Raw genomic sequence first — 56190 nt, 5'->3', positions numbered from 1 at the left:
GTCTCCGGTACCTGCATCACGGTGACCCTGGAGGGCCGCCGGCCGTTGCTCGCCGAGGTCCAGTCCCTGCTCGCCGAAAGCGCCAACGCGCAGCCCCGCCGGGCCACCAGCGGCCTGGACAGTTCCCGGGTGGCGATGCTGCTGGCCGTGCTGCAGCAACGCGCCGGCTGCCTGCTGCAGAAGGACGACTCCTACGTGGCGACCGTGGGCGGGGTCAAACTCAGCGAACCAGCCACGGATCTGGCCGTGGCCCTGGCTGTCGCCTCGGCGAAGGCCAAAAAACCGCTCCCACAGCGGCTCATCGCTTTCGGCGAGGTGGGCCTGGCCGGCGAGGTCCGTCCGGTGCCGGGGATCAACCAGCGCATCCAGGAGGCCCACCGGCTGGGGTTCACGCACGCCGTGGTGCCCGCCAGCCCCAACGGGCCCGGCCCCGTCCCGGCCGGCTTCTCGGTCCGCGAGGTCAGCCACCTGGCGGAAGCGCTGGGCCTGCTCATCAGCTGAGCTGCGCCGCAGCTGGTTGCGCCGCAGCCGGATCAGCCGTGCGCGCTCCCGCGCCGGGAGCATTGCGCGGGCGCGACTTAGGACCCTAGCGCCGCCGCCCCGGCGGGCGCACCATGGGAGCAGTAGCTTCCATTGGCGAAGGGAACAGTCATGATGTGGGGTTACGGGCAGAACCTGTGGTGGATGTGGCTTTGGGGCGTGCTCCTCCTCATCGGAGTCGCTGTGCTCGTGTTGCTCGCGGTGCGGGTCTTCAGCGGCACCGGCCGCGGACCGCAGCCAGGACATCCCGGGCCCTACGGCCAGCCGGGCTTTCCGGGCAGGGCGCCTGGCATACCCGGCGGCAAGAGCCCCGCCCGGCTCATCCTGGACGAGCGCTTCGCGAAGGGCGAGCTGACGGCCGAGCAGTACCGCGAGCATGTTAAGGAACTCGGCGAGGGTCCGTAGTGCCACCCATCAGCCGCCGCAGCGCCCTGCTGCTGGGCGGACTCGGAGTGACCGGCACCGTCGCCGGCGGCGTCGGGCTGTGGCGGTCGCTCAATTCGCAACCGGCGCCGGTCACCGGAGAGTCCCTGGGCCAGCCGGCCACGCTCACCAGCACGGGAGGCGCCCTGGCGGCCAGCCTTGAGGCAGCCCCGGGCCGGTTCCCGCTGGCGGGGCTGCAGGCGGGGGCCCTGGGCTACAACGGCGGCATCCCCGGTCCCACCCTCCGGCTCCGGGCCGGCGAGGCGCTGCGGCTCAAACTGGTGAACAAGCTGGCCGAACCCAGCAACCTGCACCTGCACGGGCTCCACGTTTCGCCGCAGGGCAACAGCGACAACGTGTTCGTGACCGTGGACCCCGGCAGCAGCTTCGACTACGAATACCGGCTCCCGGCCGGGCACCCGCCAGGCCTGTACTGGTACCACCCGCACCACCACGGCCGGGTCGCCGCCCAGGTGTCCGGCGGTCTCTTCGGCGCCATCATCGTCGAAGACCCCGTGCCCGTAGCCGCCGGCACGGAACGCGTGCTGCTGGTCTCGGACACCAGCCTGGACGGGGCCGGGAACGTGGCCGAGGCTTCCCTGCCGGAGCGGATGGCCGGACGCGTGGGCGCGCTCCTGCTGGTCAACGGCCAGTCCAATCCCCGCATGACGGCCCGGCCGGGGGAACGGGAACGGTGGCGGATCGTGAACTGCTGCGTGGCCCGGTACCTGCGGCTGCGGCTGGACGGGCAGAAACTCCAGCTCCTGGGCATGGACTCCGGGCGGGCCCAGTCGCCGTCGGACGTTCAGGAAGTCCTGCTGGCGCCGGGGAACCGGGCGGAGCTGCTGGTCACGGCCGCCCTCGGGCAATCCGAACTCAAGGCCGTGCCCTACGACCGTGGAGCCATGCCCGGAATGGGCCGGCGCGGCATGGGGCCCGGCGGGCCGGCGGGGCAGGAAGGGGCGGAAGATCCGGCCGGCACCACCCTGGCCACGCTGGTTGTGGCCGGCGATCCCGCCCCGCCGGCACCCGTCATCGCAGCCGGACCGGCACCGCCCGAGCTGCGCTCCGCCGCGGTCGCCGCGCGCCGGCAACTGGTGCTTGCCACGCCGATGGGGCCGGGGCAGGGCGGTGGGATGGGGCCCGGGATGGGGATGGACTTCACCATCAACGGACTGGCCTTCGACGAGCGGAGGACGGACACCATTGTGGCCGCGGGGACAGTCGAGGAGTGGATCCTGGTCAACCGCAGCACGATGGACCACCCGTTCCATCTGCACGTGTGGCCGATGCAGCTGATCGCGGAGAACGGCCGGGCCGTGGAAAAGGCCACCCTTCGGGATGTGGTCAACGTGCCGGCCAACGGGCAGGTCACGGTCCGGATCGACTTCCGGGATTTCACCGGCCGCACCGTCTACCACTGCCACATCCTGGACCACGAGGACCTCGGCATGATGGGCGTCATCGAGGTGCGCTGACCCGGCCCGGCAGCCGCGGACTGCGCACCGGCAGTATTGCCAAGCATACCCCCCAGGGGTATGTTGGGAACTGGAATCAGGACCAGCCGCGACTTCTCCGGAGGCAGGAACCATGGAACACCAGCACAGCGTAAAGACCGAGCAACTCCCGGCCGGCGCCGGCCCCGGCCACTCCGGCCACGACCACCGGCCGCAGCCCGGCGGGGACGATGAGCATCTGGTGCACAGCCACGGCCAGCACGCCGGCCACAGCGTCGCGATGTTTAAGAACAGGTTCTGGCTGACGCTGGCACTGTCGGTGCCGGTGGTGCTGTTCAGCCCGATGTTCGGGCATCTGCTCGGCTACGTGCCGCCGGTCTTCCCCGGCTCGGCCTGGATCCCGCCGGTGCTGGGAACGGTCATCTTCTTCTACGGCGGCCAGCCCTTCCTCAGGGGCGGCCTGGACGAACTGAAGAGCCGGAAACCGGCCATGATGCTGCTGATCGCCATGGCCATCAGCGTCGCCTTCGTCGCCTCCTGGGTCACCAGCCTTGGGATCGGCGGTTTCGACCTCGACTTCTGGTGGGAGCTGGCCCTCCTGGTGGCGATCATGCTGCTGGGGCACTGGATCGAGATGCGCGCCCTCGGCTCGGCGCGGGGCGCGCTCGACGCCCTCGCCGCCCTGCTGCCGGACGAGGCGGACCGGATCACCGCCGCGGGGACGGAAACCGTCAAAGTCAGCGAACTCGTCGCAGGGGACACGGTCCTGGTCCGCTCGGGCGCCCGGATGCCGGCCGACGGCGTGGTCGTCGACGGCCAGGCCGAGGTCGACGAGTCGATGATCACCGGCGAATCCAAGACCGTCCTCCGCTCACCCGGGGACAAGGTCGTCGCCGGGACCGTCGCCACGGACAACACCGTCCGCGTGCAGGTCACCGCCGTCGGGGATGACACCGCACTGGCCGGGATCCAGCGCCTCGTGGCCGAGGCGCAAGCTTCCTCGTCCAAGGCCCAGGCCCTGGCCGACCGGGCCGCAGCGTTCCTGTTCTATTTTGCCGCCGGCGCCGGCGTCATCACGTTCATCGTCTGGTCCCTGCTGGGCAGCATTCCCGACGCCGTCACCCGCACCGTCACGGTGCTCGTGATCGCCTGCCCGCACGCCCTGGGCCTGGCCATCCCGCTGGTCATCGCGATCTCCACCGAACAGGCCGCCCGGGCCGGGGTCCTGATCAAGAACCGGATGGCGCTGGAACGGATGCGGACCGTCGACGTCGTCCTTTTCGACAAGACCGGAACGCTGACCAAGGGCGAACCCGCCCTGAAGGACGTCGCGGCCGCCGAGGGCGTGGACCGGGACAGCCTCCTGGCGCTGGCCGCGGCCGTGGAGGCTGACAGTGAGCACCCGGTGGCGCGGGCCATCGTCCGGGCAGCGCGGGAGCAGGGCCTGCAGATTCCCGCGGCGACCGATTTTTCGTCCATGACGGGCCGCGGCGTCCGCGCCACGGTCGAGGGAAAAACGATCCAGGTCGGCGGCCCGGCCCTGCTCCGTGACCTCGGGGCGGAGGAACCGCAGGCACTGGCACAGGCCACCCGGGCCTGGATGGACCGCGGCGCGGCCGTGCTGCACGTCATGGACGGGCATAAAATCCTGGGGGCCGTCAGTCTTGAGGACGCCGTGCGCAGCGAGTCCCGGCAGGCCGTCAAGGCACTCCAGGACCGCGGCATCAAGGTCGCGATGATTACCGGCGATGCCCGGCAGGTCGCCCACGCTGTCGGCGAGGAACTCAACATCGATGAGGTCTTCGCCGAGGTCCTCCCGGCCGACAAGGACAAGAAGGTCGCCGAACTGCAGTCCCGCGGCCTGAAGGTGGCGATGGTGGGCGACGGCGTCAACGACTCCCCCGCGCTGGCCCGGGCCGAAGTCGGCATCGCGATCGGCGCCGGTACCGACGTCGCAATGGAATCCGCCGGCGTCGTCTTGGCCGGCAACGACCCCCGGGCGGTCCTGTCGATGCTGGACCTTTCCCGGGCCAGCTACCGCAAGATGTGGCAGAACCTCATCTGGGCCACCGGCTACAACGTCATCTCCGTCCCGCTGGCCGCCGGCGCCCTGGCCTTCGCCGGAATCGTCTTGTCCCCCGCGGCGGGAGCGGTGCTGATGTCCGCCTCCACCGTGGTGGTGGCGCTGAACGCCCAGCTGCTGCGGCGGCTGAAGCTCAATTCGGCGGAGGTCCGTTGAGCGGACAGCTGCCCATGGACGCCGGGGAGCACGCCCCGTCTTTCGGACGCTCCTACGCCCGGGTGGGGCCGCGGATGGACGCCCGGGGAGCCGCGGCCCACCGGCGGCGGCTCGTGGCGGCAGCCCACGGCGCCGTCGTCGAAATCGGGGCAGGCTACGGCGCCACGTTCCCGTTCTACCCGCCGGCGGTGTCGGGGGTGCTGGCGCTCGAACCGGACCCCACGCTCAGGGCGCTGGCCGTGGCCGCGGCGGCGTCCGCGCCGGTGCCGATCACAGTGCGGAACGGATTCGCCGAAGCGCTGCCGGCCGCGGACGCCTCGGTCGACGTCGTGGTCTCCAGCCTGGTGCTCTGCAGCGTGGCCGAACCGTCCGCCGTCCTGGCCGAAGCCATCCGGGTCCTGAAACCCGGCGGCCGGCTGCTGTTCTACGAGCACGTCCGCTCCGCCCACCGCGTGCTGGCCGCGGCCGAGGACCTGATCACTCCGCTCTGGAGCCGGTTGGCCGGCGGCTGCCACCCGAACCGGGACACCGCCGCCAGCATCGTCGAGGCGGGCCTGGCCGTGGAGGCCGTGGAGCGCTTCGGTTTCGCGGTCCTGCCCGGCAACCCGCCGCTGGCGCACGTTCTTGGGGTGGCGGTCAAGGCCTAGCCCGGCCCGGCTCAAGAACGGAACGCAGCGGCGGGACCCGCGGGGGCCTAGGCCTTTTTGGGCGGCAGGGCCAGCTTGAAGATCTTGGCCCAGGTGGAGCCGACCTGCTTCCAGATCGGGCCGGTGGTGTACGGCAGGCCGTAGCGCTTGCAGATTTCCCGGACCTTGGGCGCCACCTCGGCGTAGCGGTTGGACGGCAGGTCCGGGAAGAGGTGGTGCTCGATCTGGTGCGAGAGGTTGCCGGTCATCAGGTGCATGAACTTGGAGCCGGAGATGTTGGCCGAGCCGATCATCTGGCGCACGTACCAGTCACCGCGGGTCTCGCCGTCGACCATTTCCTCGGTAAACGTGTCCGTCCCGTCCGGGAAGTGGCCGCAGAAGATCACCGCGTGCGCCCAGACGTTGCGGACGGCGTTGGCGGTAAGCGTGCCGTACAGGGCCTGCTTGCCGGAGCCGGTGAGCATGGCGACGGCGGGCGTTGCGGCGTAGTCCTTGGTGAACTGCTTCAGGGCCTTGCGGCCGAGCGCCTTGAGGTCCTTGGTCAGGGCCTCCTTGGACTTCTTGCCCTCCTTGTAGTCCACGAGTTCGAGGTCGTAGATCGCGATGCCCCACTCGAAGACCGGGGCCAGCAGCGCGTTGTACAGCGGGTTGCCCAGGTTGAAGGGCTTCCATTCCTGCTGCGGGTCCATCCGCAGCAGGTTGTACCCAATGTCGTTGTCCTTGCCGACGACGTTGGTCCAGCGGTGGTGCAGGTCGTTGTGGGTGTGCTGCCAGGAGCGCGCCGGCGTGACGAAGTCCCATTCCCAGGTGGTGGAGTGGATGTCCGGGTCCCGCATCCAGTCCCACTGGCCGTGCAGGATGTTGTGCCCCAGCTCCATGTTTTCCAGGATCTTGGCGAAGCTCAGCAGCGTGGTGCCGGTGACCCAGGCCGCCTTGTTCTTGCTGACCAGCAGGGCGGCGCGGCCGGAGATCTCCAGGCCGCGCTGGATCTTGATCATGCGCCGGATGTAGGCGGCGTCGGAGGAGCCGCGCTTGGCGAGAATGTCGTCCTTGATGGCGTCGAGCTCACGGCCCAGCTCGGCGACCTGCTCGTCGGACAGGTGCGCCGCGGCGGGCGGGCGCAGCAGCGGGCTGCCGGTCTCGGCGAGCGCCCCGGGCCGCTTCTTTACGGCTGCGGCGGGCGTCCCGGCGGAGCCGGACTCGGTGCCAGTGCTGGAACCTTCGGCAAGGTCCGGCTTGTCTGCAAGTGTGGTCATGTGGGTTCTCCTCAGAGGTCGAGGTTAACGGGTCCGGCGGCTGCCGAGACACACGTCTGGATTAGTTGGCCGGGCTCGCCGTGGACTTCGCCCGTGCGCAGGTCGCGGATCTGGCCGGCGCGGAGTGGGATGAGGCAGCTGTGGCAAATGCCCATCCGGCAGCCGCTGGGCATCAGCACCCCGGCGTCCTCGCCGACGTCGAGCAGGGGCGTAGCGCCGTCCGCTTCGACTTCGCGGTCCGAGGCTTCGAAGGTCACCAGCCCGCCGTCGTGCCCTTCGCCGCCGGCCAGGCTGGTGCTGAAACGTTCGATCGTGAGGGTTGCGGCCGCCTCGGAGGTCCCCGGAGCCGCCTCGGCTTCCCAGAGCGCCTCGGCGTCGTCGAGGAAACCCTCGGGACCGCAGGCGTAGGCGGCACGGTCCCGCCAGTCCGGGCACAGCGCGTCCAGCCCGGCCGCGGTGCTGAAATCCAGCCGCCCGCGTTCGCCGGTGAACCAGTGCGTGACCTTGAAATTGGGGAACTGGTCCGCGAGTTCGGCCAGTTCCTCGCGGAAGATGGCGTCGGCCGCCGTCCGCGCGGTGTGGATGAGGACGACGTCGGCGTCGGGGCGGTGCGGGACCAGGGTGCGGATCATGGACATCACCGGGGTGATGCCGCTGCCCGCGGTGAGCATCAGCAGCGGGCGCGGATGCTCGGGCAGGACGAAGTCGCCCTGCGGCGGCGCGAGGAAGAGGACATCGCCCGGCTTGGTGGTGCGGACCAGGGTCCCGGAGACGGCGCCCATGTCCGTGACGGTGATGGCGGGGTCCTTGCCGGCGGGTGCGCTGAGCGAGTAGGAGCGCCAGTGGCGCACGCCGTTGAGTTCGACGCCGATGCGGGCCCACTGGCCTGCGCGGTGCGCTTGCCAGCCTCGGCCGGGACGGAAGAAAATGGTGGCGGAATCGGCCGTTTCTGGAACCACCCGGGTAACCACGCCGCGTAACTGGCGGGCAGAAAACACGGGGTTGAACAGCGACAGAATGTCTTCTGGAGCTAAGGGGGTGGTCAGTAGAGATGCGGCGCGCGCCAGCTTACGGAGCCGGATCATCTACCTAGCCTATGTCAACCTGCGTCATACTTCTTCACCCAAGGCATACGATCGACTCGAAGAAACTATCGCCGCACAACAACTTTTGGAATCCCGCCATGGAAACTTCGCCCGCCGGCCATCCCGGTTACCCCGCCTACGACCCGCCGTGGCTGGCGCTGCCCAAGGAGGTCAGCGACATGCTTCGGCCCACGATGCCCGGCATTGTGGAGGCCATCATCGAGGCCGTGCCCCAGCTGGTCCCCGCCTATGCGCGGCCGATCGAGGGCCGCTTCGGGCGCGGGTTGCGCCGCGGTGTGGCGACGGCGCTGGACCGTTTCCTGCAGCTGCCCGGCACCACGCTGCCGGCGCTCTCAGAGGAGAGCCGGCAGCTGGTCGCCGGCCTGGGCAGCGGCGAGTTCCGGCAGGGCAGGAGCATGGACGCGCTGCTCAGCGCCTACCGGATGGGCGCCCGGGTGACATTCCGGGAGATGTCGAAGGTCTCGGTGGAACACCATCTGGGCCAGAACGTGGTGGTGGACCTCGGCGAATCGATCCTCGCCTACATCGACGAGCTCTCCGCGGTCAGTGCCGAGGCCTATGCCTTTGAGCAGTCCGAACGCGCCGGTGCGGTGGACCGGCGCCGCACCGAGCTGCTGGACCTGCTGCTTCTGGGGCAGGCGGACGAGGCGGCGCTGCGGCAGACGGCGGCCATGGCGGACTGGTCGCTGCCGCAGCGCATGACGGTGGTGACGCTGCCGGTGGACCGGGCCGCCGGACTGCGGTTGCGGCTGGGCCCGGGAACACTGGTGATCGAACGCGAGACCGACGCCGTCGCGCTGGTGCCGGCGCGCAACTCCGCCGCCGCGCGGAAGGACCTGGATAAGGCGCTGCGGGGCCGCGGCGCTGCCGTGGGCCCGGCCGGCGGCTGGGAGAAAGTTCCCGAATCCCTGCGGCTGGCCGTGCTGGCCGCCTCGGTCCTGCCGCACCGGGACGGGCCTGAGGATCCGCCGATCTGGGCCGATGAGCACCTTGCGGCGGTGATCCTCGGCGCCGAGCCGTCCGCGATTACCGAGCTGGCCAACCGCCGCCTCGCGCCGCTGGAGGGGCTCCGCCCGGCGCAGCGCGAGCGGCTCGCCGAGACCCTGCTGTCCTGGCTGCGTCACTGGGGCCAGCGCGCACCCGTGGCCGCCGAGCTGGGCATCCACCCGCAGACCGTGGGCTACCGGGCGGCGCAGCTGCGGGAGCTGTTCGGCGACGCGCTGGAGGACCCGGTGGCCCGGTTTGAGCTGGAGCTCGCGCTGCACGCCGGCCGGCGCTGACGCTAGCTGGCTATTGCCGTGCGGCTCTGCAGCCGCATCTCCAGGTCGTTCATGACAATTGCGGCGAGGTCTTCGAGCGTCCGGGTGTCCTCCGCGGTGAACTCCCGCGGTTCCCGGTCCAGGATGCAGAAGGTGCCCAGGTTGTGGCCGTCCGGGGTGCGCAGCGGCACGCCGGCGTAGAACTGCAGCCCGAACTCGCCGGCCACCAGCGGGTTGGACAGGGTCCGGGGGTCCGTTAGGGCGTCCTCGACGATCCAGGGTCCGTCCTGCAGAATCGCCGAGGCGCAGAGCCCCGGGTCCCGGCCGATCTCGGTGACGTCGGTGCCGTGGTGGGCTTTGAACCAGATCCGGTCGTGGTCCACGACGCTGACGATCGCGACCGGCACCGAGAACACCCGGGCCGCGAGCGCCGCGATCCGGTCGAACGCCCCGTCCCCGGGGGTGTCGAGGATCCGGTACCGCTCGACGGCGCGCATCCGGCCCTCCTCGTCCGTCGTTGCGGCGTTAGGGAGCTGCCGGTGGCGGCCGGCGCCGTTGATGACTTCCTGGCGCAGGGCAAGGGAGACCTCGCGGGCGAGCGGCCGCGCGGCCGGATCCCGGGACAACATGGAGGACAGCAGCGCCACCCACATCGGCGCGAGCTCCTCCGGAATCTGCGGGTCGTGCAGCAACCGTGCGACGGCGGACTGGACCGGCGCGCCCGGGTAGGCCATCTTGCCGGTGAGGCCTTCGAGCAGCACGAGCCCGAGGGAGTAGATGTCGCTGGCCGGGCCGGCCGGTTCGCCGGCGGCCTGTTCCGGGCTCAGGTAGGCCGGCGTCCCGGAGGTGCCGCCGTCGTCGTCCGCGCGGTTGTGCCCCAGGATGGCGGCGACGCCGAAATCGGTCAGCTTGGCCCGGGGCCGGCGGTCGTCATTGCTGTAGTCCACCAGCAGGATGTTGGCCGGCTTGATGTCCCGGTGCACGATCCCGTGGTGGTGGATGTAGGACAGGCCGTCCGCGAGGTCGTAGCCGATGTGGGCCATGTGCGCGGCGGAGAGCGGCCCCTGCAGGCACCGGTGGCGCAGGTCCTGCCCGCGCACAAGTTCCATCACGAGGTAGGTGAGCCTGGAGTCCGGGCTGCTGAGGTCTGCGCCGGCGTCGAATAGTGTCACCAGGGCGTGGTGGCTCATTCCAGCGAGGATCCGCACTTCCTGGCCCTGCCGGCGGGTGTGCTCAAGGTCGTCCGCGTCATTGCGGAAGAGTTTGACTGCCACCTCGCGCTGCAGGAGTTCGTCGTGCGCGCGGTAAACAGTCGATTGGCTTCCCCTGCCAAGGAGGGCATCGATCCGGTACCGTCCGCTGAGCAGAAAGCCGGATTCCATAGTTATTGTCAACGAGTTTTCGTGTTCCCTCGATATGGGTCCGCACATGGAATCGGACGGATCAGTCCTCAAAGCCGGCCCCCAGCGCCAGCGCCCGCGAAATTAGCAAGGTTACTTATGATACCGCGGAATGCGGATTCAGGAAGACCTGGGGTGAGGAAGTTTCCGGCTATTTTGCGGGGTTGTGCGTGCCGATCGGCACCAGCGTCAGGTCGGGGTGGTTCTTCTCGATCCGGCGCAGGGCCCAAACGTCGTTGAACAGTGCCAGGTACTCGCCGTCGGAGCGCAGCAGCACCTCGGCGCCGGGAACGTTGGCCAGCGCCGGCATGGCGTCCGCCGTCGTGATCCGGGCCAGCGAGTACGGCAGCCGCTCGAGCCGCATCGGGGCGCTGAAGTCGTGCGCCATCCGGTCCTCGACCACCTCGAACTGCATCGGGCCGACGGCGGCCAGCACGGGGGCCTGGTCGCCGCGGATGTCGGAGCGGAGCACCTGGATCACGCCCTCGTGCTCGAGCTGCTCGATGCCGCGGCGGAACTGCTTGAAGCGGCTGGGGTCCTTGGATCGCGCCACCTGGAAGTGTTCGGGGGCGAACAGCGGGATGGCTGGGAACTCCACCGGCTTCTCCAGGAACAGGCTGTCCCCGACGCGCAGCGAGGACGCATTCACCAGGCCCACGACGTCGCCCGGGAAGGCCTCGTCGATCACCTCGCGTTCCCGGCCGAAGACCTGCTGGGCGTACTTCGTGGCGAAGGATTTCCCGGTGCGGCCCTGCGTGACCACCATGCCGCGTTCGAAGACGCCGGAGCAGACCCGGATGAACGCGACGTGGTCGCGGTGGGCCTTGTTCATGCCGGCCTGGACCTTGAAGACGAACCCGGCGAACGGGTCATCAACCGGGCGCGCGGCGCCGTCGACGTCGGGCCGCGGGGCGGCCGGCGGGGCGAAGTCCACCAGGGCGTCGAGGATTTCCTTCACGCCGAAGTTCAGCGCGGCGGAGCTGAACAGGATGGGCGTGGCCTTGCCGGCGTGGAAGGCGTCGACGTCGAACGCGAGGTTGGATTCGATCACGAGCCCGGCCTCGTCCACGGCGTTGGACCAGTCGCCGCCCTGGCTGGCGGCGGCCTCCTCCGGGGTGAAGTACTCGGTGAGCGCGATGTTGGCTCCGGCGTTGTTGCGCTTGAACTGGGCGAAGCGGTCATTGCGCAGGTCCCAGACGCCGCGGAAGTCGCCGGAGATGCCCACCGCCCAGGTCAGCGGCATGGGCTGCAGGCCGGTGCGCTCGGTGATCTCGTCCATCAGGGCCAGGGCGTCCAGGCCGGGACGGTCCCATTTGTTGATCACGGTGATGATGGGCAGGTTCCGCTGCTTGCAGACCTCGAAGAGCTTCATGGTCTGGGTTTCCAGGCCCTTGGCCGCGTCCACGAGCATCACGGCGCAGTCGACGGCGGCCAGCACCCGGTAGGTGTCCTCGGAGAAGTCCGCGTGGCCCGGGGTGTCCAGCAGGTTGATCACCGTGTCCCGGTAGGCGAACTGCAGCGCCGCGGAGCTGATCGAGATGCCGCGGTCCTTTTCCATCTGCATCCAGTCGGAGACCGTTTCCTTGCGGTTGGCCTTGCCGCTGGACGCGCCGGCGGTGCCGATCACCTTCGCATGCAGGGCGAGCGCCTCGGTCAGCGTGGACTTGCCGGCGTCGGGGTGGGAGATCACTGCGAAGGTCCGGCGCCGGGCTGCCTGCTTGTGAATCTCCTGGACTCGGGCGGGGCTGTGGACTTCTTGAGACACGGTGCTACTTTCGCTGCGGCTGTGGACGGGTCACGGCGCGGAGAGCCCGCGGTACACCCAAGGCTCCAAGTTTATCGCAGGCCGCGGCAGGCCCGGACTGGCCGGCGAAAATGCGGTTTCCGGCTTCTACGCGGATACCCGTCTGCGCGGTGCCCCGGGCACGGCGGGAATGGGCCACTTTGAGGCTTGACCGTGCGGAAACCGCCCGCCGTTGCCCCTATGATGGTGCATACGGGAAACCGGGCACTTTTGTTCTTGCCGGCCAGCGGTGGAAAACCGATAAAAACCGGTGTACTTGCGGGCATCGACCTGCACCTTTGAAGGGAAAACCTATGGCTCGGAGTCCCGAGGATGCGCTGAAGGCGACGCTGGCCAGGGTGGCACCGGGCACTGCCCTGCGGGACGGACTGGAGCGTATCCTCCGCGGCCGCACCGGCGCCCTGATCGTGCTCGGCATCGACCGGACCATCGAATCCATCTGCTCCGGCGGCTTCGAGATCGGCATCGACTTCTCCCCCACCAGGCTGCGGGAACTGGCCAAGATGGACGGCGCCATTGTCTGTGACAAGGACGCGAGCAACATCCTGCGCGCCGGAGTCCAGCTGGTCCCGGATTCAAGCATCGAGACCCAGGAGACGGGAACCCGGCACCGGACCGCCGAACGCGTCGCCATCCAGACCGGTGTTCCGGTGATCTCGGTGAGCCAGTCGATGCAGATCATCGCGCTCTACGTGAACGGCCTGCGCCACGTCCTGGAGGGCTCCGAAAAGGTCCTGGCCCGCGCCAACCAGGCCCTTGCCACCCTGGAACGCTACCGCTCGCGCCTGGACCAGGTCACCAGTTCGCTCTCGGCCCTGGAGATCGAGGCCATGGTGACGGTCCGCGACGTGGCCGTGACCCTGCAGCGCCAGGAGATGGTGCGGCGCATCTCCGAAGAGATCTCCCAGTACGTGCTGGAACTCGGCGAGGACGGCCGACTGCTCTCGCTGCAGCTCGACGAACTGACCGTGGGACGCGGGCCGGGCAGCGACGTGATCATCCGGGACTACTCGGGTCCCAGCGCGTCCGCCGCGGACATCGACAACGCCGTCAAGGCCCTCGTGAACCTGGGCCCCACCGAGCTGATCGACCTGGGCAAAATCGCGGGGATCGTCGGCTTCGCCGGCGGCGAGGCGAACCTCGACGCCGTGGTGCAGCCGCGCGGATACCGCCTGCTTTCCGGCCTCAAGGCGGTGCCGAAGGCCGTCGCCGACCGACTGGTGGACCACTTCGGCGGGCTGCAGTTCCTGATGGCCGCCACCATTGATGACCTCATGACAGTGGACGGCATCGGCGACCAGCGTGCCCGGACCGTCCGCGAGGGCCTGAGCCGGATGGCCGAGGCCAGCCTGCTGGACCGGTTCCTCTAAGCCCCGCCGGCTGCTCCGTAACCGCCCTTTTGGACCGCCGAAACGGCACCTGTGGAGCAATCGAAGAGGCTTAACCGAGCTGGAAGACGGCCCTGGGGCTGGTCTTGTTTCCCAGCCGGGCGGTGAAGACGTAGGTTCCTCCCGCGGGTTTCGCGTCTACCGCCGCGCAGCCCTGGACCGTGCGGTTGCGCTGCCACGGGAAGTTCGCCGTCTCGCTGCGGCCGGGGCGGATGGTCTTGACCAGGTCGCTGCTTTCCGCCTGGCAGTCTTTGGACGAGAAGATCCGGTCCGAGCCGCTCGTGACCAGGTATTCCATCTGCGAGGTCCCGATGTTGACCTCGCAGGGCACCTGGTTTCCGTTGGTGACCTTCAGGGTGAGCAGCGGGTTCTCACCTGCCGCGTAGGCGGCCTTGTCCGTGGCCGCGGAGACCGTCAGCAGCTTCTGGTCGCAACCGGCGCTCGGGCTGGACGTCGCGGAGGCCTGCGGACTTGCGGTGCCGGTAACCACCGGCGTTTCGGGCCGGGCCGAGCCGCTGGCGGCGGGCTGCGGTGTTGCCCCGTTCATGGCGTTTGAGATCGCGGCAAATCCACCCACCGCGAGGGCAAGCACCAGCAGCAGGATCGCCGCGGCGAAGAGCCGGCGACGTCGGTAAACGGGGCTGACGGGCTTCCGCACCTGCCTGCCGCTGGCCTTTGCCTTGGCGGAAGCCTTCGGTCCCGAACCGTGAGTTCCTGAATTGCCTTGCCTGACCATCCTCCTAGGTTAGAGAACGCCGCGGCCCGGGCTGGCCCACCACGCCGCCGGCCGCACTATGGTCCGCATCTCTATTAAGCTGGTTCGATCAAAGCCTTAGCCGATTCCCCCGCCCTCCCGGCCACCGCCACCGCCCCCGGCCCCGTCCCCGCCCAGCCGGCCGTGCCGCTCCAGGAACTGCACGCCGCCCTGGCGTCCTGGTTCGCCGACACCGCGCGGGACCTGCCATGGCGGGCCGCCGACTGCTCAGCCTGGGGCGTGCTGGTCAGCGAAATCATGCTGCAGCAGACACCCGTGGTCCGGGTGCTGCCGGTCTGGGAGGAATGGCTGCTGCGCTGGCCCGCCCCGGCCGATCTCGCCCGGGAGCCCGCCGGCGAGGCGGTCCGGTCCTGGGGACGGCTGGGCTATCCGCGGCGGGCGCTCCGGCTCCATGCGGCCGCCGTCGCGATTGTGGACAACCACGACGGCGAGGTGCCCGGCAGCTACCCGGACCTGCTGGAACTTCCCGGCGTGGGCAGCTACACGGCGGCCGCCGTCGCCGCGTTTGCCTTCGGCCGCAGGGAGACGGTGGTGGACACCAACATCCGCCGGGTCCACGCACGCCTCTTCACCGGGGCCGCGCTGCCGGCGCCGGCCCTGACAGCCGGGGAGATGCGGCTGGCCGCGCAGTTGCTGCCCGACGACGATGCCGCCTCGGTCCGCTGGAGCGCCGCGGTAATGGAACTGGGGGCGCTGGTCTGCACCGCCCGGTCGCCGAAATGCGGCGAGTGCCCTGTCCGCGCGGCGTGCGCCTGGCTCGCTGCCGGTGAGCCGCCGCCCACTTACACGCCCAAGGGGCAGGCCTGGCACGGGACGGACCGGCAGGTGCGCGGGGCAGTGATGGCGGTGCTGCGGATGGCCGAGGCGCCGGTGGCCCGGGAGCTGTTGGAGCGCCCCCCGGCGGACCTGGGGTTCGCCGCCGACGGGATCGGCGTCCCGCTGGCGGCGCTGCACCGGTTGAACACTGCGCCCGAGCAGCTTGAGCGCGCCGTGGCCGGGCTGCTGGGCGACGGCCTGGCCGAGCTGCACCCAGGCGGCCTGCGGCTCCCGGGCTGACCTGTCCCTGGCTTCCTTACCCTGGGCGCGGGCCTAGGGCTCGCCGAAGCCGGCGCTGATCAGTCCGCCGAGGTAGTCCACCGCTTTAGCCGCGTCCGTGCCGCTGGCCTCAATATGCAGCACGGTCCCCTTGCCGGCGCCGAGCATCATGAGCTCCGTCATGGAGGCGCCGTCGACGCCGTTGACGGTCACCTCGGCGTCCATTCCGGCCAGCCCGCCGGCAATCTTGGCCGCCGGGCGGGCGTGCATGCCGGCCTGGTTGACGAGTTCGAAGTCGCCCTGGGCATCCGGCGGCTGCTGGTGCTCGTGCCCGGGCGCGTGCGGGTGGGCCGGGGGCCGGTAAACGGCTTCGGCCGCATCTTTCACCGTCCCGGCGTCGGCCCCCGCCTGGGCGGAAACGGCTGCCGCGACGAGCCCCTCGACCAGCGGGGCGTCGGCCAGCCGGATGGACTCCGGGTCGGCGGCGAACTCGACGGCCGATTCCGCGGTCATGACGGCGGAACCCAGGTCGGTGAGCACCACGACGCCGCTTTCCCCGGCCGCCCGTTCCAGCGCTGCCATCACCTTCTCCAGGCTGGTTCCGATCCGGCCGTCGTCGGTGCCGCCCGCCGCGACAATCACGACGTCGGGGGCCATTTGCGCGGCGAGTTCGACGGCGCCGTCGGCGATCTTTTCGCTGTGCGAGACGACGACCAGCCCGACCGTCATCCGGCGGCCCCCACGGCGGCGCGCAGGATCAGGGCGCTCGAGACGGCACCGGGGTCGCGGTGACCGATGCTGCGCTCCCCCAGGTAGCTGGCGCGTCCCTTGCGGGCCAGCATCGGGTCGGTGGACACGGCTCCGGCTTCGGCCGCGTCGGCCGCCGCGGCCAGGACTTTGCGGACGTCGCCGTCGCCGGCCGCGGCCGCGGAGGCATCCACCGCGGGCGTCCAGGCGTCCACCATCGTTTTATCCCCGGATTCGGCCTTGCCCCGGGCCACAATGCCGTCGCGGGCCGCCTGCAGGGCGCCGGCGAGCGTGGCGGCGTCAATGTCGGCGGCGTCCCCGAGTGCCGTGCCGGCGCGCAGGAAAGCCGTTCCGTACAGCGGCCCGGCGGCGCCGCCCACCTTCGACATCAGGGTCATGGCGGTCAGCTTCAGCGCCGCTCCGGCGGTTTCGGGGGGCGATTCAGCGAGTTTGTCCATCACGGCTTTGAACCCGCGGTCCATGTTCTCGCCGTGGTCGGAGTCCCCGATCGGCCGGTCCAGTTCAATGAGTTCGACGCGGTGCTCTGCCATGGCCTCCGCGGAAAGCGTCAGCCACCGCACGGCCCAGTCGACATCCAGGCCCACGTTCAGACGCCCCAGCGGAGGGCGGCGGTGTGGACGGGCGCGTCCCAGAGGGCGGTCATTTCGTCATCGAGGCGCAGGACGGTGATGGAGCAGCCCTGCATCTCCAGCGAGGTGATGTAGTTCCCGACCAGCGAGCGCTCCACGGTGACGCCCTGTTCGGCGAGCCGCTGCGCGGCCCGGCGGTAGACGATGTACAGCTCGCTCTGCGGTGTGCCGCCCATGCCGTTGACGAACAACAGCACCTTGTCCCCCGAGGCGAGGCCGAGGTCGCTGACCACGGGGTCCAGCAGCCGGTCCGTGATGCCGTCGGCGGCCTCCATCGGGATTTTGTGCCGGCCGGGTTCGCCGTGGATGCCGATGCCGATCTCGATTTCGTTGTCCTCGAGCTCAAAGCTGGGCACACCGGCGTGCGGGACGGTGCAGGCACTGAGGGCCACGCCCATGCTGCGCACGTTCTGGTTGACGCGGTCGCCGATGGCAGCGACGGCGTCGAGGCTGTCGCCGCGCTCGGCCGCGGCGCCGGCGATCTTCTCGACCAAGACCGTTCCGCCCACGCCGCGGCGCCCCGCCGTGTATAGCGAGTCCTGCACGGCGACGTCGTCGTTGACCAGCACGGTGCGGACCTCCACCCCCTCGGCCTGCGCCAGTTCACCTGCGGTCTCGAAGTTCAGTACGTCACCGGTGTAGTTCTTCACGATGTGCACGACGCCGGCGCCGGAGTTCACCGCGAGCGTCGCCGGCAGGATCTGGTCCGGCGTGGGTGAGGTGAACACAGCCCCGGGAACCGCGGCGTCAAGCATGCCCATCCCGACATAGCCGCCGTGCAGGGGTTCGTGGCCGCTGCCGCCGCCGGAGACCAGACCAACCTTCCCCGCCACCGGGGCGTCTTTCCGGACGATGTATTTGGGATCCGGGTAGACGGTCACGAGGTCGGCGTGCGCAAGCCCGAACCCCTCCACTGACTCGTCGACCACGGCCTTGGGATCGTTGATGAGTTTCTTCATGGCTGTGCTCCCTGGATGGTTGCCCTGGCTGCTTGCTTAGACCCTACTACCGGGGCCCTGCCAGCGGTAGGCTCCCGGTGCGGCCGCCAAAACGGGCTCAGGGGCCGGCCGCAGCCTCCGGCGCGAAGCTCGGCCAGGCGTCCGGGCCAAGCGCGGCCCGGGCCCGGAGCCGGCGGGAGGAGGCGTCGTCGGGCGCACCGCCGGAGCCGCCGCCCGCACCGGATGAATCCGGCAGAACCGGCACGGCGTCGACCGTCATTTGGAATGCGGAGAAATCTGGAAAAATCACGCGATTCTGCAATTTCTGCCTCCGGAAGCTGGCGGCCCGCCCCATCGGGCCGGGATCAGTTTATCCACCAAGTTGATTTGGCGATAGACCCCGCGGCGGCAGGTTCAGGCGCAGCCTAGAGCGTCCGGATCATCCGGGTGTTGCCGAGTGTGTTGGGCTTAACCCGGGCGAGGTCCAGGAATTCGGCAACGCCTTCGTCATGCGAGCGCAGGAGCTCCGAGTACACCACCGGGTCCACGGCTGTCTGGTCGGCCATCACGTCGAAGCCGTGCCTCTTGAAAAACTCCACCTCGAAGGTCAGGCAGAAGACGCGGGAGACGCCGAGGGCCTTCGCGTCCTCCAGCAGGCGCTCCACCAGCAGGTGGCCTACACCCTTGCCGCGCCACGCGTCCGAGGTTGCCAGGGTGCGGACCTCGGCCAGGTCATCCCACATCACGTGCAGTGCCCCGCAGCCGATCACCTCGCCGTCGGGCGCCTCGGCGATCCGGAACTCCTGGAGGCTTTCGTAGTAGGCGACGGTTTCCTTGGCCATCAGGATCCGCTGGTCGGCCAGGGGTGCCACCAGGGTCTTGATGGCGGCGACGTCGCCGGTGCGGGCAGGGCGGATGCGGATCGTCTCAGTCACAGCCCAATCCTACGGCGCAGGTCCGCCCCGCCCCCGCCCGGAGCCCCACCCGAGGGCCCAGGCCGGGGGCCCAACCCGGGCCGGGCCGGGGTGGGCAGGAATCAGAGGCCGAGCCCGTCGGGGACGGGGAGGTCCTTGTCCAGCAGGTTTTTGGCCAGGAAGTGTTCGACGACGCCGTACCAGACCTTGGCGTGCTGCGGCTGCAGGATCCAGTGGTTCTCGTCCGGGAAGTAGAGGAAGCGGTGGTCGGTCTCGCCGTTCTCGTCGGCCGGAAGCTGGGATTTGGAGAGCAGCTCGTACCAGAGCCGCAGCCCCTCCCCGATCGGCACCCGGTAGTCCTTGTCGCCGTGGATGACCAGCATGGGCGTGCGGATGTTCTCCACGTGCAGGTGCGGCGAGTTCTCCGCAGCCATCCCGGCCGTCATTTCCTTGAGCCAGTAGTGCGCGGAGTCCGTGGTGGGGCCGAACTGGTCCAGGGCCCAGAGGCTGGCGTGCGTGACGATTGCCTTGAACCGGTCCGTGTGGCCCGCCACCCAGTTGGCCATGTAGCCGCCGAACGATCCGCCCATGGCCGCGGTGCGTGTCTCGTCGATGTCGGGGCGCTGCTCGACGGCATCGGTGATCGCCATCAGGTCCAGGAAGGGCGCCTTGCCCCACTCGCCCCAGCCGCGCTGGATGTGGTCCTGGCCGTAGCCGGTCGACAGGGCCGGGTCCGGGAGCAGCACCGCGTAGCCCCGGGCCACAAGCAGCCACGGGTTCCAGCGCCAGGTCCAGGCGTTCCAGGACCCCAGCGGGCCGCCGTGGATCCAGAGCAGTAGCGGAGCGGGGTTTCCGGCCGAGGCGCCTTCCGGCAGCGCAAGATATGCCGGGACGCGGTCACCGGTGGCCGAGGTCGTTTCCACCCGTTCGAGCGTGCCGAGGTAGGCCGGGCGCTCCGCCGGGGCCGGCAGCCGGGTGACGTCGCCACTTGCCACGTCGATGCGGACGGCCTCCGCCGGGAATTCGTAGGAGCTGCGCAGCGCGTAGGCGGTGCGTCCGTCCGGGGCGACAGCGACGTCCGTGTAGGCGGCCGCATCGGCCGTCAGCCGCACCGGCGCGGAGTCTCCGCCGTCCGTCCCGGGGACGCTGATCCGGAACACCGGGGACGCCCCGTCCTCGTCGGCCGTCACGAGCAGAGCCGAGCCGTCCGGCAGCCAGGCCGCCGGGTGCGGCCAGCGGTCCCACTCCGGCGCCAGCGGCGTCAGGCGCGCGCCGCCGTCGGCACCGCCGCCCGAGTCGACGCCCGAGACATCGAGCAGGTGCAGCCTGATCTGCGGTGCCTGCTCCGGGGTCGTCTCGGTCTCGCTCAGCACCGCCAGGGTGCGGCCGTCGGGGCTGACCGGACCGGGAAAGTAGCTCATGCCCTCGGTGTCCAGCAGGGTCCGGCGGGTGCCGGTGGCGACGTCGACCGCCACGAGCACGGTGCGCGAGTCGGCGTTGGCGAGCGGCTTGGTGAAGCTGCTGTACAGGGTTTTCCCGTCCGGACTGACGACGGTCTCGGCCTCCCGGAGCCCGTTCCCGGCGTCCGGAGTCAGGTTGCGCAGTGTGACCGGCGGGACGGCGTCGACCGTCGCGGGTTTGCCGGGCTCCGGCTCCGCGCCGGGCTCGACGGCGAACAGCCGCGGCTGCGCGGGGCCCAGGTCCGAGTCCCAGTACCGCACCGGGTAGCCGCTGTGCAGAATCGCGGCGACCTTATTGTCCTTGCGGTCCTTGCGGCGCTCCTCGTCGTTGTCCTCATCGGTGGATCCGGCAAGCACGGACGCCGTCAGGAAGAGAGCGTCCGCCTCCTTCGCGGCCAGCAGGCTCCCGACGCCGCCGGCGCGGGAGAGCGCAACGCGGGCCTCGCCGCCGTCGGACGGCAGGACCCAGAGCGCGTTGACCGGCTCGGCCTCCGGACTCTCGGGGTCCGGCCGCGCGGAAGCGAAGTACAGGCTGCCGTCCGCGGCGAACACGGCACCGGCCTCGCCCTTGGCGCTGCGGGTGATCCGCCGGGCCTGCTTTTTACCCTCGGGGTCCAGTTCCCACAGCGCCGTGCGGAACTCCGTCCCCTTGTCGTTCAGCGTGGCCACGGTGGTGACGAGCCGTCCGCCGTCGGGGCTCAACGCCAGGCCGCTGACCCTCGGAATGGCGAGGTAGTGGTCCAGATCGTGGAAAGGGGTCTCGGGGTGTTCGCCGGGGGTCTGCGTGTCAGAAGAAGCCATGCCCCCGATTCAACACCGCTTGTGCCCCGGATCACACCCCGTTCACTCAGAGTGAAACAGTGCTTTCAGACTGGATCTGCCCGGAAATCGCAGCGGGCTTTCAGGCAGGGTTGGCATGATGGGGGCATGAACCCTGAAAAGTCCCTGCCCCGACGCTCGATTCTGCTTGGTGCCGGCGCCGTCGGGGGCGGCGCACTGGCCCTCTCGGCGTGCGCGGCCTCGCCCACCGGCGCTACCGCTTCTCAAACCGCGGCCGGCCCCTCAGTCCCGGCCGGCACCGCCGTCCGGGTCGGCAAGCTCAGTGAGGTGAAGGTGGGCAGCACGGCCACCGGAAACGTCAACGGCAAAACGGTGGTGATCTTCCGGCAGGATGATAAGACCGTCCTGGCGTACGACGCGGCCTGCACGCATGCCGGCTGCCCGGTGGCGCCGGCGGGCGAAGACTTCGACTGCCCGTGCCACGGTTCCTCCTTCAAAGGATCCGACGGCAGCGTGGTCAACGGCCCGGCCCAGGCGCCGCTGGGTAAGTTGAAGGCCGCCATCGACGGCGAATGGATCACCGTTACCGCCTGATCCCGCCGCTCCGGGCAAAGCCGCGCCGCGCGCGGGCGGCGAAAAAGGCCCCGGCCGCCTCCCTGAAGGAAACGGCCGGAGCCTTCTGCTTGGAACCTTATCCCTGGCGCCTAGACGCTCGGAGCGATCTCCGGGATGCGCGGCTTGGCGTTGCCGGCGAAGGTGAACTTCGCGTCGTCGCCCTCGCCTTCCACGTCCACCACCACGATGTCGCCGGCGTGCAGCTCACCGAAGAGGATCTTCTCGGAGAGCTGGTCCTCGATCTCGCGCTGGATGGTGCGGCGCAGCGGCCGGGCACCCATCGCGGGGTCGTAGCCGCGGGTGGCGAGCAGCACCTTGGCCGCGGGCGTGAGCTCGATGCCCATGTCCTTGTCCTTGAGGCGCTTCTCCAGGCGGGTGACGAACAGGTCCACGATCTCGATGATCTCGTCCTGGGTCAGCTGCGGGAAGACCACCACGTCATCGACACGGTTCAGGAACTCGGGGCGGAAGTGCTGCTTGAGCTCCTCCGTGACCCGGGCACGCATCCGGTTGTAGCCGGTTTGCGTGTCCGTCCCGGACTGGAAACCGGTGGCGACGCTCTTGGAGATGTCCCGGGTGCCGAGGTTCGTGGTCATGATGATCACGGTGTTCTTGAAGTCCACCACGCGGCCCTGGGAGTCGGTCAGGCGGCCGTCTTCCAGGATCTGCAGCAGCGAGTTGAAGAGGTCGGCGTGCGCCTTCTCCACTTCGTCGAACAGCACCACGGAGAACGGACGACGGCGGACCTTCTCGGTCAGCTGGCCGCCCTCCTCGTAGCCTACGTAGCCCGGAGGGGCACCGAAGAGCCGGGAGACGGTGTGCTTCTCCGAGTATTCGGACATGTCCAGCGTGATCAGCGCGTCTTCCTCGCCGAACAGGAACTCGGCGAGGGCCTTGGCCAGCTCGGTCTTGCCGACGCCGGTGGGGCCGGCGAAGATGAACGAGCCGCCCGGACGCTTCGGGTCCTTCAGGCCGGCACGGGTGCGGCGGATCGCCTGGGACAGGGCCTTGATAGCCTCGTTCTGGCCGACCACACGCTTGTGCAGTTCGTCTTCCATCTTCAGCAGGCGCGAGGACTCTTCCTCGGTCAGCTTGAAGACCGGGATGCCGGTGGAGTTCGCCAGCACCTCGGCGATGAGATCCTCATCCACCTCGGAGATGTCGTCCATGCCGCCGGTCTTCCACTGGCGTTCCTTTTCGGCGCGCTCGGCAATGAGCTTCTGCTCCTTGTCGCGCAACGAGGCGGCACCTTCGAAGTCCTGCGCGTCAATCGCGGATTCCTTCTCCAGCTTCATGGCCGCGATCTTCTCGTCCATGACCTTGAGCTCGGGCGGGGCGGTCATCCGGCGGATGCGCAGCCGGGCACCGGCCTCGTCGATCAGGTCGATCGCCTTGTCCGGCAGGAAGCGGTCCGAGATGTAGCGCTCGGAGAGGCTGGCCGCCGAGGCGAGGGCGCCGTCGGTGATGGTGACGCGGTGGTGCGCCTCGTAGCGGTCACGCAGGCCCTTGAGGATCTCAATCGCGTCGGCGACGGAGGGCTCCTTGACCTGGATCGGCTGGAAGCGGCGCTCCAGGGCGGCATCCTTCTCGATGTGCTTGCGGTATTCATCCAGCGTGGTCGCACCGATGGTCTGGAGCTCGCCGCGGGCCAGCATGGGCTTCAGGATCGAAGCCGCATCGATGGCACCTTCGGCAGCGCCGGCGCCCACGAGGGTGTGGATTTCGTCGATGAAGAGGATGATGTCGCCGCGGGTACGGATCTCCTTGAGCACCTTCTTGAGGCGCTCTTCGAAGTCACCGCGGTAGCGGGAGCCGGCCACGAGGGACCCGAGGTCCAGCGTGTACAGCTGCTTGTCCTTGATGGTCTCCGGCACGTCGCCGCGGACGATCGCCTGGGCCAGGCCCTCGACGACGGCGGTCTTGCCGACGCCGGGTTCGCCGATCAGCACCGGGTTGTTCTTGGTGCGGCGGGAAAGGACCTGCATGACGCGTTCCATTTCCTGCTCGCGGCCGATCACCGGGTCCAGCTTGTTCTCCCGGGCGGCCTGGGTCAGGTTCCGGCCGAACTGGTCAAGGACGACCGAGCCGGCGGGGGTGCCTTCGGCCTGGCCGGAGCCGACGCCTGCGCCGGTGGTTTCCTTGCCCTGGTAGCCGGAGAGCAGCTGGATGACCTGCTGCCGGACGCGGTTCAGGTCCGCTCCGAGCTTGACCAGCACCTGCGCTGCCACACCTTCACCCTCGCGGATGAGGCCGAGCAGGATGTGCTCGGTGCCGATGTAGTTGTGGCCCAGCTGCAGGGCCTCGCGCAGCGAGAGCTCCAGCACCTTCTTGGCGCGCGGGGTGAAGGGGATGTGGCCGGACGGGGCCTGCTGGCCCTGGCCGATGATCTCCTGCACCTGCTCGCGGACACCGTCGAGCGAGATGCTCAGGGACTCGAGGGCTTTGGCGGCAACACCTTCACCCTCATGGATCAGGCCCAAGAGGATGTGTTCGGTACCGATGTAATTGTGGTTCAGCATGCGTGCCTCTTCTTGGGCAAGCACAACTACGCGACGGGCACGGTCCGTAAATCGCTCAAACATTTCGCCACACTCCTAGCTACGACGTACTTTGATGCTACGTGGCGGAGTTGCAGATTTGTGGCTTGTTCGCCACGGGGGAAACCGGGACACCCTGCGGGCCGCCTTCCGGACCCACGCGGCGGCCCACGGCCCGCAGCCCGCCCGCAGCCACCCGCGGCCCGGCCCTGGCGGCGCTCCTGCCCAGTTCTTCCTGCCGGAACCGGCGGGGCCCCGGCGTGTCCCGGCGTTTCAGCCGCTTAGTCGGCCAACAACCGGGCTGGAACGCAGCAGCACGGTCAGCACACCCGGCCGGCACCCGCGGCCGGACATGACAAAGCCCCCGCCGGACGACGGGGGCTTTGTTGATGTCAATTGCGTCGCGGCACCGGTTCGACGCCGCGGGCAGCCAGGCCGTGCTAGGAATTTGCCTTTTGGTAGGCTTCCTGAATTTCGGCCTGGATACGGCCGCGGCTGTTTACCGCATAGCCGTTGTCCCGGGCCCATTGACGGATCTGTGCCGAGTCCTGATTACGGCCGCCCGAGACTTTTGTCCGGGTTGCGCGGCCGCTTGACGTTTTACGGGCGTGGGCTACGTACCGCTCGACTGCCGAGCGGAGCTCCGACGCATTGCTTGAGGACAGGTCAATTTCGTAACTGACGCCGTCCAGGCCAAACCGGACAGTTTCGTCCGCGGATCCCCCATCCAGATCATCAACGAGGATGATTTTAACTTTCTGTGCCATAAAAACTCTCTTTTCAAAAGGATGAGTATTTAGAAAAGCAGGATGTATCTGTAAAAAGTATCCATCGTTTTATGGCCGTGAGTCAAAGCGGAAATGCCCTCGCAAAGAAAATCCGCAGAAGGGAATCGCCCGCGCTTTTAGCGCTGGTCGGGGGAATGCCCGTTTCCGGGGGCGGGTTTCTCTTCCGGGCCACGGGCGGCGGCCTCCGCCTGGGCTCGGGCCTCCGCCTGTCGCTCGGATTTATCGGCGTTGAAAATTGCCTTCATGGCGAACCAGAAGATGAGCCCGACCACCACGGACGGGAGCAGGACGGCAATGTATTCCATGATCAGTGGCCCTCGGGCTTGAGCAGCGGGAAGAGGATGGTCTCGCGGATACCCGCGCCGGTGAAGAGCATGACCAGCCGGTCGATGCCCAGGCCGATGCCGCCCATCGGCGGCGCACCGTACTCAAGGGCGCGGAGGAAGTCCTCGTCCAGCTGCATGGCCTCGACGTCGCCGGCGGCCGAACGGCGGGACTGCTCGGTGAGTCGTTCGCGCTGGATCACCGGGTCGATCAGTTCGGAGAACGCGGTGCCGCGCTCCATTCCGCCGATGATCAGGTCCCAGGCTTCGATCAGCCGGTTGTCCTCGCGGTGGTGGCGGGCCAGCGGCTGTGCGGAGGGCGGGTAGTCATAGACGAAAGTCGGGTTCAGCAGGGTCGGTTCAACCAGCTCGCCGAAGAGCTCGACCACGAGCTTCTCGGCGTCCCAGCCGGCGTCGACCTTGACCTCGTGCTTCGCGGCGAGGGCCAGCAGGTCCGCGGCCGGCGTTTCCGGGGTGATCTCCTGGCCGACGAAGTCGGACAGACCCGGGTAGACGGCCATCCAGGCCCAGTCGCCGTCGAGGTTGATCTCGCCGGCCTCGGTCTGCAGCACCCGGCCCACGCCGGCGGCGTCGGCGGCGTCGAGGATGATCTCCTTGATGCGGTCCGCCATAACGAACTGGTCGGCCCACGCCTCGTAGCTCTCAAGGGTGGTGAATTCGGGGCTGTGCGTGGAGTCAACGCCCTCGTTGCGGAAGACCCGGCCCATGTCGTAGACCCGGTCGATGCCGCCGACCACCGTGCGCTTGAGGTACAGCTCGGTGGCGATCCGCAGGGTCATCTTCTGGTCGAAGGCGTTCATGTGGGTCTCGAACGGACGGGCCGTGGCGCCGCCGTGCACCAGCTGCAGCATCGGCGTTTCCACCTCGACGTACCCCTGGCGGTGCAGGGTTTCGCGGATGGACCGGGTGATCGCCGCCCGGGTGTAGACCATTTCGCGGGCCTCGTCGCGGACAATCAGGTCCACGTAGCGCTGGCGGACGCGGGTTTCCTCGTTGAGCTCCGCGTGCAGCACCGGCAGCGGCCGCAACGCCTTGGACGCCATGGACCACGATTCGGCCATCACGGAGAGCTCGCCGCGGCGCGAGGAGATGACTTCGCCCTTGATGAAGACGTGGTCGCCGAGGTCAACGAGGGACTTCCAGTCCGCGAGCGCTTCCTCACCGATGTTGGCCAGGCTGAGCATGACCTGCAGCCGCACGGCCTTGCCGTCGAGGCCGCCTTCCTGGAGGGTGGCGAAGCAGAGCTTGCCGGTGTTGCGGATGAAGACGATGCGGCCGGTCACGCCGACGACGTCGCCGGTGGTCTCGTCGGCCACGAGGTGCGCGTACTTTTCGCGGATCTCCGTCAGCGAGTGGGTGCGCTCGACTCCCACCGGGTACGCCTCAACGCCGCGTTCGATCAGCTTGGCGCGCTTTTCCATGCGGACCAGCGTCTGTTCGCTGGCGTCGGAGTGCTCGGCGGAGTTCGGGGCGGGGGTGTTTTGGGAAGTCACAATCCCCAAGTTTACCGGGAGTTCGCCCTCCGCCGGTGCGGCGGGGGCGGGAATGGGCCGGGAATAGACTCACAACTATGGAGACGTGGACGATTCGGACCGACGACGGCGAGGGGCACCTCGAGCTGCACACCTTCCGGCCCGCCCCGGCAGCAGCCCCGGAACCGCATCCGGAGCGCACCGCCGGCGCGTCTGAGCCGGCGCCGGAAGCGGCGGCTGGGACTGGCGTCGGGACCGGCGTCGTGCTGGTGCATGGGACCCTGGTTACGGACGCACTGTACCGTTCGTTCGCGCGGAGCCTGGGCCGGCTGCTGGGCCGCCCGGTGCACTGCTACAACCGCCGCGGCCGGGCCGGTTCCTCGCCGCAGCCCGCGGACTACTCCGCCGCCACGGAGGTGGCCGACCTAGCCGCCGTGCTGCGCCGGACCGGCTCCACGGACGTCGTCGCGCACAGCTACGGCGGTTTCGTGGCGCTGCAGGCCGCGCGCAGCGTTCCGATCCGCCGCCTGGTCACCTATGACGCGGCCGTGTCCCTGGCCGGGAACCTGACCAGCCGCTGGCGCCCGGAGCTGGAACGGTCGGTGGCCGCCGGGGAACTGGACCACGCTTGGGCCCACCTGGTCCAGGGGCTGGAAACCGCGGGCCCGGTGTCCCGGCTGCCGCTGGGTGCCCTGCGGATGCTCAGCATTCTCTCCGCGCGGACCACCCTGGGCGCGGAAATGCGGGCGCTGCTGCCCACCGCCGTGGCGGAAATGCGCGCCGTGCTGGCCGCCGACGCCGAGCTGGGCGACTTTGCCGGCGTCGGGACCCCCACGCTGATGCTCACCGGGGGCTGGAGCCCGGACTACTTCGCCGAAACCGGGCGGCAGCTCGCGGCGGCGGTCCCCGCGATCGAGTTCGCGGTGGTGCCGGGCCAGCTGCACGAAGGACCGATCCGCCCCGGCAACCGGCGGCTGGCGGTCATCGCTGCCAGGTTCCTGCTCGGCGGCGACGCTTCCGGCCCGGCGCGGTTGCAGGTGCGGCGGCGGCTGCGGCCGGCCCGCTGACGTCTGTCATTGGACGTCTGGCACTAGAATCGGGGGCGACCTAAGTCGAAAGGACCCCCTTGGCCAAGCTCTACTTCCGCTACGGAGCGATGAACTCCGGCAAGTCGACGGGCCTGCTGCAGGCAGCGTTCAACTATGAGGAGCGCGGCCAGCGAGTGGTGCTCGCCAAGCCGGACATCGACACCAAGGGCGACGCCGACGTCGTGTCCCGGCTGGGGATGACCCGCTCGGTGGACTTCCTGATCCCCGCCGGGGCGTCCGCCCGCCAGCTGTTCTCCGCGCACGCCCACGGGGATGACCCCGACGCCCTGCTGCAGCACGTGGACACGCCGCCTGTGGCCTGCCTGCTGGTGGACGAGGCCCAGTTCCTCGAGCCGGAACAGGTAGACGATCTGTTCCGCATCGCGGTGCTGGACAACGTCCCCGTGCTCGCCTACGGCATCCGCACCGATTTCCGGACCCGCGCCTTCCCCGGTTCGCTCCGGCTGCTGGAAATTGCGCACACCCTGGAGGAGCTCAAGACGATCTGCCGGTGCGGCCGCAAGGCCATCTTCAACACCCGCCGGATCGGCGATGAGGTGGTGTTCGACGGCGACCAGGTGGCCATCGACGGGCAGGACGCCTGGTACGAGTCGCTGTGCGGATCCTGCTACCTGGAGATCTCCGGCGGCCGCCTGGGCTAGCCGCTCCCCGCTGTGCGGTTCCGGGCGCCTCGGCTAGGCTCGGAGCATGACCCGCGAGAACATCAGAACCCCCGACGGCGGAACCCTTGAGCTTTTCAGCACGGGCGCGGAGCTCGCCGCGGCGGGTTCCGGCGTCGTCGTCGTGTCGGCCTCAATGGTGACGGCCGCCGACTACACCCGGTTCGCCCAGAAGCTCAGCGCCGCCCTGGGCCGCCCGGTGCACACGTTCAACCGCCGCGGCCGCGGCTCGTCCTCACCGCAGCCGGAGGATTACACGCTGGACGTGGACATCCGTGACCTGGATGCCGTGATGAAGCACACCGCCAGCACCGACGTCTTCGGCCACAGCTTCGGCGGCGCGGTGGCGCTGCACGCGGCCCGTACCCTGCCGGTGGAGCGGCTGGCCGTGTACGACCCGGCCGTCTCGGTGAACCACAGCGTCACGGCGGACTGGACTGCCGAATACGAGCGGCTGACGGCGGCGGGCGACGACGACCGCGCCCTCGCCGTGCTGGTCCGCGGCCTGGAGACCGGAAGCGCGCTGTCCCGGATGCCGCTGTCGATGCTGACGCTGGCGAACAAGCTCACCGCCGGCACCCCGGTCGGCAAGCAGCTGCGCGAGCTGATGAAGACCGGCGTCCGCGAGATCAAGGCGATCATCGCCGCGGACATGCCGGCCGAGCCGTTCCTGGAGCTGCCGCTGGAGACGCTGATCATCGTGGGCGAGAAGAGCCCGGCGTACTTCGGTGTGGCCTGCGGGCAGATCCACGACGTGCTCTCCGGTTCCAGCTACACCATCCTGCCGGGCATGGGCCACGACGGGGTCAACAAGGCGCCGGACAAGCTCATCGCCGAACTCAGCGACTTCTTCGCCGGCTAGCCCCGGCCTCCCCAAGCGCGAACGTACACTTGCGGCCCGCATTCAAGCGCGAACGTACACTTGCGGCCCGCGTTCAAGCGCGAACGGACACTTGCGGCCCTTGTGTTAGGGCCCCAAGTGTCCGTTCGCGCGAAAAGTCGGCCCGCTTAGTGGGCGGCCGGGGCTGCCGCGCCGTCGGTCTTGCGCATCAGCAGGGACAGCACGACGGCGGCGAGTGCGATGGCGGCCGCGGTCAGGAAGGCCGCGTGCATGCCGGCGACGATGCCGGAGCCGGCCGAGACGACCGCGAAGATGGAGACCAGCAGCGCTGTGCCCGCCGCCCCCGCGACCTGCTGCAGGGTGCTCATGATGGCCGAGCCGTGGGAGTACAGGTGCGGCGGCAACGGGTTCAGCCCCGTGGTGAAGGCCGGGGTAAACAGCAACGCCAGGCCCAGGCTCAGCGCCACGTGCAGCGCGATGATCCAGCCCACCGGCGTCTGGGCGTCCAGCCGGGAGAACTGCCAGAGTGAGAGCACCATCATGACCGACCCGGTCACGGTCAGCGGCAACGGGCCCACCTTGTCGAAGAGCCGGCCGATGACCGGGCCCAGCAGCCCCATCGCCAGGCCGCCCGGCAGCAGGGCGAGGCCGGTCTCGAGCGACTTCAGGCCCCGGATCTCCTGCAGGTACAGCGGCAGCAGGATCACGGCCCCGAACAGGGCAATCATCGCCACCACCAGCAGCAGCACGGATACAGTGAACATCCGGAAGTTGAACGCGCGCAGGTCCAGCAATGGCGCCTCGGCCTTCTGCAGCCTGAGCTGGCGCAGGACAAAGGCCAACAGGGCCACGACACCGACGGCGAGCGCCGCGACCGCCGGGGCGCCGGCACCGCCCCCGCCGCCGCCGATCTGGCTCAGTCCGTAAACGACCCCGCCGAAGGCCGGGACAGAAAGGACGACCGACAGCACGTCGAGCCGGGTTTTCTCGTTTTCGCCGATGTTCCTCAGGAACCGGGCACCGATGCCGAACGCGAGCAGCGCGATGGGGAGCACGAACACGAACATGAACCGCCAGGAAAAGTGCTGCAGGATCATTCCGGACACCGTGGGCCCCATGGCCGGTGCCACCGAGATCGCGATGCTCACGTTGCCCATGACGGCGCCGCGGCGGGAGACCGGGACCAGGGTGAGGATGGTGGTCATCAGCAGCGGCAGCATGATGGCGGTGCCGCCGGCCTGGATAATTCTGGCCAGCAGCAGGACTTCAAAACCAGGGGCGAGGGACGCCAGCAGGGTGCCCGCCGAGAACAGCCCCATCGCCAGCATAAAGACCGCCCGGGTGGAGAGCCGCTGCAGGATGAAACCGGTGGTGGGAATGACCACGGCCATGGTCAGCATAAAGCCGGTGGAAAGCCACTGCACGGTGGGGGCATCCACCCGCAGGTCCACCATCAGCCGCTGCAGGGCGACGTTCATGATGGTCTCGTTGAGGATCACCACGAAGGTGGCTACCAGCAGGGTGGCGATGATGGTGACGGATTCCCGGGACAGCTTCTCCGGCGCCGGGGTCTCCGAGCGCTGGACGGTCGCCGGGGGCACGACGGCGGTCCGGGCCGGCTGCGCCAGGCCCTCTTGGACGTTGGAAGGGGCATCTGCTGGCATGGGAATCCCCTTGGGAGTCGACGTTGGGTTTCGGCGAACTATGTCGCCACTACGATTTCCAACCCGTGCCGCGCGGCAGTAATTCCCTGTCCCGCAAAAGTGCCTGGCCTGGGCCCCCGGAACGGCGCGAACGGGCACTTGCGGCCCTCGGGAGGGGGCCTCAAGTGTACGTTCGCGCTATCAGCAGTAGGAGCTGGGGTTAGGGGCCTCAGGAGGCCAGCGGCACGTTGTCGATCAGCCGGACCGGGCCGACCTTGGCCGCGATCAGGACCAGGCCCTCGCCGCGGAACGGGGTCTCCCGGCAGTTCTCCGCGAGCGGCTCGAGGGTCCGCGGGTCCACGACGTCGAAGTAGTCCAGGTCCACTAGGGGCTGGGACTCCACCAGGGCCCGGGCGGAGTCCAGGTCAAGGGGTTCGTGCGCGTTGGCCCGCTCCTCGACCAGCCGCAGTGCCCGGGACAGCACCAGGGCCGCCTCGCGCTCCTCGGCCGAGAGGAAGCGGTTCCGGCTGGAGAGCGCAAGCCCGTCCGGGGACCGCACGATCGGCACCGGGACGATCTCCACCGGGAAGTTCAGGTCCGCCACCATGCGCTTCACGAGGGCCAGCTGCTGGGCGTCCTTCTGGCCGAAGTAGGCCCGGTACGTGCTCTGTCCCAGCGCGGGCAGCCCGTAGTGCAGCAGCTTCGCCACCACCGTCAGGGCGCCGTCGAAGTGCCCGGGCCGGGAGGCGCCCTCCCACTTGTCTCCCAGCACACCGGAGGTGATCCGCACCAGGGGTTCCCCGCCGGGGTACACCTCCTCCACCGCGGGCGCGAAGGCGAGGTCGACGCCTTCGGCCTCGAGCAGGGCCAGGTCCGCCTCCAGTGTGCGCGGGTACCGTTCGAGATCCACCGCCTCGCCGAATTGCAGCGGGTTGACGAAGATACTCGCCACCACAACGTCGTTTTGCGCGACGGCGGTGCGCGCCAGCTGGGCATGTCCCTCGTGCAGGGCGCCCATCGTCGGCACGAGCCCCTGCGAGGTGCCGCGTTTCTCGGTGAGCAGGCGGGCGCTCTCGGCGCGCAGCCGGGCAGCCGTGGTCACGAGCTGGATTGCCATCTCAGGGTCCTTCCTCAGGAATCGGGCCATTGGCGTCGGGGCCCTCGAGAGCCCGCCGGATGCCCTCAATTTGGTCCGGCTTCAACAGCCCGCGGCTGCCCGCGCGGCGGGCCGTTGCCCGTGCCATGGCCAGGTACGCCTCCAGAATATCGCCGCCGGACCCACCGTCGAGTTCCCGCAGGGCCTCCGAGTGCGCGGCGACAGTTCCCACGTCGCCGCGGGACACCGGTCCGGTCAGCGCAGACTCGCCCGAGGCCAGGGCGTTCTCCAGGCTGGCCCGCAGCAGGGGGCCAAGCATGCGCTCGGGTGCTTCTACGCCCACCTCGCGCAGCAGTTCGGACGCCTGGGCAACAAGGGTGACCAGATGGTTCGAGCCGTGGGCCAGGGCCGCGTGGTAGAGCGTGCGGTCGCCCTCGGCGATCGCGACCGGCTCGGCGCCCATCTCCACCACGAGCGCCTGCGCGATGGGCAGCATCGCCGGGTCGGCCGTCACGCCGAAGCTGCAGTCCAGCAGCCGGGTGAGGTCCAGGCTCATGCCGGTGAAGGTCATGGCCGGGTGCAGCGCCAGCGGGATTGCGCCCGCGGCACGGATCGGGCGCAGGATGCCGACGCCAAAACGCCCGGACGTGTGGGCCACGAGCTGGCCGGGCTGCCAGGCGCCGAGCTTCGCGAGGCCTTCGACGAGGGGGCCGAGCGCATCGTCGGGGACCGCCAGCAGCACCAGTTCGGCGCGCTCAACAATGTCCTGCACCTCGAGGACGGGGACACCGGGCAGCAGGGTTTCCGCGCGTTCGCGGCTCGCCTCCGAGACGGCGGAGACCCCGACGACGGCGTGCTCGGCGGCCCGCAGCGCCGCGCCCAGGACGGCGCCCACCTTGCCGGCTCCGATGATTCCGACGCCGAGGCGTCCTGGCTTAGCCATGCTGCGGCCCTTCCTTCGGTTCGTGGTCGAGAAGTTCGTGGTCGAGAAGTTCGTGTTCGACTGGTTCGTATACGAGCGGTGCGGCCGTGTCGAGCCAGTGTTCGCTGGTCTGCAGTTTCCGCGCGCTCCGGGCCCGGGCCGCCTGCGCGTCGAGCAGGGCCCGGCCCTCGTCCAGGCCGGCCTGGACCAGCCGCGGCGCCACCGGCCCCGCGGTGGTGTGCAGGACGAGGTCCGCCACCCGGAAGCGCCGGGCCAGCGGACCTTGCTGCAGCGCGATCGACTGGGTGCGCTGGTGCGGGACCAGCACGAGCTGGCGCCACCAGCGGCCGGACCGGATCAGCAGCGCCGTGTCGGTGGCGGCGAAGCCGTTGCGCCGCCAGCCCAGCGGGGCGAGCGGCCGCGCCCGCGCCGGTGTGGTGACGAAGCCGCCGTCGTCATCCCGGGCCGCCGGACCGCCGGAGGGCGCCAGGCCCTTCAGGCCCGCCGTGAAGACGCGCACGGGGTCCGGTGTGCCGGGGTCGGGCAGGACCAGCGAGAGCATGATGAAGACCTCCGCCAGCGTTCCGACCGGCAGCAGGGTGGTCCTGGAGGAGCCTTCGCCGTTGCCGCCGGTCGTGCCATAACCGGCCACGTTGACCTGCATCCGGTACCAGCCGAAGATCCGCCAGAGCGGCGGCTGGCTGATGCGCAGGGCCTGGACCCGGCCCGGCGGCAGCGTCTGGGCCTGGGTGTCCAGCAGGCCGTAGCGGAGCCTGATGCCGTCCGGGGAAATGGCAGCGGTGAAGTTGTAACCCTTGTTGAAGGAGTTCCAGTACGCCGCGGCCAGGCCCAGCCCGGCAGGGATCAGGTAGAAATAGAAGCTGTGGTTTTCCGTGACGGCCGAGAGCAGCACCGAGGCCACGGCACCAAGGACAATGAAGACGCTCTGCTCGCTCAGCACCAGCGACCCCGCCAGGCGTCGCGGCGGCACGGTCAGCACCACCCGTTCCGGCGCCTCCATGGCGGCTGCCGCCGGCTGGCCCGGTGCTGCCGCCGCCGCGGAACCGGCGGCTCCGGTGGCACCAGCGGCACCGGAGGCGCCAGCCAAGATGGTCGCGCGCAACTGGCGGGCCTCGTCCGCGCGCAGGTAGGCCAGGTGCACCGCGGACGCTCCGGCGTCGGCGACCTCGAACCGGAGCTCAGCGAGCCCGAAAATCCGCGCCAGCAAAGGCTGCACGACGTCGATCGCCTGGACCCGGTCCAGCCTGGCCTGGCGCTGCTGCTTGAACAGCACCCCGGTGTTGACGCGCACATACCCGCCTGCCACCTGGTAGCGGGTGAAGTACCAGCTCAGGACAAAGCCGATCACGGTCAGCAGGAACACCGTGCCGCCGCCGAGCACCAGCCACGGCGCCCGCCCGGCGAGCCGCTCGTCGAAGACCGGGCCGCCCTGGAGCAGCCGTTCGAAGGCGTCGCGGCCGAAAAAGAAGAACATCGCTGCCAGCGCCACCCAGCCCCGGACGAACGGGGAGGCCGGATGAACGCGCTGCCAGCCGTCCCCGGCGGCGCTCACAGCCCGGCCAGACGGGCCTCGCCGCGGGCGGACAGCTGTTCGCGCAGCCGCGCCCCCTCTGCCGCGGGCAGGCCGGGGATCTCCGCGCTGGTCCCGGCCGAGGCGGTGTGAAGCTTGAGGGTACACAGGCCCAGTCCGCGTTCCACCGGGCCGGCGCCGATGTCCACGTACTGCATCCTGCCGTACGGCACCACCAGGACGCGCTGGAAGAAGATGCCGCGCCGGATCAGGAGGTCGTCCTCGCGTTCGGCGTAACCGATGGACCGCACCTGGCGCGGGATGAGGACCAGCCGCCAGAGGGCCAGCACGAGGGCCGCGGCGGGCGGCGCGACGCCGAGCCAGAGCGGTGGCCAGTCCCACACGCCGGTGAGGACCAGGACGAGGGGCAGCGAGAGGACCGCGACGGCGGCCACGTTGGCCAGGGCCCAGGCCGCCACCCGCACGGTGACGTAGCGCGGGGAAACCCGCAGCCAGGCCACCCCCGGAGGGTCAATCGCCTCGGTACGCATATTCGCCTTCGGCCTCGGGTTTGCCGCGCTTGCCCTGCAGCCCGGGGGTTCCCTCGGCGTCGCCGTCCTCCGGGGGAATCCGGCAGAACCGCTCCACCACGAGGCCCACCACCACCATGACGAGGCCGCCGCCGGCCATGGACAGCGTTTCCCAGGTGATGGATTGCCCGCTGCGCACAGACCACAGCCGCAGCTGGTCCAGGAAAATCCCGGCGTGCCAGCCCAGCAGCACGGTTCCGGTGTAGGCGCAGGCCTGGGCGAGGACGAGGGTCCACGCGGCCAGGATCGGGTTGAGCATTTTCTTCTTTTTCCCGTTGCGCCAGCGCAGCACGCGGATGCCGAGGAACAGGGTGACGGCGACGATCACGCCCATGGTGATCAGACCGGTGAGCGGCAGCACCGGGGTGTTCAACCCGTAACGGGCGGTCATCAGGCTGGCGAGCCAGCCCAGGACGGCGAGGGCGACGCCGATGACGAGCAGCAGGAGCGGGCTGATCAGTTTCACGGCGCCTCCACCACGCCGGCCGTGCCCTTGAGTTCCTCGAAGCCGTCGAACGGCACGAGGTCCGGAAAATCGGCGGCCTTGGCCGCGAGGTCGCCCACCCGTTCCCCGTTCAGCTCGGCCGCGGGCTCGATCAGGGACCAGGGATAGAGCACAAAGGCGCGCTCCGCGGCGCGCGGATGCGGAAGCGTCAGGTCGGGGTCGGAGCTGACCACGTCGCCGTAGGTGATGATGTCCACGTCGAGGGTGCGCGGACCCCAGCGGACCTCGCGGACCCGGAAGTGCTTTTGTTCCACCGCGTGGCAGTGCCGCAGCAGGTCCTCCGGGGACAGCGAGGTTTCCACGGCGATCACCATGTTCAGGAAGTCCGGCTGGTCCGGCGGGCCGCCGACGGCCTTGGTCTGCACGATCGGCGAGATGGCCAGCAGCCGTACCTCGGGCGGGTCGACGAGGTCGGCGACGGCGGCGGAAAGCGTATCGTTGCGCTCCCCCAGGTTGCTGCCAAGCGCGATTACGGCGCGCGTGTAGGGGGCGGCGTGCGGACTCATGGCCGTTCCCGGTGCACGCTGACGGACACGTCGCCAAAGTCGACCTGGATCGGGGCCTTGGGCTTGTGCACGGTGATGTCCACCGCTGCCACCGGGAAGCGCAGCAGCACATCGTCGGCAATCCGCACCGCGAGGGCTTCAATCAGGTTTAGCGGGGTACCGGTAATCCAGCCGCGGATACACTCGGCCACCTCGCCGTAGTGCGCGGTGTCCCGCACGTTGTCGCTCGCGGCGGCCTGGGAAAAGTCCAGGTGCAGCACGGCGTCGACGACAAACGGCTGGCCGTCCCGGCGTTCGAAGTCGAACACTCCGTGGTGCCCGACGGCGGTAACACCGCTCAGCGTGATCCGGTCCATATTGCGCCGGTTCAGCTGTCGCCGGGTGCGGCCGGAGTCGCCGGGCCGGTGGCCGGGAGGGCCGGGCGGGCCGGACTGCTGGCCGGGGCGAGGCGGGCGGCGACCTTGACGGCGTCGAGGCTGGGCCCAACGTCGTGCACCCGGACGGCCCAGGCGCCGCGGTACGCGCTGATGGCGGTCACGGCCGCGGTGGCGGAGTCCCGTTCGTGGGGTGCGGCGGCCTTGCCGGCGACGGTCAGGAGGCTGCCCAGGAAGCGCTTCCGGGACGCGGCGACCAGGACCTTGTGGCCCAGGCCCTGCAGCACGTCGATGTTGTGCAGCAGTTCCCAGTTCTGCGACTCGTTCTTAGCGAAGCCCAGACCCGGGTCCAGGATGATCTGCTCCGGCGCGGCGCCGGCCGCGTACAGCTTGTCCCGGACACCGGCGAGTTCGGCGGCGACTTCCGCTGCCACGTCGTTGTAGTCGGCCAGCGAGTCCATGGTGTTCGCGTCGCCGCGGCGGTGCGTGAGGATGTACGGCGCCTTGCTCCGCGCCACGAGTTCGAGCATTTCCGGCTCGATCGTGAGGCCGGAGACGTCGTTGATGATCGCGGCGCCGGCGGCCAGGGCGGCCTCGGCGGTGGCGGCGTGCGTGGTGTCGATGCTGACGAGGGCTCCGGCCTTGACCAGCGCCTCCACGACGGGCAGCACCCGGCGCTGCTCCTCCTCGACGCTGACCCCGGCCGCGCCGGGACGGGTGGATTCCCCGCCGACGTCGATGATGTCCGCGCCGGCGTAGAACATCCGCAGTCCGGCGGCGATGGCTGTGTCCGGCGTCGCGTGCCGGCCGCCGTCGCTGAACGAATCAGGGGTGACATTCAGGATCCCCATCACGAGCGTCCGGTCCGTCGGCAGGTCCTTGAAACTCGCGGCCGGGCGCGGCTTGCGCAGCACGGGCAGCGGCGAGGTGGCAGGACCTGTTCCAGGGGCTGCGGCGAGGGAATCCATAGTGTGTTTTTTCTTACCTTCCGAGGATGAGGCTCATGGCTTCGGCGCGGGTGGCCGGGTCATGCAGTTGCCCGCGGACCGCGCTGGTGACGGTCTTCGCACCGGGCTTGCGGATGCCGCGCATCGACATGCACAGGTGTTCGCATTCGACGACGACGATCGCGCCGCGCGGCTTGAGGTGGGTGACGAGGGCTTCGACAATCTGCGTGGTCAGCCGTTCCTGCACCTGCGGGCGGCGGGCGAACATGTCCACCAGCCGGGCCAGCTTGCTCAGCCCGGTGACCTTGCCGTCGTGTGAGGGGATGTACCCGACGTGGGCGACGCCGTGGAAGGGCACCAGATGGTGCTCGCAGGTCGAGTAGAACGGGATGTCCTTGACCAGGACCAGTTCCTCATGGTCGAGGTCGAAGGTGGTGGCGAGGATCTCGGCCGGGTCGTGGTGCAGTCCGGCGAACATCTCCGCGTAGGCCTTGGCGACGCGTTTGGGGGTGTCCTGCAGGCCGCTGCGGTCCGGGTCCTCGCCGATCGCGAGCAGGATCTCGCGCACCGCCGCCTGGATCCGGGGGTGGTCCACGGTGGTGGTGTTCTGGCCGGGGGCCGCCGCCCCTTCCGCGGGGAAGGGGCCGGCGGTGGCGGGAACGTCGTCGTCGTCGAAGTAGGAAGTCACAGAAGAAGCCTAGCCGGGATGGCCGTCAGGCCCCAGATCCGTAACACCGCCCTGGAAGGGCTCCTGCCCGGGGACGCCCTGGGCGTGCGGCGGCCGGGTGTCCAGCGGTTCCTCGAGCCGGGCTTCCTTGGCTTCCTCCTGGGCTTCGCGCTCTGCCTTTTCACGGCGGGACTCGACCGGGCCGACGGCCTGGATCGGCCGGGTCTCCTTGGAGAGCCAGATCTCACGGAAATCGCGTTTGCGGATATTCGTGAAGACCTGCGCGATCTCGTTCTGGTTCAGGGTTTCACGTTCCAGCAGCTCCAAGGCCAACTGGTCCAGGACGTCGCGGTTCTCGGTCAGGATGGCGTAGGCCTCGTCGTGCGCTCCCTCAATCAGGCGGCGCACTTCCTCGTCCACAACGTAGGCGATCTGATCCGAGTAGTTGCGCTCGTGGCCGGCGTCGCGGCCCAGGAACGGCTCGCCGCCGCCTTGTCCGAGGCGCACCGCGCCCACCCGCTCGCTCATGCCGAACTCGGTGACCATCTTGCGGGCGATCCCGGTGGCCTTTTCGATGTCGTTGGAGGCGCCCGTGGACGGGTCGTGGAAGACGAGTTCCTCGGCCACCCGGCCGCCCATGGCGTAGGCCATCTGGTCCAGCAGTTCGTTGCGGGTTACGGAGTACTTGTCGTTCTCCGGAACCACCATGGTGTAGCCCAGGGCCCGGCCGCGCGGCAGGATGGTGATCTTGGTGACCGGCGCCGAGTTGCGCAGCGCCGCCGCGACCAGGGCGTGGCCGCCTTCGTGGTAGGCGGTGACCTTGCGCTCGTGTTCCTTCATCACGCGGCTGCGCTTCTGCGGGCCGGCCATGACGCGGTCGATCGCCTCGTCGAGGGCGCGGTCATCGATCAGGTTGGCGTTGGAGCGGGCCGTGAGCAGTGCGGCTTCGTTGAGCACGTTCGCCAGGTCCGCGCCGGTGTAGCCCGGGGTCTTCTTCGCGACGGCCTTGAGGTCGACGCCGGGAGCCATCGGCTTGCCCTTCGCGTGCACCTTCAGGATCTGGTCGCGGCCGATCAGGTCGGGCGCCTCGACCGAGATCTGGCGGTCAAAGCGGCCCGGCCGCAGCAGCGCGGGGTCGAGCACGTCGGGCCGGTTGGTGGCCGCGATCAGGATGACGTTGGTCTTGACGTCGAAGCCGTCCATTTCAACCAGGAGCTGGTTGAGGGTCTGCTCGCGTTCGTCGTTGCCGCCGCCGATGCCGGCACCGCGGTGCCGGCCGACGGCGTCGATCTCATCCACGAAGATGATGGCCGGCGAATTCGCCTTGGCCTGCTCGAACAGGTCACGGACCCGGGAGGCACCCACGCCAACGAACATTTCAACGAAGTCGGAACCGGAGATGGAGAAGAACGGCACGCCGGCCTCGCCGGCGACGGCGCGGGCCAGCAGCGTCTTGCCGGTGCCGGGAGGGCCGTACAGCAGGACGCCCTTGGGGATCTTGGCGCCCACGGCCTGGAATTTGGCCGGTTCCTGCAGGAATTCCTTGATCTCCTGGAGTTCCTCGACGGCCTCGTCGGCGCCGGCGACGTCGCTGAAGGTCACCTGCGGCATGTCCTTGTTAACCATCTTGGCCTTGGACTTGCCGAACTGCATGACCTTGGAACCGCCGCCCTGCATCCGGGAGAGCAGGAACCAGAAGAGCACACCCAGCAGCAGCACCGGGACCAGCAGCGAGAACAGGCCGGAGAACCAGTTGCTTTCGACCGGCTGGTCGGTGAAGCCGCTCGGCGGCTTCGCAGCGGTCACGGCCTTGACGACGTCGGCGGCGCGGGCGTTGACGAAGTAGAACTGGACGTTTTTGCCCTTGTTCTGCCCGTCAGCCTGGTAGTCGTCCCGCAGCACCAGGTCCACGCGGTTCTCGGCGTCGAAGATCTTGGCCTGCTCGACCTTGCCGGTGGACAACTGCTCCAGGCCCTTGTCCGTGTCGATCCGGACCGATCCCCCCGGGGCCAGGGTGGCAAAGGCCAGCAGGAGCATGCCGATAACAACGACAATCCAGATGCCCGGGCCTTTGAAGAAACTCTTAGCTTTCATCTGATCGGGGGCTCGCCCCGTCCCTCCTGGTAGTGCTGCACGGCGACCGATCTGCGCGCGTGTGGTGCTGCGTCAGGTTCTAGCTATACACCGTCGCAGTAACTCACGCACGGTCAAGGGTAAAAGTTCCCTATCGGCGTAGCGGAGGGCTGTGCGGGGGCAGAACGGGCTCAGCGTCGAGCCGGGGCGGTGCCGCCGGTTCTACTCGTAGACGTGCGGTGCGAGGGTGCCCACGAAGTCGAGGTTGCGGTACTTCTCTGCGTAGTCCAGGCCGTACCCCACGACGAATTCGTTGGGGATGTCATAGCCGACGTACTTGACGTCGATCTGGACCTTGGCGGCAGTGGGCTTGCGGAACGCGGTGCAGATCTCCACCGAGGCCGGGCCGCGGGACTCCAGGTTGGTCTTGAGCCAGGAGAGGGTGAGGCCGGAGTCGATGATGTCCTCGACGATCAGGACGTCCTTGCCCATCAGGTCCGTGTCCAGGTCCTTGAGGATGCGGACCACGCCGGAGGACTGCGTGCCGGAACCGTAGGAGGAGACGGCCATCCAGTCCATCGAGACGTGGCTGTGCAGCGCGCGGGCCAGGTCCGCCATGACCATGACCGCACCCTTGAGCACACCGACGATCAGCAGATCGCGGCCTTCGTAGTCCTTGTCGATCTGGGCAGCGAGTTCGGTGATCCGGGACTGGATCTGCTCCTTGGAGTAAAGAACGTGCTTGAGGTCTGCCTGGACGTCGTTTGAATCCACCAATGGCTCCTGTGTAGATGCGGGTGCGACTATTCTTGGGGCGGTTTTTGAGGCCGGAATACAAGCTTCCCACAGCGGGCGCCCTCACGGGGACCGCCGGCGTCGGCGGACCGCTCCGCCGCGAGCAGCTGGGCGAGCGAGAGCCGGTAGACGCTGACACCGCCGGGCAACTCCACCGGCCCCGCGGAGCCCTGCCGGCGCAGCAGCGCCTCCGCGGCGAGCAGCCGCTGGTAGCTCGGCTGCTGACCGCCGACGGCGGCGGCCGCCTTGGCGATCACGCGGAACCTCACTGCCGGCGCCAGTTCGCGCAGCGCGGCCTCGGGCAGGCTGAGCTCCGTGCCGGCGCGCTCCTGCAGGCGGGCAAAAGTGTCGTTTGCCACATCCTCAAGGTAGTCGGCGTCGAGCTGCAGGATGGACGCCGTCCTGGCCAGCGACTCGGCCACGCCCGGGCCGAGTTTGTCCTCCAGCATCGGCAGCACCTCCACCCGGGTCCGTGACCGGGCGAACGAGGGGTCCTCGTTGCTGGGGTCGTGCCAGGGGTCCAGTCCCTCGACGGCGCAGATTTCCAGGGTGTCGGCCCGGCGCAGGCCCAGGAACGGCCGCAGCAGGCGGCCGCGCACCGGCCGCATCCCGGCGAGCGAGCGGGTCCCGGAGCCGCGCGCCAGCCCCAGCAGGACCTGCTCGGCCTGGTCGTCCAGGGTGTGGCCCAGCAGGATGGCTCCGGCGCCGGTCCCGTCGGCGGCGGCTTCGAGGGCGGCGTGCCGGGCGTCCCGCGCGGCGGCTTCCGGGCCCATCCCGGCGGGGGCGACGTCGACCGTGCAGACCTGGACAGGGGCGAGTCCCAGCTCCTGCAGCGCCGCGGCCGCCGCGGCGGCCACCTCCGCCGAGCCGGGCTGGAGCTGGTGGTCCACCACGACGGCGCCGACGGACACCAGGTGCCCGTCCACGTGGCCGCGGCGGCCGAAGTAGGCCGCGACGGCGGCGAGCGCCAGCGAGTCAGGGCCGCCGCTGCAGGCCACCAGCACCCGCGCGGGGTAGCCGGCGTCGGCGAGGGCGTCCTGCAGCATTTTCCGCGCCTTGCCGACGACGGGCGCCAGCCGGCCGGGCCGTCGTCGTCCGCCGGAGGCAGCTGGGAGATCCGGGTTGCTGGTGGCCGGCACGCGGACTAGAGCCCCATCCGTTCGAGCCAGAGCTTCGAGTCGTGGATTTCGGGTTCAGTGGGCAGGTGGTCGGCGGACTCCCAGACCTTGTTGAAGCCTTCCATGCCGGCGGCGTCAACGACTTCGCGGACGAATTTCGACCCGTCGCTGTACTGCCGCATTTTTGCGTCCAGGCCGAGCAGGCTGCGGATGAACTTCTCGATCGCTCCGCGGTCCTTGCCGCGGGCGTTGAACCGCTGCCGGATGGTCTTGACGGACGGGACGATGCTGGCGTCCACCGCATCCATCACCACGTTGGCGTGGCCTTCCAGCAGGCTCATGACCGCGGTGAGGTGCGAGATCGCCGCACGCTCGGCCGGGTCCTGCAACAGGTCCAGGATTGCCCCGCGGCCGGGGGCCGCTCCGGGCGTGGACCGGTCCTTGAGGGCCTTCGCAGCTGCCGCGGCGCGTTCCATGATCGAGTCGACGTTGCCCAGCAGGTGGGCGCTGAGGTCCTCGATCTGGTCCAGCATGTGGTGACGGAGCCAGGGGGCGGCGGCGAATTGCACGCGGTGGGTCTGTTCGTGCAGGCACACCCAGAGCCGGAAATCCTCGGGCGCGACGTTGAGCTCACGTTCCACCGCGATGATGTTGGGGGCCACCAGCAGCAGCCGGCCGGCGGCGGGGGCCGTGGAATTTTCAGCCAGCGCGGAAAAAGGGTCGTACTGGCCCAGGACCTTGCTGGAGAGGAACGCCAGGATGGCGCCCAGCTGGCTGCCGGTGATCGCGCCGCTGACGCTGGCGGCGCCCGGGCCCACGTTTCCACGGCGGCCTTCGAGCATTTTCTCGATGGCGGGCTGGAGCATCACGGCGAAGCTCTGCGTGTTCGCCTTCGCCCAGGACGCACGGTCCACCACCAGGACGGAGGAGTCGCGGAGGTCCCGGGCCGCCTCGAGTCCGGTGATGTCATGGACGTGCGGCACGGAAATGTCGGCCATCAGGCGCAGGTTTTCGACGGCGGCGCCGATCTCCGCGGACCCCAGCGACGGCCCGGCCGGCGTGAGCCGCGCGGCCGTGGACGCCGCGAGCTCCCAGTTGATCAGGGCCTGGGCCGGTGTTTGGCCTGGCGTCTGGGCTGCTGTCTCGCGCGAAGAGGACTCCATAGCCCCATCAGATCACAGCGGACCGGGGATGCGCCTTAAGTTCGTCGCGGAGCGAACGGGCAGCCGGTGCCCGCCGTTTCGATGGTTCCCCGCCGATTAGACGTTTCGCCCCACGAAAGCGCAGGGAACCGTCGAAACGGCGCCGCCTCAGCGGCAGCCGCAGCCGGCCAGGACCGAGGCTGTCCGGTCCAGGGCCGTCTTGTTGCCGGCAGCCCCGGGGGTGAGGCCGTTGCCGATGAAGGAGAAAACCAGGAGCCGGCCGTCGGCGTCCACGACGTAGCCGCTGAGGGCGATCACGGTGTTCAGCGTCCCGGTCTTGGCGCGGACCAGGCCGGCGCCCCGGGCGGTGCTGGTATCCGTGTACCGGCTGCCCAGTGTTCCGGTCAGTCCGGCCACGGGGAACCCGGCCAGGGCGGACCGGAGGCGGGTGTCCGTGCCGGTGGTCATCGCGCGGACGACGGCGGCGAGCTGCCGCGCCGAGACCTTGTTGTCCAGGGTCAGTCCGGCCAGGTCGGCTGCCCGGAGCGTGGCCGCGGGAATGCCCAGTTCCTGGAGCTGCCGCAGGACGGCCGCGACGGCGCCGGCGTTGCTGGCGGGTTTCCCGCTGGCCACCGCCACCATCCGGCCCAGCACCTCGGCGAGGTAGTTGTCCGAGGTGCGCAGCATCAGGTCGACCTGCTGGCTGACGGTGGCGGACTGCACTTCGGCGAGGACCTTGCCGGCCTGTCCGCCGGCGGCCGGGGAAGGCTTGCGCGCCGCGGGCAGCCTGGCGACGCCGGGTGCCACGGTGAGCCCCGCGGCGGCGCCGGCGGCCGAGAGCCGGGCGGCGAACGCCTCGGCCGCGGTCATGGCGGCGTCCCGGGGACGGGCTCCGGTGGTGACGGCGGGGTCGAAGCGGGCCGAGTTCAGTGCCAGCGGAAACAACGGCGCCACTTCGCCGGCGGCCACGTCCTCCGGGCTCCAGGCCGGGCTGAGGGACGGTCCGGTGAAGAGCGAATCGTCCAGCAGGACGGACACCGGGCCGGTTGTGCCGGCTTTCCGCAGGGCATCCACGGTGGACTCCGCCAGGGTGGCGAGCCCGGCACGGCCCAGGACCGCGTCCGGCGCGGACTTGCCGGCGCCCAGCAGCACATCTCCGCCGCCGGTCAGGACCACGGAACCGGGCTTGGGGCCGGCCACGACCCTCGTGCTGAAGCGCCGGTCCGGGCCCAGCGTGCGCAGCGCGGCGGTGGCGGTCAGCAGCTTGATGTTGGATGCCGGGGCGCGGACCTCGTCGCCGGACCGGTCGAAGAGCACCTTGCCGGTAATGGCGTCCTGCACCACGCCGCTGAAGGATCCGGCGCCGTCGGTCTTCAGCGTGGCGGTGAGGGCTGCGGTGAGGACCGCGGCTTCCGGTACCGGTGCCGCGTCACTGAGCGGCCGCATGGCGCCGGCGGTTCCCGGACCGCCGTCGGGCGTGCTGAGGCTGGCGGGCAACTGCTGCCAGGGTCCGGCCGCGGCGGGTTCCGGGGGCCGGGCCGGACCCCGGAATCCGGGGCTGACCGCCACGCCGGCGGGGACGGCGAGCGCGATGACCAGAAGGGTCAGCAGCAGCATCGGAATGGTGCGCCCCAGCGTTCCGGGCGCGTGAGCCGTGCCCTCCCGGCTCTTTCTGGGTTTCATGCTGCTGCTGGTCCTTTAGTCCTGAAATGTCCCCACTAGTTCCTGAAACCAGGGCCTGTCGCTATATCCTCAATAGTAGTCGGCGGCACCGGCACTGATTTTTTGCTGGTCGTGTGTGCCGCGCACCCCCTGAATCCGTCGAGGAGCATTCCATGAAGCATGACGTGACCATCGAGATCCCCAAGGGATCGCGCGTCAAGTACGAAGTCGACCACGAGACCGGCCGCGTCCGCCTGGACCGCGTCCTGTTCACCTCCATGCAGTACCCCACGCACTACGGTTTCTTTGAGAACACCCTCGGCGAGGACGGCGACCCGCTGGACGCCCTGGTGCTCCTGCAGGACTTCGACCTGTACCCCGGTGTGATCGTCGAGGCCCGCCCGATCGGCGTCTTCAACATGACCGACGACGGCGGCGGCGACGCCAAGGTCCTCTGCGTCCCGACGGATGCCCGTTTCGACCACATCAACGAGATCGGCGACGTCAGCGAGTTCCTGATCAAGGAGATCGAGCACTTCTTCACCCGGTACAAGGACCTGGAGCCGGGCAAGTGGGTCAAGGCCGAGGGCTGGGGCGACCGTGCCGCGGCCGAAGCCGAACTCGAGGCCTCGATCAAGCGCTTCGTCCCGGGCGCCGGACACTAGTCCCGCCCCCTTCAGAGCGCGAACGTACACTTGAGGCCCCCGAATCCGCGGATTTTGGGGCCTCAAGTGTACGTTCGCGCTCTGCCAGCCGTGGATCAGGAATGTGTGAAATCGTTGGTTCATGAACGCCGAGCCTGCCTTTAGCCCGCCCTGCGGCCCGGTCACCGGGTGGCGCGACGGCGGCGTGCTGCGCGCCACCGGAATCCCGTACGCCACCGCCGCACGTTTCCAGCCGCCGGCGCCCGCGCCGGACCGGACCGACACCCTGGCCGCCACCTCGCTCTCCCCCGCCTGCCCGCAGGCCCCGGTGCCGTTCCTGGACGACATCCTCGGCACCCGCTACGGGGAGCTTCCCGGCAGCGAGGACTGCCAGCGGCTCTCCATCACCATTCCGGAGGACCTGCACGACGGCGAACGCGTGCCGGTGATGGTCTGGCTGCACGGCGGTTCCTATACCTCCGGCTCGGGCGACCTGGCGATCTTTGACCCCAGGGCCCTCGTCGCCGAAAATCGCGTCATTGTGGTCTCCGTGACGTACCGCCTGGGCCTGTTCGGCTATCTGGCCACCGGCACCGGCCGGCCCGCCAACCTCGGCCTGCTGGACCAGCTGGAGGCCTTCCGCTGGGTGCAGCGCAACATCAGCGCTTTCGGCGGGGATCCGGAAAACGTCACGGCCTTTGGGCAGTCCGCCGGCGGCGACGCCGTCGCGCACCTGATGGCGACGCCGGAGGCGCCCGCCCTGTTCCGGCGCGCCATCATCCAGAGCGCGCCGCTGGGCATCACCCGGGGCCGGGACAAGATGAGCCGCGCCATGGGCGTCGCCGCGGAAGCCGTCACCGAAGACACCCCGGCGATGGACGTCGTGGAGATCGAGGAGCACGTGTCGCAGGTGGCCCGGAAGTTCGGGCTGATCGCGGCCATGCCCTTCGGCACCCAGTACGGGCACGCGCCCCTGCCGCCGGAGTCCGGGATTGAGCAGGCCTGGAACAGCACGGCCCCCGGCATCGAGGTCCTGATCGGGCACACCTCCGAGGAGGCCCGGATGTTCCTGCCCCGCAACCGCGCGGTCAGCCGCCTGGCCAAGGTCCCGGTACTCGGAACCGCCGCCGTCAAGGCCATCAACTGGGCCGTGACCGAGGCGGTATACGGCCGGTCCGCCAGGCGGTTCGCCCGGCGCCACGCGCGGGCCGGCGGCACGGCGTACAGCTATGTGCTGTCCTGGGCCGCGCCGGGGAACTTCTACGGGGCCGCGCACACCGTGGACCTGCCGCTGCTCTTCGGCGACCGGCAGACCTGGGCCGGAGCCGGGCTGCTCACCGGCGCCAGCTGGGAGGACATCAACGCCCACGGCCGGGCCCTGCGCGCCGTGTGGGCCCGCTTTGCCTCGGGGAAGGGCCTGGAGCGCCGCGGCGGGATTCCCGGCGCGTTCCGGTACCGCTCGCTGTGAGCCGGACGAAGGGCTGATGCCGTGACCGTGTCGCCGAACACCCCGGACGGGCCGCGGATGCTGACCCTCGGCGTCGACCTCGCCGCGGCCACAAAAAAGACCGCGGCAGCCGTGATCGAGTGGGGCGGGGGCACCGCCCGCCTGTCGCACCTGTCGCTCGGCGTGGACGACGACGAGATTGTGCGGCTTTTCGGCGCCAGCGACATGACCGGGATCGATTGCCCCGTGGGCTGGCCGGACGCGTTCCTGCCGTTCATCGCGGGACACTTGGCCGGCGAGGCGCACCCGGTGCTGGACTACGACGGTATCGAGGGCCGCCGGCTACTGGCCTACCGCGACACCGACCGCTTCGTCACCGCGCGGACCGGGCTGATCCCGCTCAGCGTCTCCGCCGACCGGCTGGCGCACCCGGCGATGCGCTGCGCCGTCATCCAGGCCAAGATCGCCCTGGCCCACGGGCTCCAGGCCAGGGACGGCAGCGGCCGGCTGGCCGAGGTCTACCCGGCCGCGTCGCTGAAGTCCTGGGGCCTGCTGGCCCGCGGCTACAAGGGCCGCGGCGGCGCGGAAACGCAGCGGCTGGGTGAACTCCTGGACGGGCTCCGGCAGGCGGCACCGTGGCTGGACCTGGCCGAACATGAGGACGAGCTGGCCGGCTCGGACGACATGTTCGACGCGCTGATCGCCTCGCTGACCGCGCGGGCCGTGGCCCTCGGCGCGACCCTTCGTCCCGACGCCGGCCACGCCCGGGCCGCCCGGTCCGAGGGCTGGATCCATCTGCCCACCGGGGGGCTGTCCGGGCTCACCGGCCCTTAGCCGGCCCGCGGCGCGGGCTGCTACCCGGCTAAGGGCCGGCCGGGACGCGGCTATTTAGGTACGCGGCTATTCAGAGCTGAGCGTCCAGCCGCTGATCTCCTTCGCATCCTCGCCGTGCTCCCGGGTGTGGTTGTGCGCACGGATGCGCCGGTCCTGCAGCGACTGGCGCAGCAGCGAGTGCCGTTCCGCCAGGCCCGGCACCCGGTCGATCGCGTCGATGGCCAGCTGGTAGCGGTCGATCCCGTTCAGCATGGCCATGTCGAACGGCGTCGTGGTGGTGCCTTCCTCCTTGTAGCCGCGCACGTGCAGGCCGTCCTGGTTGGTCCGGCGGTACGCCAGCCGGTGGATCAGCGACGGGTAGCCGTGATAGGCGAAAATGATCGGCTTGTCCGCGGTGAAGATGCCGTCAAAGTCCCGGGACGAGAGGCCGTGCGGGTGCTCGGCGGCGTCCTGGAGCCGCATCAGGTCCACCACGTTCACCACCCGGATCTTCAACCCGGGCGCCCCTTCCTTGAGTAGTTCGGCCGCCGCCACCGTCTCCACCGTGGGGACGTCCCCCGCGCAGGCCAGCACGACGTCGGGCTCCTCGCCCGGAACCTCCGACCCGGCAAATTCCCAGATCCCCAGGCCGCGCTGGCAATGGTGCGCCGCCTCGGCGGGCCCCAGCCAGGTGGGTGAGGGCTGCTTGCCGCTGACCACGATGTTGACGTAGTCCCGCGAGGCGAGGCAGTGCTCCATCACGGAGAGCAGGGTGTTGGCGTCCGGCGGCAGGTAGACGCGGATAACCTCCGCTTTCTTGTTCACCGCGTGGTCGATGAAGCCGGGGTCCTGGTGCGAGAAGCCGTTGTGGTCCTGCTGCCAGACGTGGGAGGAAAGCACGTAGTTCAGCGAGGCGACCGGCTGGCGCCAGGGCAGCTCGCGGTGGACCTTGAGCCATTTGGCGTGCTGGTTGAACATCGAGTCGACAATGTGGATGAACGCCTCGTAACAGCTGAACACCCCGTGCCGGCCGGTCAGCAGGTAGCCTTCCAGCCAGCCCTGGCACAGGTGCTCGCTGAGGACCTCCATCACCCGGCCGGCGCGCGCCAGGTGCTCGTCGATCTCTTCGATCCGGTACTGCCAGACCTTGTCCGTCACCTCATACACGTCCTGCAGCCGGTTGGACGCCGTCTCGTCCGGACCGAACAGACGGAAGGTCTCCGGGTTGAGCGCAATCACGTCCCGCAGCCAGCCGCCTAGGGTCAGCATGGCGCTGACCCGCTCCTGGCCCGGCCGGGCGACGTCCACTGCGTGGTCCGTGTAGCCGGGCAGCAACAGGTCCCGCAGCAGGACGCCGCCATTGGCATGCGGGGTGGCGCTCATCCGCAGCTTCCCGCCGGGGGCGTTCGCGGCTACGTCGGGCCGGAGCCGGCCCTCGCCGTCGAACAGTTCGTCCGGGCGGTAGGACTCCAGCCACCGGCCGAGCTGCGCCAAGTGTTCGGGGTTGGTACGGACTTCGGCCAGGGGCACCTGGTGGCTGCGCCAGGTGCCTTCCACCTGCAGCCCGTCGACCGTCTTCGGGCCGGTCCAGCCCTTGGGTGAGCGCAGCACGATCATCGGCCACGCGGCGGCTGGCGCGTCGTTGCCGCCGGCCCCGCCGGCTGTTGTTGCGGTCCTGCGGGCCGCCTGGATCGCCCGGATGTCGGCCAGGCAGCGGTCCAGCACCGCGGCGAAATCGCGGTGCGCGGCCGCGGTGTCCTCCGGGTCGGTGACGGTCACGAAGTGCGGTTCATGGCCGTACCCGCGGAGCAGCTGCTCCAGCTGGGCCTCCGGCATCCGCGCCAGAATCGTGGGGTTGGCGATCTTGAAGCCGTTCAGGTGCAGGATCGGCAGCACGGCACCGTCCGCGGCCGGGTCCAGGAAGTTGTGCGAGTGCCAGCTCGCGGCCAGCGGCCCCGTCTCCGCCTCACCGTCGCCGATCACGACGGCGGTGATCAGCTGCGGGTTGTCGAACACCGTGCCGTAGGCGTGCGCCAGCGAGTAGCCGAGTTCGCCGCCTTCATTGATGGAGCCCGGGGTTTCCGGGGCGGCGTGGCTGGGAATGCCGCCGGGGTAGGAGAACTGCCGGAACAGCTCGGCCAGGCCGTCCTCGTCCGGGCCCACGTTGCTGTAGATCTCGGAATAGGTGCCCTCCAGCCATGCGTTCGCGACGACGGCGGGCCCGCCGTGGCCGGGGCCGGCAACGAACAGCATCTCCTGGGAATCCCGCCGGATGACCCGGTTCAGGTGCGAGTAGATGAAGTTCAGCCCCGGCGTGGTCCCCCAATGGCCGAGCAGGCGCGACTTGGTGTCCGCGGCGCTCAGCGGTTCGCGCAGCAGCGGGTTGGAGCGCAGGTAAATCTGGCCCACGGACAGATAGTTGGCCGCCCGCCACCACCGGTCCACCAGGCCAAGTTCGTCCGCGCCGGCCGTCTCCGCGGTCCGCTGCCCTGTCCCCTGCTCCAACCCATCAGCCACTGCTGCACTCCGCCCCGGTTCGTGCCGCCGTCGGCAGCGTCTTGATCCATCGCAACATTTCCGGCGGCCCGAGACAAGCCCGCCGCGCGTCCGGGCGGGGGCCGCGGCGGGTCTGTGACGGGGGCTGTCCCGGGTACTTGCCTCGCGTTTGCCACGCGGTAGTGTGGCATCCAGTATGTTCACGCTGACCATCAACCAAACCGACAGCCGGCGCGACGGCGACCGTGTGCCGCAGCTCCTCAAGGACCTGCGGCACATTCCCGCGCGCCTCGACTTCGACCGCTCGGTGGAGGATGAGGTCCAGGGCATCCTGGACTGCCCGCGGCAGGCCGTCGAGGCGGCGCTGATCGCCCTGCGGACGGGTGCCTGGTACGTCGGCATCGGAGTCGGCCCGGTCAACGAACCGCTGCCGAACCAGATCAAGGACGCCTCCGGCCACGGACTGATTTATGCGCGCCGGGCGGTGGACCGGCTGAGGAACAGCAAGGAACGCATCCCGGTGGCGGTTGAGGGCCCGTACTCGGACCTGGCCGCGGAAGCCGAGGCCGTGCTGCGGCTGCTGGGCCATATTGTGCACGACCGAAGCGCCGCCGAGTGGCGGGTACTGGACCTGCTCACCCCCGGCGTCCGCGGCCAGCAGAAGGCCGTAGCCGAGGAATTGGGGATCACCACCCAGGCCGTGAGCAAGGCCGTGGCCCGGTCGCAGTGGAATGAGGAGCACGCGGCCCGGCCCGCCGCCGCCCGGCTGCTGGGCCTGATCCTCGAAGTCCGTTAGGCCGGACCCGCCCCGCAGCAGCCTCCCGCAGCCGCCTTAGCCGAGGATGCTGCGCAGCACGTGCGCGGCGCCGTCGTCGTATACCGAGTGGGTGACCTCGTCAGCGGCGGCGATCACCTCGGCCGGCGCCTGTCCCATCGCCACGCCCCGGCGCGCCCAGGTGAGCATTTCGATGTCGTTGCGGCCGTCGCCGACGGCCACCGTGCGGTGCACGCCGATGCTGAGGCGCCCGCGCAGCTGCTCCAGGGCGCTGGCCTTGGTGACGCCGGCGGCGGCAATGTCCAGCCAGGCCGTCCAGCCGACGGAGTAGGTGACGCCGGCGAGGCCCACGTGGCGGATCGCCGCGTTGAACTCCTCAGGCGTGTTCTCGGAGCTGAACACCACAACGCGGACGGCGGTGGCCTCCAGCATGGTCTGGAAGTCGACGCCGATCGCCTCGACGCCGAAGCTGGCGTCCTGGAAGCGTTCGGTGGAGAGGAAGTTGCCGTTCTCGTCCTCGAGCGCATACTTGGCCGAGGGCAGCCGCTTGCGCAGCGCCCGGAGCGCGGGGCCGGGGTCGAAGGTGGCCTTGTGCAGCACCTGGTAGCCGTCGGCGAGCCCGGAATCCACGCGCAGCGTAACGCCGCCGTTGGAGCAGACCGCGTAGCCGGTCTCGATGCCGATGTGCTCGATGATGGGCAGGGTGGCGTTGAGCGAACGGCCCGTCGCGATCATGACCTCGTGCCCGGCAGCCACCACGGCCTGCGCGGCTTCCCGGACGGGAACGGACATGTGCCCGTCGTGGTCGACGAGGGTTCCGTCGACGTCGAGGGCGATCATCATTTTTTCGTTTGCTTCGCGCTGGTCATCGTTGCCAGCGACTGAGGCTTCAGTCAATGTAGTCATCCAATAAGTAGAGCAGACACCGCCGACAGCTGCTAGGACGCGCGCCACAGCGGCGCGTGAAGCCTGGGTAAACAGCTGCCGACGGCGGGTGGGCTAGAGGACGGGAAGTACCGTCATGCCGCCGAGGTACTTCTGCAGTGCGGCCGGGACGTTGACCGAGCCGTCCGGGTTCTGGTGGTGTTCCAGGATGGCGACGATCCAGCGGGTCGTGGCGAGGGTGCCGTTGAGGGTGGCCACCGCACGGGTGCCCTTGGGCGCGCCGTCCTCGTTGAGCACCCGTTCGCGGATGTTGAGCCGGCGGGCCTGGAAGGTGGTGCAGTTGGAGGTGGAGGTCAGCTCGCGGTAGGCGCCCTGGGTGGGGACCCAGGCTTCGCAATCGAACTTGCGGGCCGCCGAGGTGCCAAGGTCCCCCGCGGCGGTGTCGATCACGCGGTAGGGCAGCTCGCACTTGGCGAGCATTTCCTCTTCCCAGGCCAGCAGGCGGGCGTGCTCGGCGGCGGCCTCTTCAACCGTGGTGTAGATGAACATCTCCACCTTGTTGAACTGGTGGACGCGGATGATGCCGCGGGTGTCCTTGCCGTGCGAACCGGCTTCGCGGCGGTAGCAGGAGCTTTGCCCGGCGTAGCGGATCGGGCCGCCGGTGAGGTCCAGGATTTCGTCCGCGTGGTAGCCGGCGAGGGCCACCTCGGACGTTCCCACGAGGTAGAGGTCGTCTTCGGCGAGGCGGTAGATCTCGGCGTCGTGCTTGACGTCGAATCCGGTGCCCTGCATGGTTTCGGGACGGACCAGCGTCGGGGTGATCATGGGGACGAAGCCGGCGTCGATGGCCTGTTCCATGGCCATCTGGAGCAGCGCCATTTCGAGCCGGGCGCCGACGCCGCGCAGGAAGTAGAAGCGCGATCCGGAAACCTTCGCGCCGCGTTCCATGTCGATCGCGCCGATCAGCTCGCCGATCTCCAGGTGGTCCCTCGGCTCGAAGTCGGGGAATTCGCGCGGCGTTCCGACCGTCTTAACCACCACGTAGTCATCCTCGCCGCCCGCCGGGACGCCGTCCTCCACCAGGTTGGGGATGCCTCGCAGGAGCTCCTCCTGGGCGGCCTGGGCGACGTCGGCCTCGGCCGAGGCTTCCTTGACCGAAGCGGCGAGCACCTTGACCTCTGCGAGCAGGGCCTGCTTCTCCTCGCCCTTGGCCTGGGCCACCTTCTTGCCGAAGGCGTTCTGCTCGGCCCGCAGGTTTTCGAATCGGATCAGTGCCGCGCGCCGGGCCGCATCCGCGGCGATGATCGCGTCCACCACGGATTCATCGGCGCCGCGGGCGCGCTGGCTGGCACGGAACTTGTCCGGATTTTCGCTGAGGTCTTTTACGTCGATCACCAGATAAGAGTATCGAATCCGGGGGCCGCGACCGGGCAGTCCTGCCGGGTCGCGGGCGCGGGATAGTGTTGGAGCATCATGCGCGACTGGCTGCTCTACCTCATCATCGCTGGAGCCCTGGTATTTGCCCTCTCCAGTTGGTGGGGCGTGCGCCGGCTGAAGGCCAAGCACACCCGCAGCGCCGTCTGGGAAGACACGCACAACCCCGGCCTGGCCAGGCAGAAGGTCGCCGTCGTGATGAACCCGATCAAGTCCAGGTCGGCGGAGGCCCGGGTCCTGGTCGAAAGCGCCTGCCTCGCGGCCGGCTGGGAGGCCCCTCGCTTCTTCGAAACCACTGCCGAGGACCCCGGGTTCTCGCAGGCCCGGGCCGCCGTCGACTATGGGGCCGACGTCGTCCTTGTGGGCGGCGGCGACGGCACCGTCCGCGTGGTGGCAGACGCCCTTGCGCACACTGACATCGCCATGGGGCTCCTCCCGCTGGGCACGGGCAACCTGCTGGCCCGCAACGTCCATCTCGACATCGGGGACCTGCACGGTTGCGTCGAGATTGCGCTGTTCGGCCACCAGCGCTTCATCGACACCGCCCGCATGAGGGTGGAGAACGCCCTGACCGGCCAGTCCGAGGACCACGCCTTCCTGGTGATCGGCGGGATCGGCATGGACGCCGAGGTGGTGGGCGACACCAACGACGGGCTCAAGAAAGCGGTGGGCTGGCTGGCCTACACGGAGGCCGGGGTGCGGCATCTTCCCGGCCGCCGCAAGCGGGTCTCGATCTCGCTGGACGACCAGCCCGAACAGTCCCGGAAAATCCGCAGCGTGCTATTCGCGAACTGCGGCCTGATCCCCGGCGGAATCGACTTCATCCCGCAGGCCATGATCGACGACGGCATGCTGGATGTGGTGGTGATGAGCCCACGCAGCGCCATTGGCTGGCTGGCGATGTATTGGAAGATCGTGCTGAAGCACAAAAGAAACCTGCCGGTGATGACGTACTACCGCTCCGGCAAAATCGTGATCAAGTGCGCCGAACCGATGCCCACTCAGGTCGACGGCGATCCGTCCGGCGAGGCCACCACGGTCACCGTCCGGGTGGCCCCCCGCTCGCTGCTGGTCCGGGTCAAAGAGGACGAAGCCAGGGACGCCGCGCTGACGGCGGGCGGGGCCGGCAGCCAGCCGGGGCGGGACGCCAACTAGGCGCAGCACCCCGGCCGGCCGGCGTCCCGACAGGGCCGCCTGGCGGGCAGCCTAGCGGGGCCGCCTGGCGGGCAGCCTGGCGGGCGCCCCGACGGGGAGTTGGCTGGCCTAGCTGGCTTCCTTTTTGGCGTCTGCTTCCTTCTTCGCATCCGCGGCCGCCTTGGCGGCGCGGGCCTCGGACTGTTCGCGGATCATCGCCTGCTCCTCTTCGAAGCGCAGCCGGTCCGCACGATCGGCGTCGTCGCCGTCCCAGTCCTGGTTTTCAGCAGTCGGCTTGGGATTAACAATCATTCCCTGGCCGTCATTTTCTGTGCTGGTGCCTGACATGACCTGCTCTTTCCGGTAGAGGGCTACCCAAATATGGATCAGGCAAGCATACGCACAGTTTCCATGGGGAGGAAGTGCCGGATGTGGCGTTTGTCTACGCTGTGGGCGAAGCCTCCGGCTTATATTCCGGAACCACAGATGCCCCGGTGAGTATGTCTTCGACCCAGGCATGGGCGGCCCGGAATGCCTGGTCCGACGTGTGCGGCGCGACATCTGCGCGCTGGCCGTCGGCCCGGCCGTAGGAGCCCAGAAACCTGGTCGCGGGGCTGATCCGGTGCAGCCCCGCGAGCGCGTCGGCCACCCGCGCGTCGCCCACGTGGCCGTCGGCGTCGATGCTGAAGAAGTAGTGGCCCAGGTACTGGCCGGTGGGCCGCGACTCGATCCGGCTCAGGTTCACGCCGCGGGTGGCGAACTGGTCCAGGATCTCCATCAGTGCGCCGGGCCGGTCCTCCGGAAGCGGGACCACCACCGTGGTCTTGTCCGCCCCGGTCCGTTCCGGCAACACACCGGGCCGGCCGACGAGCACAAAGCGGGTGACCGCTCCCGGGTTGTCGCCGATGTTTTCGGCCAGCACGGCCAGGCCGGGTTGCTCGGCGGCGACTATCGGGGCGCAAATGGCGGCGTCATAGTGCGGGTCGCCTTCCAGCAGGCCCAGTGCCGCTGCGGCTGTGGAAGACCCCGGGATATATTCTGCATCAGGAATATTCGTGTCGACCCAGAGCCTGCACTGCGCCCAGGCGTGGCCGTGGGTGGAAACCCGGCGGATGTCCTCGATCCGGACGCCCGGCCGGGCCACCAGCACGAAGCTGATGGGCACCAGGGCCTCGCGGAGGATCCGCAGCTCCTGGCCGGTGGCGATCGCGTCCAGGGTCGCGGTGACCCCGCCCTCGACGGAGTTCTCGATCGGCACCATCGCCGCGTCCGCCGATCCGTCGCGGACCTTGTCCAGCGCCGTGTTCACGTTCGAGGACGGAATGCGGACCGCCTCCGCGGCACCGGGCACCTGCATCAAGGCCGCCTCGGTGAACGTGCCTTCGGGGCCGAGGAAGGTGTAGGTGACAGGGGACGCGGGCATGGGTTCTTCCTTCGTTTACAGGATGACGGGCTTGAGCCCGTTGTCAGACACGAGCGGCAGGCCGTTCTCAAGCCACTGGTCCATGCCGCCGGCCACGTTCACCGCGGAATAGCCCTGGCCGACGAGCCATTGCACGGCGCGGAAAGAACGTCCGCCGGTGCGGCAGATGACGTAGAGGTCCTCGTCCGGGTCCAGTTCGTCGAGCCGGGCCGGGAGCTGGTCGAGGGGAATATGCACAGCGCCCTCCGCGTGGCCGGCAGCCCACTCGTAGTCCTCGCGTACATCCAGAATGCGCGCCGCTTCGGGCATATCGGAAACGGTCACGGTGTCGATATCGCTCATGGTCGTCCTCTCCGCTGGTACCAGGGTTCTTCCCCCAGCGTAT

53 protein-coding genes (1 of these 53 cut by a window edge) are annotated in these 56190 nt (G+C 69.5%); 17 read left to right on the top strand and 36 right to left on the bottom strand.

Annotation, left to right across the window (positions count from 1 at the left end; all coding sequences use genetic code 11):
* The 5 genes from radA to AC1MED_RS01605 form a co-directional block, all read left to right on the top strand.
* A protein-coding gene (radA, locus tag AC1MED_RS01625; protein WP_346958414.1) for a DNA repair protein RadA crosses the window boundary here: on the top strand, positions 1–501 show its 3' end. 873 nt of this gene lie to the left of the window's left edge; the window shows 501 of its 1374 coding nt (coding positions 874–1374); its start codon lies off the left edge, out of view; the stop codon is at positions 499–501.
* 150 nt (positions 502–651) lie between these two features.
* Positions 652–945, top strand: coding sequence for an SHOCT domain-containing protein (locus AC1MED_RS01620; protein WP_479785114.1), 294 nt, complete (start codon positions 652–654; stop codon positions 943–945).
* Positions 945–2441 carry a multicopper oxidase family protein gene (locus tag AC1MED_RS01615; RefSeq protein WP_479785112.1) on the top strand — a complete coding sequence of 499 codons (1497 nt, stop codon included), beginning with the start codon at positions 945–947 and terminating at the stop codon, positions 2439–2441. The genes AC1MED_RS01620 and AC1MED_RS01615 overlap by 1 nt, the downstream gene beginning before the upstream one ends.
* A 112-nt stretch (positions 2442–2553) precedes the next feature.
* On the top strand, positions 2554–4659 hold the full coding sequence (locus AC1MED_RS01610; RefSeq protein WP_479785111.1) for a copper-translocating P-type ATPase: 2106 nt from the start codon (positions 2554–2556) through the stop codon (positions 4657–4659).
* A complete protein-coding gene (locus tag AC1MED_RS01605; RefSeq protein ID WP_479785110.1) occupies positions 4656–5306 on the top strand; it encodes a class I SAM-dependent methyltransferase in 651 nt (216 codons plus the stop codon). The genes AC1MED_RS01610 and AC1MED_RS01605 overlap by 4 nt, the downstream gene beginning before the upstream one ends.
* Before the next feature lie 47 nt (positions 5307–5353).
* Here the strand turns inward: AC1MED_RS01605 and AC1MED_RS01600 are convergent, their stop codons facing one another.
* Together AC1MED_RS01600 and AC1MED_RS01595 are read right to left on the bottom strand one after the other, a co-directional pair.
* Positions 5354–6562, bottom strand: a complete 1209-nt coding sequence (locus AC1MED_RS01600; protein ID WP_346958409.1) for a fatty acid desaturase family protein — start codon at positions 6560–6562, stop codon at positions 5354–5356.
* A gap of 11 nt (positions 6563–6573) precedes the next feature.
* The gene (locus AC1MED_RS01595) at positions 6574–7647 is read right to left on the bottom strand and encodes a ferredoxin reductase (protein WP_479785108.1); all 1074 of its coding nucleotides are present in this window, start codon (positions 7645–7647) and stop codon (positions 6574–6576) included.
* 98 nt (positions 7648–7745) lie between these two features.
* Here AC1MED_RS01595 and AC1MED_RS01590 point away from each other — a divergent pair, with 98 nt between their 5' ends.
* The gene (locus AC1MED_RS01590; protein WP_346958407.1) at positions 7746–8948 is read left to right on the top strand and encodes a PucR family transcriptional regulator; all 1203 of its coding nucleotides are present in this window, start codon (positions 7746–7748) and stop codon (positions 8946–8948) included.
* Positions 8949–8950: 2 nt separating this feature from the next.
* Here the strand turns inward: AC1MED_RS01590 and AC1MED_RS01585 are convergent, their stop codons facing one another.
* Entirely contained in the window at positions 8951–10309 is a 1359-nt protein-coding gene (locus AC1MED_RS01585) for a protein kinase domain-containing protein (protein ID WP_479785106.1), read from the bottom strand.
* Between the two features lie 169 nt (positions 10310–10478).
* Positions 10479–12092 carry a peptide chain release factor 3 gene (locus tag AC1MED_RS01580; protein ID WP_346958405.1) on the bottom strand — a complete coding sequence of 538 codons (1614 nt, stop codon included), beginning with the start codon at positions 12090–12092 and terminating at the stop codon, positions 10479–10481.
* Positions 12093–12424: 332 nt separating this feature from the next.
* Between AC1MED_RS01580 and disA the strand changes: the two genes are divergently transcribed.
* Entirely contained in the window at positions 12425–13501 is a 1077-nt protein-coding gene (gene disA / locus AC1MED_RS01575) for a DNA integrity scanning diadenylate cyclase DisA (protein ID WP_346958404.1), read from the top strand.
* Positions 13502–13571: 70 nt separating this feature from the next.
* On the opposite strand, the gene AC1MED_RS01570 is transcribed toward disA, so the two are convergent.
* The gene (locus AC1MED_RS01570; protein WP_479785104.1) at positions 13572–14255 is read right to left on the bottom strand and encodes a hypothetical protein; all 684 of its coding nucleotides are present in this window, start codon (positions 14253–14255) and stop codon (positions 13572–13574) included.
* Positions 14256–14513: 258 nt separating this feature from the next.
* Here AC1MED_RS01570 and AC1MED_RS01565 point away from each other — a divergent pair, with 258 nt between their 5' ends.
* Entirely contained in the window at positions 14514–15350 is an 837-nt protein-coding gene (locus tag AC1MED_RS01565; RefSeq protein ID WP_479786739.1) for an HhH-GPD family protein, read from the top strand.
* A gap of 33 nt (positions 15351–15383) precedes the next feature.
* Here AC1MED_RS01565 and dhaM read toward each other — a convergent pair whose 3' ends face one another.
* From dhaM to AC1MED_RS01535, 6 genes are all read right to left on the bottom strand, one after another.
* A complete protein-coding gene (dhaM, locus tag AC1MED_RS01560; protein WP_479785102.1) occupies positions 15384–16058 on the bottom strand; it encodes a dihydroxyacetone kinase phosphoryl donor subunit DhaM in 675 nt (224 codons plus the stop codon).
* A complete protein-coding gene (gene dhaL, locus AC1MED_RS01555; RefSeq protein ID WP_479785101.1) occupies positions 16055–16681 on the bottom strand; it encodes a dihydroxyacetone kinase subunit DhaL in 627 nt (208 codons plus the stop codon). The genes dhaM and dhaL overlap by 4 nt, the downstream gene beginning before the upstream one ends.
* A gap of 2 nt (positions 16682–16683) precedes the next feature.
* Positions 16684–17685: a dihydroxyacetone kinase subunit DhaK gene (gene dhaK / locus AC1MED_RS01550; protein WP_479785100.1), complete on the bottom strand. Its 1002-nt coding sequence runs from the start codon at positions 17683–17685 to the stop codon at positions 16684–16686.
* 97 nt (positions 17686–17782) lie between these two features.
* On the bottom strand, positions 17783–17944 hold the full coding sequence (locus AC1MED_RS01545) for a hypothetical protein (RefSeq protein WP_479785098.1): 162 nt from the start codon (positions 17942–17944) through the stop codon (positions 17783–17785).
* A 145-nt stretch (positions 17945–18089) separates the two neighbouring features.
* The gene (locus AC1MED_RS01540; protein ID WP_346958398.1) at positions 18090–18599 is read right to left on the bottom strand and encodes an amino-acid N-acetyltransferase; all 510 of its coding nucleotides are present in this window, start codon (positions 18597–18599) and stop codon (positions 18090–18092) included.
* Between the two features lie 101 nt (positions 18600–18700).
* Entirely contained in the window at positions 18701–20839 is a 2139-nt protein-coding gene (locus AC1MED_RS01535) for a S9 family peptidase (protein WP_479785096.1), read from the bottom strand.
* A gap of 126 nt (positions 20840–20965) precedes the next feature.
* Here AC1MED_RS01535 and AC1MED_RS01530 point away from each other — a divergent pair, with 126 nt between their 5' ends.
* Complete coding sequence (locus tag AC1MED_RS01530; RefSeq protein WP_479785095.1) at positions 20966–21412, top strand: Rieske (2Fe-2S) protein; 447 nt, start codon at positions 20966–20968, stop codon at positions 21410–21412.
* 110 nt (positions 21413–21522) lie between these two features.
* On the opposite strand, the gene AC1MED_RS01525 is transcribed toward AC1MED_RS01530, so the two are convergent.
* The 4 genes from AC1MED_RS01525 to lysS form a co-directional block, all read right to left on the bottom strand.
* A complete protein-coding gene (locus tag AC1MED_RS01525) occupies positions 21523–24015 on the bottom strand; it encodes an ATP-dependent Clp protease ATP-binding subunit (protein ID WP_346958395.1) in 2493 nt (830 codons plus the stop codon).
* A 395-nt stretch (positions 24016–24410) separates the two neighbouring features.
* Positions 24411–24737: a histone-like nucleoid-structuring protein Lsr2 gene (locus tag AC1MED_RS01520; RefSeq protein ID WP_479777954.1), complete on the bottom strand. Its 327-nt coding sequence runs from the start codon at positions 24735–24737 to the stop codon at positions 24411–24413.
* A 137-nt stretch (positions 24738–24874) separates the two neighbouring features.
* Complete coding sequence (locus AC1MED_RS01515; RefSeq protein ID WP_346958393.1) at positions 24875–25063, bottom strand: hypothetical protein; 189 nt, start codon at positions 25061–25063, stop codon at positions 24875–24877.
* A gap of 2 nt (positions 25064–25065) precedes the next feature.
* Positions 25066–26595: a lysine--tRNA ligase gene (gene lysS, locus AC1MED_RS01510; protein ID WP_479785093.1), complete on the bottom strand. Its 1530-nt coding sequence runs from the start codon at positions 26593–26595 to the stop codon at positions 25066–25068.
* Positions 26596–26672: 77 nt separating this feature from the next.
* Here lysS and AC1MED_RS01505 point away from each other — a divergent pair, with 77 nt between their 5' ends.
* From AC1MED_RS01505 to AC1MED_RS01495, 3 genes are read left to right on the top strand one after another with little or no spacing between them, the layout of a single operon-like run.
* Positions 26673–27641 carry an alpha/beta fold hydrolase gene (locus AC1MED_RS01505; RefSeq protein ID WP_346958391.1) on the top strand — a complete coding sequence of 323 codons (969 nt, stop codon included), beginning with the start codon at positions 26673–26675 and terminating at the stop codon, positions 27639–27641.
* A gap of 59 nt (positions 27642–27700) precedes the next feature.
* Positions 27701–28324, top strand: coding sequence for a thymidine kinase (locus tag AC1MED_RS01500; RefSeq protein WP_346958390.1), 624 nt, complete (start codon positions 27701–27703; stop codon positions 28322–28324).
* 46 nt (positions 28325–28370) lie between these two features.
* The gene (locus AC1MED_RS01495) at positions 28371–29204 is read left to right on the top strand and encodes an alpha/beta fold hydrolase (protein WP_479785090.1); all 834 of its coding nucleotides are present in this window, start codon (positions 28371–28373) and stop codon (positions 29202–29204) included.
* 146 nt (positions 29205–29350) lie between these two features.
* Here AC1MED_RS01495 and AC1MED_RS01490 read toward each other — a convergent pair whose 3' ends face one another.
* The 15 genes from AC1MED_RS01490 to dacB form a co-directional block, all read right to left on the bottom strand.
* Positions 29351–30847, bottom strand: coding sequence for an MDR family MFS transporter (locus AC1MED_RS01490; protein WP_479785088.1), 1497 nt, complete (start codon positions 30845–30847; stop codon positions 29351–29353).
* 208 nt (positions 30848–31055) lie between these two features.
* Positions 31056–31943 carry a pantoate--beta-alanine ligase gene (gene panC / locus AC1MED_RS01485; RefSeq protein WP_479785086.1) on the bottom strand — a complete coding sequence of 296 codons (888 nt, stop codon included), beginning with the start codon at positions 31941–31943 and terminating at the stop codon, positions 31056–31058.
* A gap of 1 nt (position 31944) precedes the next feature.
* Positions 31945–32865: a Rossmann-like and DUF2520 domain-containing protein gene (locus tag AC1MED_RS01480; protein WP_479785084.1), complete on the bottom strand. Its 921-nt coding sequence runs from the start codon at positions 32863–32865 to the stop codon at positions 31945–31947.
* Positions 32858–34417: a PH domain-containing protein gene (locus AC1MED_RS01475; RefSeq protein WP_479785082.1), complete on the bottom strand. Its 1560-nt coding sequence runs from the start codon at positions 34415–34417 to the stop codon at positions 32858–32860. Before AC1MED_RS01475 ends, AC1MED_RS01480 begins: the two co-directional genes overlap by 8 nt.
* Positions 34414–34926 carry a PH domain-containing protein gene (locus AC1MED_RS01470; protein WP_479785080.1) on the bottom strand — a complete coding sequence of 171 codons (513 nt, stop codon included), beginning with the start codon at positions 34924–34926 and terminating at the stop codon, positions 34414–34416. The genes AC1MED_RS01475 and AC1MED_RS01470 overlap by 4 nt, the downstream gene beginning before the upstream one ends.
* The gene (locus AC1MED_RS01465) at positions 34907–35431 is read right to left on the bottom strand and encodes a DUF3180 domain-containing protein (RefSeq protein WP_479785079.1); all 525 of its coding nucleotides are present in this window, start codon (positions 35429–35431) and stop codon (positions 34907–34909) included. Before AC1MED_RS01465 ends, AC1MED_RS01470 begins: the two co-directional genes overlap by 20 nt.
* Entirely contained in the window at positions 35428–35976 is a 549-nt protein-coding gene (gene folK / locus AC1MED_RS01460; protein ID WP_479785077.1) for a 2-amino-4-hydroxy-6-hydroxymethyldihydropteridine diphosphokinase, read from the bottom strand. Before folK ends, AC1MED_RS01465 begins: the two co-directional genes overlap by 4 nt.
* Positions 35973–36332 carry a dihydroneopterin aldolase gene (gene folB, locus AC1MED_RS01455; RefSeq protein ID WP_479785075.1) on the bottom strand — a complete coding sequence of 120 codons (360 nt, stop codon included), beginning with the start codon at positions 36330–36332 and terminating at the stop codon, positions 35973–35975. Before folB ends, folK begins: the two co-directional genes overlap by 4 nt.
* An 11-nt stretch (positions 36333–36343) precedes the next feature.
* Positions 36344–37318 carry a dihydropteroate synthase gene (folP, locus tag AC1MED_RS01450; protein WP_479785073.1) on the bottom strand — a complete coding sequence of 325 codons (975 nt, stop codon included), beginning with the start codon at positions 37316–37318 and terminating at the stop codon, positions 36344–36346.
* A 13-nt stretch (positions 37319–37331) separates the two neighbouring features.
* On the bottom strand, positions 37332–37985 hold the full coding sequence (gene folE, locus AC1MED_RS01445) for a GTP cyclohydrolase I FolE (protein ID WP_346958379.1): 654 nt from the start codon (positions 37983–37985) through the stop codon (positions 37332–37334).
* Between the two features lie 9 nt (positions 37986–37994).
* Positions 37995–40058, bottom strand: coding sequence for an ATP-dependent zinc metalloprotease FtsH (gene ftsH, locus AC1MED_RS01440; RefSeq protein WP_346958378.1), 2064 nt, complete (start codon positions 40056–40058; stop codon positions 37995–37997).
* Between the two features lie 201 nt (positions 40059–40259).
* Positions 40260–40811 (bottom strand): hypoxanthine phosphoribosyltransferase, encoded by a 552-nt coding sequence (hpt, locus tag AC1MED_RS01435; protein ID WP_138767802.1) that lies wholly within the window; start codon positions 40809–40811, stop codon positions 40260–40262.
* Positions 40812–40840: 29 nt separating this feature from the next.
* Positions 40841–41878, bottom strand: coding sequence for a tRNA lysidine(34) synthetase TilS (gene tilS, locus AC1MED_RS01430; RefSeq protein WP_479786737.1), 1038 nt, complete (start codon positions 41876–41878; stop codon positions 40841–40843).
* 98 nt (positions 41879–41976) lie between these two features.
* A complete protein-coding gene (locus AC1MED_RS01425) occupies positions 41977–43113 on the bottom strand; it encodes a zinc-dependent metalloprotease (protein ID WP_479785072.1) in 1137 nt (378 codons plus the stop codon).
* Positions 43114–43260: 147 nt separating this feature from the next.
* Positions 43261–44775: a D-alanyl-D-alanine carboxypeptidase/D-alanyl-D-alanine endopeptidase gene (gene dacB, locus AC1MED_RS01420; protein ID WP_479785071.1), complete on the bottom strand. Its 1515-nt coding sequence runs from the start codon at positions 44773–44775 to the stop codon at positions 43261–43263.
* 152 nt (positions 44776–44927) lie between these two features.
* On the opposite strand from dacB, the gene AC1MED_RS01415 reads away from it, so the two are divergent.
* The 3 genes from AC1MED_RS01415 to AC1MED_RS01405 all read left to right on the top strand — a co-directional run bounded on the left by AC1MED_RS01415 (position 44928) and on the right by AC1MED_RS01405 (position 47679).
* Positions 44928–45419 carry an inorganic diphosphatase gene (locus AC1MED_RS01415; protein ID WP_346958375.1) on the top strand — a complete coding sequence of 164 codons (492 nt, stop codon included), beginning with the start codon at positions 44928–44930 and terminating at the stop codon, positions 45417–45419.
* Positions 45420–45540: 121 nt separating this feature from the next.
* Entirely contained in the window at positions 45541–46866 is a 1326-nt protein-coding gene (locus tag AC1MED_RS01410) for a carboxylesterase family protein (RefSeq protein ID WP_346958374.1), read from the top strand.
* Positions 46867–46923: 57 nt separating this feature from the next.
* Positions 46924–47679, top strand: a complete 756-nt coding sequence (locus AC1MED_RS01405; RefSeq protein WP_479786736.1) for a DUF429 domain-containing protein — start codon at positions 46924–46926, stop codon at positions 47677–47679.
* 66 nt (positions 47680–47745) lie between these two features.
* On the opposite strand, the gene AC1MED_RS01400 is transcribed toward AC1MED_RS01405, so the two are convergent.
* Positions 47746–50175: a phosphoketolase family protein gene (locus AC1MED_RS01400; RefSeq protein WP_479785069.1), complete on the bottom strand. Its 2430-nt coding sequence runs from the start codon at positions 50173–50175 to the stop codon at positions 47746–47748.
* A gap of 175 nt (positions 50176–50350) precedes the next feature.
* Between AC1MED_RS01400 and AC1MED_RS01395 the strand changes: the two genes are divergently transcribed.
* Positions 50351–50950, top strand: coding sequence for a hypothetical protein (locus tag AC1MED_RS01395; RefSeq protein WP_479777911.1), 600 nt, complete (start codon positions 50351–50353; stop codon positions 50948–50950).
* A 36-nt stretch (positions 50951–50986) separates the two neighbouring features.
* Here AC1MED_RS01395 and AC1MED_RS01390 read toward each other — a convergent pair whose 3' ends face one another.
* Both AC1MED_RS01390 and serS read right to left on the bottom strand, forming a co-directional pair.
* Positions 50987–51835 carry an HAD family hydrolase gene (locus AC1MED_RS01390; protein ID WP_479785068.1) on the bottom strand — a complete coding sequence of 283 codons (849 nt, stop codon included), beginning with the start codon at positions 51833–51835 and terminating at the stop codon, positions 50987–50989.
* Positions 51836–51928: 93 nt separating this feature from the next.
* Entirely contained in the window at positions 51929–53209 is a 1281-nt protein-coding gene (serS, locus tag AC1MED_RS01385) for a serine--tRNA ligase (protein ID WP_479785067.1), read from the bottom strand.
* A 78-nt stretch (positions 53210–53287) separates the two neighbouring features.
* On the opposite strand from serS, the gene AC1MED_RS01380 reads away from it, so the two are divergent.
* A complete protein-coding gene (locus AC1MED_RS01380; RefSeq protein ID WP_479785065.1) occupies positions 53288–54403 on the top strand; it encodes a diacylglycerol/lipid kinase family protein in 1116 nt (371 codons plus the stop codon).
* A gap of 108 nt (positions 54404–54511) precedes the next feature.
* Here AC1MED_RS01380 and AC1MED_RS01375 read toward each other — a convergent pair whose 3' ends face one another.
* From AC1MED_RS01375 to AC1MED_RS01365, 3 genes are all read right to left on the bottom strand, one after another.
* Positions 54512–54730, bottom strand: a complete 219-nt coding sequence (locus tag AC1MED_RS01375; protein WP_346958368.1) for a hypothetical protein — start codon at positions 54728–54730, stop codon at positions 54512–54514.
* Between the two features lie 94 nt (positions 54731–54824).
* Positions 54825–55805 carry a prephenate dehydratase gene (gene pheA, locus AC1MED_RS01370; protein ID WP_346958367.1) on the bottom strand — a complete coding sequence of 327 codons (981 nt, stop codon included), beginning with the start codon at positions 55803–55805 and terminating at the stop codon, positions 54825–54827.
* Between the two features lie 15 nt (positions 55806–55820).
* Positions 55821–56147, bottom strand: a complete 327-nt coding sequence (locus AC1MED_RS01365; RefSeq protein ID WP_479777903.1) for a rhodanese-like domain-containing protein — start codon at positions 56145–56147, stop codon at positions 55821–55823.
* Positions 56148–56190: the final 43 nt, after the last annotated feature.

Source organism: Arthrobacter sp. BI5, assembly GCF_056680065.1.
The sequence above is the reverse complement of the archived record's forward strand: the minus strand, read 5'-3'. Positions and strand labels throughout refer to the sequence as shown.

Bases quoted from the DNA above. Each gene is read 5' to 3' on its own strand.
- AC1MED_RS01620 (WP_479785114.1), top strand. From the start codon at position 652: ATGATGTGGGGTTACGGGCAGAACCTGTGGTGGATGTGGCTTTGGGGC.
- AC1MED_RS01610 (WP_479785111.1), top strand. From the start codon at position 2,554: ATGGAACACCAGCACAGCGTAAAGACCGAGCAACTCCCGGCCGGCGCC.
- AC1MED_RS01600 (WP_346958409.1), bottom strand. From the start codon at position 6,562: ATGACCACACTTGCAGACAAGCCGGACCTTGCCGAAGGTTCCAGCACT.
- AC1MED_RS01595 (WP_479785108.1), bottom strand. From the start codon at position 7,647: ATGATCCGGCTCCGTAAGCTGGCGCGCGCCGCATCTCTACTGACCACC.
- AC1MED_RS01590 (WP_346958407.1), top strand. From the start codon at position 7,746: ATGGAAACTTCGCCCGCCGGCCATCCCGGTTACCCCGCCTACGACCCG.
- AC1MED_RS01585 (WP_479785106.1), bottom strand. From the start codon at position 10,309: ATGGAATCCGGCTTTCTGCTCAGCGGACGGTACCGGATCGATGCCCTC.
- disA (WP_346958404.1), top strand. From the start codon at position 12,425: ATGGCTCGGAGTCCCGAGGATGCGCTGAAGGCGACGCTGGCCAGGGTG.
- AC1MED_RS01570 (WP_479785104.1), bottom strand. From the start codon at position 14,255: ATGGTCAGGCAAGGCAATTCAGGAACTCACGGTTCGGGACCGAAGGCT.
- dhaM (WP_479785102.1), bottom strand. From the start codon at position 16,058: ATGACGGTCGGGCTGGTCGTCGTCTCGCACAGCGAAAAGATCGCCGAC.
- dhaK (WP_479785100.1), bottom strand. From the start codon at position 17,685: ATGAAGAAACTCATCAACGATCCCAAGGCCGTGGTCGACGAGTCAGTG.
- AC1MED_RS01545 (WP_479785098.1), bottom strand. From the start codon at position 17,944: ATGACGGTCGACGCCGTGCCGGTTCTGCCGGATTCATCCGGTGCGGGC.
- AC1MED_RS01535 (WP_479785096.1), bottom strand. From the start codon at position 20,839: ATGGCTTCTTCTGACACGCAGACCCCCGGCGAACACCCCGAGACCCCT.
- AC1MED_RS01530 (WP_479785095.1), top strand. From the start codon at position 20,966: ATGAACCCTGAAAAGTCCCTGCCCCGACGCTCGATTCTGCTTGGTGCC.
- AC1MED_RS01525 (WP_346958395.1), bottom strand. From the start codon at position 24,015: ATGTTTGAGCGATTTACGGACCGTGCCCGTCGCGTAGTTGTGCTTGCC.
- AC1MED_RS01520 (WP_479777954.1), bottom strand. From the start codon at position 24,737: ATGGCACAGAAAGTTAAAATCATCCTCGTTGATGATCTGGATGGGGGA.
- AC1MED_RS01515 (WP_346958393.1), bottom strand. From the start codon at position 25,063: ATGGAATACATTGCCGTCCTGCTCCCGTCCGTGGTGGTCGGGCTCATC.
- AC1MED_RS01505 (WP_346958391.1), top strand. From the start codon at position 26,673: ATGGAGACGTGGACGATTCGGACCGACGACGGCGAGGGGCACCTCGAG.
- AC1MED_RS01495 (WP_479785090.1), top strand. From the start codon at position 28,371: ATGACCCGCGAGAACATCAGAACCCCCGACGGCGGAACCCTTGAGCTT.
- AC1MED_RS01490 (WP_479785088.1), bottom strand. From the start codon at position 30,847: ATGCCAGCAGATGCCCCTTCCAACGTCCAAGAGGGCCTGGCGCAGCCG.
- panC (WP_479785086.1), bottom strand. From the start codon at position 31,943: ATGGCAATCCAGCTCGTGACCACGGCTGCCCGGCTGCGCGCCGAGAGC.
- AC1MED_RS01480 (WP_479785084.1), bottom strand. From the start codon at position 32,865: ATGGCTAAGCCAGGACGCCTCGGCGTCGGAATCATCGGAGCCGGCAAG.
- AC1MED_RS01470 (WP_479785080.1), bottom strand. From the start codon at position 34,926: ATGCGTACCGAGGCGATTGACCCTCCGGGGGTGGCCTGGCTGCGGGTT.
- folK (WP_479785077.1), bottom strand. From the start codon at position 35,976: ATGAGTCCGCACGCCGCCCCCTACACGCGCGCCGTAATCGCGCTTGGC.
- folB (WP_479785075.1), bottom strand. From the start codon at position 36,332: ATGGACCGGATCACGCTGAGCGGTGTTACCGCCGTCGGGCACCACGGA.
- folP (WP_479785073.1), bottom strand. From the start codon at position 37,318: ATGGATTCCCTCGCCGCAGCCCCTGGAACAGGTCCTGCCACCTCGCCG.
- ftsH (WP_346958378.1), bottom strand. From the start codon at position 40,058: ATGAAAGCTAAGAGTTTCTTCAAAGGCCCGGGCATCTGGATTGTCGTT.
- tilS (WP_479786737.1), bottom strand. From the start codon at position 41,878: ATGCTGCAGGACGCCCTCGCCGACGCCGGCTACCCCGCGCGGGTGCTG.
- AC1MED_RS01425 (WP_479785072.1), bottom strand. From the start codon at position 43,113: ATGGAGTCCTCTTCGCGCGAGACAGCAGCCCAGACGCCAGGCCAAACA.
- dacB (WP_479785071.1), bottom strand. From the start codon at position 44,775: ATGAAACCCAGAAAGAGCCGGGAGGGCACGGCTCACGCGCCCGGAACG.
- AC1MED_RS01415 (WP_346958375.1), top strand. From the start codon at position 44,928: ATGAAGCATGACGTGACCATCGAGATCCCCAAGGGATCGCGCGTCAAG.
- AC1MED_RS01410 (WP_346958374.1), top strand. From the start codon at position 45,541: ATGAACGCCGAGCCTGCCTTTAGCCCGCCCTGCGGCCCGGTCACCGGG.
- AC1MED_RS01405 (WP_479786736.1), top strand. From the start codon at position 46,924: ATGCTGACCCTCGGCGTCGACCTCGCCGCGGCCACAAAAAAGACCGCG.
- AC1MED_RS01395 (WP_479777911.1), top strand. From the start codon at position 50,351: ATGTTCACGCTGACCATCAACCAAACCGACAGCCGGCGCGACGGCGAC.
- AC1MED_RS01390 (WP_479785068.1), bottom strand. From the start codon at position 51,835: ATGACTACATTGACTGAAGCCTCAGTCGCTGGCAACGATGACCAGCGC.
- AC1MED_RS01380 (WP_479785065.1), top strand. From the start codon at position 53,288: ATGCGCGACTGGCTGCTCTACCTCATCATCGCTGGAGCCCTGGTATTT.
- AC1MED_RS01375 (WP_346958368.1), bottom strand. From the start codon at position 54,730: ATGTCAGGCACCAGCACAGAAAATGACGGCCAGGGAATGATTGTTAAT.
- pheA (WP_346958367.1), bottom strand. From the start codon at position 55,805: ATGCCCGCGTCCCCTGTCACCTACACCTTCCTCGGCCCCGAAGGCACG.
- AC1MED_RS01365 (WP_479777903.1), bottom strand. From the start codon at position 56,147: ATGAGCGATATCGACACCGTGACCGTTTCCGATATGCCCGAAGCGGCG.